This is a genomic window from Streptosporangium sp. H13245 (genome assembly GCF_055690525.1).
In genome coordinates this window covers 1-57488 of record NZ_JBSZKT010000043.1, presented here as the reverse complement: position 1 = coordinate 57488, position 57488 = coordinate 1, and the positions used below count along the sequence as shown (strand labels likewise).

Below are 57488 nucleotides of genomic sequence, written 5' to 3'. Positions count from 1 at the left end.
GACCAGATCCGCTTCTACCAGGCCTCCTCCTCGGAGATGTTCGGCCAGGTCCGCGAGACCCCGCAGACCGAGATCACCCCCTTCCACCCCCGCTCGCCGTACGGCGTGGCCAAGGCGTACGGGCACTTCCTGACGCAGAACTACCGCGAGTCGTACGGCATGTACGCGGTGTCGGGGATCCTGTTCAACCACGAGTCCCCGCGCAGGGGGGCCGAGTTCGTCACCAGGAAGGTGACGCTCGGCGTGGCCAGGATCAAGCTCGGCCTCGCCTCCGAGCTGCGCCTGGGCAACATGGAGGCGCGCCGCGACTGGGGGTTCGCCGGAGACTACGTCCGCGCGATGCACCTGATGCTCCAGGCGGAGACGCCGGAGGACTACGTGATCGGCACCGGCCGCACCCACACCGTCCGCGACCTCGTGGAGGCCGCCTTCACCGCCGCCGGGCTCGACTGGGAGCGGTACGTCGTCATCGACCAGACCCTGCACCGCCCGGCCGAGGTCGACCTGCTCTGCGCCGACCCGAAGAAGGCCCGCGTCCAGCTCGGCTGGGAGCCCACGGTCGCCTTCGAGGAGCTCGTGGCGATGATGGTCGAGTCGGACGTCAAGCTGCTCTCCGAGGGCGGCGACCCCGACCAGGACTCCTCCTGGCCCTGAGCCCTGGTCCTGAGTCCCGGTCCCGGAACGGCCTGAGGGCTCCGGGCGGCCCATCCCTCACTCACTAGACGAGTTGGACGAGTTAGACGAGCCGTAGCGTCTCGTCTTGACGTCGTGCGCGTCAGGGGGGATGCTTGGACCTGTTGGCGAGACGAGACGTCTCGTCGTTCGCGAAGGTCTCCGCTGGATCCCGACGGGTCCGACAGGCTCAGCGAATCCGGCACACCTTGCGGATCTGACAGATCTGACAGGCTCGACACGTTCGACAGAGGAGAAACCATGTCCCGCCGCGCGCACATCGCGATGGTCAGCATCCCCGCGCCGGGTCACGTGAACCCGAGCATCGAGGTGATCAGGGAGCTGGTGGCGCGAGGCCACCGGGTGACCTACGCCAACGACCCCTCCTTCGCCGAGGTGATCACCGGCACCGGGGCCGAGCTCGTCCCGTACACCTCGACCCTGCCCATGGGCGACACCGCCGAGTGGCCGGAGGACACGGTCGCCCAGCTCGACGTCTTCCTCGGCGACGCGATCTCGATGCTGCCGCAGCTCAGGGCCGCGTACGAGAACGACCGGCCCGACCTCTTCCTGTATGACATCGGCGGCTACACCGCCCGGGTGCTCGCGGAGAACTGGGACATCCCCCTGTTGCAGCTCTCACCGGCCTACGTGGCCTGGGAGGGCTACCGGGAGGACATGGCGCCGATGATCGAGGAGTTGAAGAAGGCGCCGGGCGGGGCCGAGCACTACCGGCGGTTCGAGCAGTGGCTGCGCGACAACGGCGTCCACGGCATCGACTCCCACGACTTCGGGGGGCGCCCGCCACGGGCACTGGCGCTCATCCCGAAGGTCATGCAGCCCAACGCCGACCGGGTCGACCCCGCCCGGATCACCTTCACCGGGCCCTGCTTCGCCACCCGCCCCCACCAGGAGCCCTGGACCCGCCCCGAGGGCGCGGAGAAGGTGCTGCTCGTCTCCCTGGGGTCGGCCTTCACCAACCTGCCGGGCTTCTACCGCTCCTGCCTGGCCGCCTTCGGCGACCTGCCCGGCTGGCACGTCGTCCTCCAGATCGGGAAGTTCGTGGACCGGGAGGAACTGGGCGTGATCCCCGCCAACGTGGAGGTGCACTCCTGGGTGTCGCAGCTCTCGATCCTGGAGCGGGCCGACGCGTTCGTCACCCACGCGGGCATGGGCGGCAGCCAGGAGGGCCTGTACTGCGGCGTCCCGATGATCGCCGTCCCGCAGGCCGCCGACCAGTTCGGCAACGCCGACAGGATCGTGGAACTCGGGGTCGGGCGCCGGATCGACACCGAGGAGGCCACCCCCGAGGCGCTGCGCGCCGCCCTGCTCGACCTCACCTCCGACCCGGAGGTGACGGCGCGGCTGGCGAAGCTCCAGGAGGAGGTCCGGGGCGAGGGCGGCACCGTCCGCGCGGCCGACCTGATCGAGGGGATGCTGGGAACCGGCGCCGGTTCCTAGGTCTGCTGGGACAGGCCGGTGGTACGGCCCGCCAGGCGCTCGTAACGCTGCTTGGCGGCCTGGGGGGTGGCGAGACCGAGGCCGAACGCGATCTCCTGCCAGGTGAGGCCGCGCCCCCGCGCCATGAGGAGGAGCGACGCCTCAAGCTCGTCCATCTCCGCGCGGGCCCGGGGAAGCAGGGTGAGGGCGGCGGTGATGTCGGCGTGGTCCACCTCCGGCTCGTCCTCCTTCCGGTGGGCGGCGCCGCTCAGGAGGAACGTCACGAGCCTGACGGCCTCGTGGAATCCGAGGATCGTGGGGTGGACCTGCCGGAGGCGCTGCGCCTCGTCGGTGGCGTGGCGCTCGGCGATGCGCGTGAGGGAGACGTATTCGCGGTGCGCCCGGGTCAGGCCGGGGTCGGGAGGCGTGAAGGGGTCGGATGCTTCGTCATGTTGAGCGGGCATGCGACCAGGATGGCCTGACGAACAGTCTGTTGTCAATGTTTTGAGTTCAACAGAATGTTTAAACAGTGGACAGGGGAGGAGTCCGCCCGGTTTCCCCGGCACCGGTTTCTCCCGCACCACCGATACCGGGAAGGCCACGCGTGGCCTTCCCGGTATCGGTGGGTCTCAGGCGACGGAGACCGGCAGGTCCTTGATGCCGTTGATGAAGTTGGAGCGCAGGCGGCGGGCCTCACCGGCCTGCTCCAGGCCGGGCAGCCGCTCGGCCAGCACCTCGAACAGGACGCGCAGCTCCAGCTTGGCGAGATGGTTGCCCAGGCAGAAGTGGGCCCCGCCGCCGCCGAAGCCGATGTGCGGGTTGGGGTCGCGGCCGATGTCGAAGGTGCCGGGGTCGGCGAACACGTCCTCGTCCCGGTTGGCGGAGCTGTAGAAGATCACGATCTTGTCGTCCTCCTTGACCTCCTGCCCGCCGATCGTCGTGTCGGCGGTGGCCGTACGCCGGAAGAGGTTCACCGGGGCGACCCAGCGGACGATCTCGTCGGCGGCGGTGCGGGCCAGGGTGCGGTCGGCGACCAGGCGCCGCCACTGCTCGGGGTTCTCGAAGAAGGCGAGCATGCCGCCCGAGGCCGCGTTGCGGGTGGTCTCGTTGCCCGCCACCACGAGCAGCAGCACGAACAGGTCGAACTCCTCCTCGGTGAGGGTCTCCCCGGCGGCGTCGGGCATGATCAGCTTGGTGACGATGTCCTGGCGGGGCTGCGCGCGCCGCTCGGCCGCCAGGGCGTTGGCGTAGGCGTAGACCTCCATGGCCGCGTTCGTGCCCTCTTCCGGGTCGGCCGCGTAGTCCGGGTCCTCGGCCCCGATCATCTGGTTGGACCAGTTGAAGATCTTGTCGCGGTCCTCGACGGGGGCGCCGAGCAGCTCGCAGATCACGTACAGCGGCAGCGGGGCGGCGATGTCCCTGACGAAGTCGACCGAGCCCCGCCCCTTGGCCTCGTCTACCAGTTCGTGGCAGATGTCGCGGATGTGCTCCTCCAGGGCGCCCATCATGCGCGGGGTGAAGCCCCGGTTGACCAGGGAGCGCCGCCGGGTGTGGTCCGGCGGGTCCTGGTTGAGCATCATCATCCGCTGGAGGGCCACCTGGTCCTCGGGCACCTCGTTGAAGAGCGCGAGCTTCCTGCTCGACGAGAACAGGTCGGAACGGCGGGAGACCTGCACCACGTCGGCGTGCTTTGTGACCGCCCAGAAGCCCGGCCAGCCCCGCTCGGCGTCGCCCGGGTGCGCGTAGACCGGCGCGTTCGCCCGTAGCCAGGCCAGCTGATCGTAAGGCGCGCCGTTCCGCCAATAGAAGTCCTGGTCGACCAGATCGATATCCATTGGTCCTCCTGCGAACCGGGTCGGCGTTCTCGTGACGCGGCTCATTGTCGGTGCGGCCTGGGGTGCGGTCAGCCGCGTACCCTACCCGTTCGCGGGGAATTGGGGGCGAACGCGGCGATCGCGGGGCCTTACGGTGTTCCCGCCTCCCGCCCGGGGGGCGCTGGGTGACCAGGCGTTCGGCGGTTCCTCTTACTGAAACGTGTTCTATTACGGGATGGGTGCCTCGTCAAGTTGACGTCCCGCACACGGCCGCACACGGTCACACACGGCCGCGAGGCCCGGGAAGCGTGTGCTTCCCGGGCCTCGCGGGGTGAATCAGAGGTGGTTCCCGTACGGGAACCGGAGATGGATCGCGTACCGGATCAGAACGCGATGTCGCGCCAGGTGCCCACCTCCGCGGCGGTGAGGGCCTTCGGCAGGATGGCCATCCGGTCGACCGCGCCGGTCAGGCGCTGGCCGCCGTCCTGGTCGGCGGCGAAGCGCAGCGGCCGGGCGGTGCAGCCGGTGATGCCGTCGGTGGTGGCGTTGCCGCCGCCGACCCGGACGCCGTCGACGTAGGTGTTGATCGCGCCGTTGCGGCCCATGGTGACGACGAGGTCGATGTAGCGGCCGGTCGGGATCGCCCCGCTCAGCCCCACGTTCTGCCCGGCGCCGATGAAGCGCAGGGTGTTGGAGGGGGTGAGGTCGATGATGATCCCGTCGGTGCCGGGGTTGCCGCCCGGCTGGGAGTCGAAGAGCCTCCGGTAGCCGGTCCCCCCGATCTTGACCTCGGCCGCGAACGTCGCCTCGGGCATGTAGCCCAGCAGCGTGCTCGCCGTGGAGAGGTAGGTCGAGCCGTTCAGGACCAGCCCGCTGCCGCTCGGGGCGGTGGCGTCGTAGGTCGCCGTACCGACGACGTTGGCGTTCCTGCCGCTGCCCGAGCTGTCGGTCACGGTCGTGCCCGACGTCGGGTCCCAGGCGACGACGGCCCTGTCGGTCGGCGGGGTGACGCACGGGTTGAGGCCGATGGCGGCAGAACTGCCCGCCTTCCAGCCGTCGCCCGAGAGTTCCGCCGCGACCCGAGCGGACCTGGTCCCGTTCGCGGGGCCGACGGCCACGGAGAACGAGAAGGTCTTCGGGCTGCCCGGCGAGACGGCGGGCACCTGGATCGACGCGGCGGGAGTGGCGGTCCAGCCCTGCGGCAGGGCGAGGGCCAGCGTGCCGGCGGGCACCTCCTCCGTACCGGGCGCGGTGACGGTGACGGTGACCGGGATCGACTCGCCGGCGCCCGCGATCACGGGTGCGGTGATCTTGACGGTCACCCCGTTGACGATCGTGTAGGACTCCCCGTCCTTGGCGTCGATCATGATGGTGTCACCGTCGCGGGGCGGGTTGATCTTCTTGCCGCTCTCGTCCTCGACGTGGTAGCGGCCACCGATCATGGCGGCGCGGATCCTGAGGGGACCGGTCGCCCCGGCGTGCACGGTGACCCTGTCGGCGTTGCCGTCCTTCCACGAGGCGTCCACGGTCGCGTCGCCCCGGGCGCGCAGGCCGGTGACCGAGCCGTTGGACCAGGCCGACGGCAGCGCGGGCAGGACGTGGATCGTGTCGTGCTGGCTCTGCAGCAGCATCTCGGCCATGCCGGAGGTCGCGCCGAAGTTGCCGTCGATCTGGAACGGCGGGTGGGTGTCCCACAGGTTGTCCAGCGTGGAGCTCTTGAGCTGCTCGCTGAGCATCTTGTGCGAGTGGTCGCCGTCCAGCAGGCGGGCCCAGAAGTTGATCTTCCACGCCTTGCTCCAGCCGGTGCCGCCGTCGCCGCGCGCGGTGAGCGAGATCTTGGCCGCCTCGGCCTCCGGGGTACCGGCCGTGATCTGCCGTCCGGGGTGCAGGCCGAAGAGGTGGGAGACGTGCCGGTGGTCGTTGCGCGGGTTGTCCAGGTCCGCCTTCCACTCCTGGAGCTGTCCCCAGGAACCGATCCGGATGCCCGGGTCGAGCTTGTCCAGCGCGGCCTGCAGCTCGGCCTGGAAGGGCTTGTCGTTCTTCAGGTCCTTCGCCGCCTCCAGGGTGTTGGTCAGCAGGTCGTAGACGATCTGCTGGGACATCGAGGCGCCCGCCGTGAAGTCGCCCTGCTCGGGGGAGTAGCTGGGGGAGACCACGAGCTTGCCGTCACGCGGGTCGGTGTAGAGGGTGTCCAGCCAGAACTCGGCCGCGCCCTTCATCGCCGGGTACGCGGTCTTGCGCAGGTACTTGTCGCTGCCGCTGAAGCGGTAGTGGTCGTACATCTGCTGGGTGAGCCACGCCGCCGCGTCGGGGAACCAGAACGAGCTGGCCCAGTTGTGCACGCCGGTGAAGCCGAACGGGTTGGTCTCGTTGTGCACCACCCAGCCTCGGGCCCCGAACATCTCCTGCGCGGTCTTCTGGCCGGGGGCGATCATCGACTGGATGTAGCGGTCGTAGGGCTCGGTCGTCTCGGCGAGGTTGGTCTGCTCGGCGAGCCAGTAGTTCATCTGCAGGTTGATGTTGACGTGGTAGTCGGCCGACCAGGGCGGGTTGGTGGAGTTGTTCCACACGCCCTGGAGGTTGGCCGGGAGCGATCCCTCCCTGGAGGAGGCGATCAGCAGGTAGCGGCCGTAGTTGAAGAACAACGCCTCCAGCGCCCGGTCGTCGGTCGAGGCGCCGCCGGTGTACGCCGCGCGCAGCCTGTCGGTCGGGATGGCCGGAGCCTTCTGCCCGAGGTCGAGCTTGACCCGGTCGAACAGGTTCCGGTAGTCGGTCAGGTGCTTGGACTTGAGCCCCTCGTACGACCTGCCGGCGGCCGCGTCGACCGCCGAGGTCACCTTGGCGTGCGGGTCCACGGTCCGGTAGGCCGGGTAGACGTCGGAGTAGTCGGTGCCCGCGGACAGCACGAACATCGCGCTGTTGGCGCCCGTGACGGTCACCCTGTCGGTGCCGTCGGTGCGGGTGCCGCCCTGGGTGATCACCTGGACCTGCGACTCGAACTTCATGCCGTTGTCGGCGAGCGTGCCCTTGACGGTGATGCGGCCCTTGGAAACCGAGACCTGCTTGTCGTTGCGCGGGGAGGAGGTGCGCATCGTGAAGGAGACCTTGCCGCCCTTGTCGGCGGAGATCCGGCCGACGACGACGTTGCTGGGGTGGCTGGCGAAGTACTCGCGGGAGTAGGTCACCCCGTCCGAGGTGTAGCCGACCTTGGCGACCGCGTCGCGCAGGTTCAGCTCCCGGCGGTAGCCGGTGGCGGTGCCCGCGGGGATCTCGGGCATGTCCAGCCACAGGTCGCCGAAGGTCTGGTAGGAGCCGAAGCCGCTCTTGGGCTGCCCGAGCTTGGCCGCCACCGCCTCGGGGGACATCTTGCCGTCACGGTCGATCTGTGCCCTGACCTCGGCGATCGCGTTCGGCCGGGGAGTTCTCCAGTTGCCGAAGTCGTAGTTGTTCGCGCCGGGGCCGCCGGTCCACAGCGACTTCTCGTTGAACTGGATCTGCTCGCTGTTGACACCGCCGAACACCATCGCGCCCAGCGCGCCGTTGCCGATCGGCAGCGCCTGGGTCTCCCAGTCGGTGGCCGGTTTGTCATACCAGAGTGTCAAATCATCGGGTGTATCTAGCTGTGTCATGTTTGTTGACAGCTCGGCGTTAGCGGAACTCTGGCCGTATAACCCGGTGGCGAGGGTGAGGATGGCGAGGAGGGCGACGCCTAGACGTCGTCGTGGGGGGCGGGGCAACGGATTCCTCCGATCACAGGGCGGGACTGTTTCAAGGAGATAGCACCGAAATTCCGCCGTAACAAGTCTCGTCCTCCGATGTTTATCGACGTTTGATCACTTTTGTGCCTCTCACCACCGCGAACGCCCTAGATGATCTCCGTTTCCGTCCGCGCGGGGAAATCCGATGACTGGAGGTCAAAATTGGGAAACGATCCGGTATAACCCCTGCCAGCTGCGGTTTCTCCTCGATAACGGATCGGACGTATCGGCCTGTGAGGGGTTGACACCGGGGTTCGGCGTCGTTCAGCATCACGAGACAAGACATCCGATGTATCAACGAAGGGTGCGGTGTGAAGCTGCTGCGAGTGGGACCCGTCGGCCAGGAGCGACCGGCCGTCCTGGACGGGGCCGGTAACCTCCGCGAAATCTCGGAAGCCGAGATCGACGGGGCTTTCTTCGCTTCCGGGGGAGTGGCTCGTGTCCGAGAGGCTCTGGAGCGGGACGAGCTTCCCGTGCTGGACGCCGAGGGGCTGCGGATCGGCGCCCCGATCGCGCGGCCGGGGAAGATCGTGTGCGTCGGCCTCAACTACCGCGACCACGCGGAGGAGACGAACGCCGCCATCCCGGCCGAGCCGATCATCTTCATGAAGGCCCCCAACACGGTCGTCGGACCCAACGACGAGGTGCTCATCCCCAGGGAGAGCGTGAAGACCGACTGGGAGGTCGAACTGGCCGTCGTCATCGGCGAGACGGCCCGCTACGTCGAGACGCACGAGGAGGCACTGTCCAAGATCGCGGGCTACGCCATCTCCAACGACGTCTCCGAGCGCGAGTTCCAGCTGGAGCGCGGCGGCCAGTGGGACAAGGGCAAGTCCTGCGAGACCTTCAACCCGCTCGGCCCCTGGCTGGTCACCGCCGACGAGATCGCGGACCCGCAGGCCCTGGGCCTGCGCCTGTGGGTGGACGGCACGCAGTTCCAGAACGGCAGCACCAAGAACATGATTTTCACCGTGGCGGAGGTCGTCCGCTACCTCAGCCGGTTCATGGTCCTCGAACCCGGTGACCTGATCAACACCGGCACGCCCGCGGGCGTCGCGCTCGGCCTGCCCGACCATCCGTACCTGCGGGCCGGGCAGATCGTGGAGCTGGAGATCGACGGACTCGGGAGCCAGCGACAGACCGTGGGGCAGGCATGAGCGACAGGATCGACACCCGCGAGGACGCGCCGGACGAGGCCGTCGTGGCCGAGGTAGCGGAGGTGGCGGAGGTGGCCGAGGGAGCCCTGGCGGGGGTGGGCGCGTACCGCATCACCGCGATGGAGACCCACGACATCCGCTTCCCCACCTCGCTGGAGCTCGACGGCTCCGACGCGATGAACCCCGACCCCGACTACTCGGCCGCCTACCTGGTGCTGCGGACCGACGACGGGTTCGAGGGCCACGGCTTCGCCTTCACCATCGGGCGCGGCAACGAGGTGCAGACCGCCGCGATCAGGGCCCTGGAGCCGTACGTGCTCGGCAGGGACGTCGAGGACATGGGCACCCTCTGGAAGGACATGGTTCACGACTCCCAGCTGCGCTGGCTCGGCCCGGAGAAGGGCGTCATGCACATGGCGATCTCCGCCGTGGTCAACGCGCTCTGGGACCTCAAGGCCAAGCGGGCGGGCAAGCCGCTCTGGCTGCTGCTGGGCGAGATGTCCCCCGAGGAGCTCGTCGCGCTGGTCGACTTCCGCTACCTCACCGACGCGCTCACCCCGGAGGAGGCGCTGGAGATCCTGCGCGCCGCCGAGCCCGGCAGGCGCGAGCGCGTGGCCCACCTGCGCGAGCACGGCTACCCGGCCTACACGACCTCCCCCGGATGGCTCGGCTACGGCGACGACAAGCTCCGCCGCCTGTGCAAGGAGGCGATGGACGAGGGCTTCACCCAGATCAAGCTGAAGGTCGGCGCCGACCTGGAGGACGACAGGCGGCGGATGCGCATCGCCCGCGAGACCTGCGGCGAGGACTTCCCCATCGCGATCGACGCCAACCAGCGCTGGGACGTCGACTCCGCCATCGCCTGGGTGAACGCCCTCGCGGAGTTCCGCCCGCACTGGGTGGAGGAGCCGACCAGCCCCGACGACGTCCTCGGCCACGCAGCCATCGCCAGGGGCATCGCGCCCATCCCGGTGGCCACCGGCGAGCACGTCCAGAACCGCATGGTCTTCAAGCAGCTCCTCCAGGCCGGCGCGATCTCCTACCTGCAGATCGACGCGGCCCGCGTCGCGGGCGTGAACGAGAACGTCGCGATCCTGCTGCTCGCCGCCAAGTTCGGCGTCCCGGTCTGCCCGCACGCGGGCGGGGTCGGCCTGTGCGAGCTGGTGCAGCACCTGTCGATGTTCGACTACGTCGCGGTCAGCGGCTCGCTGGAGGGCAAGGTGATCGAGTACGTCGACCACCTCCACGAGCACTTCGTCGACCCGGTGGTGATAGAGAAGGGCGCCTACGTCGCGCCGAGCCGGCCCGGCTTCGGAGCGGCCATGCACGCCGCCTCGATCATCGACTACACCTACCCCGACGGCCCGGTATGGAGGTCCCTCAATGGGTGAGCTCGACGGCCTGCGCGCCCTGGTCACCGGGGGCGGATCCGGCATCGGCCTGGCCACCGCCACCCTGCTGGCCGAGCGGGGCGCGAAGGTCGCCTCCCTCGACATCAACGCCTCCGGCGGCCCGTTCGTCGAGGTCAAGGCGGACGTCACCGACGAGGAGGCGGTCCGCGTGGCCGTCGCCCAGGCCGTCGAGCAGCTCGGCGGCCTGGACATCCTTGTCAACAACGCCGGGATCGGTGCCTCTGGCACTATCGAGGACAATCCATACGAGGAGTGGTCCCGGGTCCTGGACGTCAACGTCCTGGGCATCGTCCGGGTCACCCGGGCGAGCCTGCCGTACCTGCGCCGCTCGGCGCACGCCGCGATCGTCAACACCTGCTCGATCGCGGCGACGGCGGGACTGCCCCAGCGGGCGCTCTACAGCGCGTCCAAGGGGGCCATCCAGTCGCTGACCCTGGCGATGGCGGCCGACCACATCCGCGAGGGAATCCGGGTCAACTGCGTCAACCCGGGCACCGCCGACACCCCCTGGGTGCAGCGTCTGCTCGACGCGGCCGAGGACCCGGCGGCCGAGCGGGCGGCCCTGGAGGCCCGTCAGCCGACGGGCCGCCTGGTCAGCGCCCCGGAGGTCGCCGCGGCGATCGCCTACCTCGCGAGCCCGCTCGCGGGGGCGACCACCGGCACGGCCCTGGCCGTGGACGGCGGGATGCAGGGACTCAGGCTCCGGCCGAGGTCATGACCATCCCGGCCGCGGCCCGGACCCGGGACGGGGCACGAGAGCGCGACGGCGGGGGCCGTCCCGCCGGATGAGATATCAGTCTAAAAATAATTCACCCCCCATATAGCTTTGAATCGAGGCAACGGTATGAAAATCGGACCCGCGGCGACAGGTGCGGCCCTGCTCGCGATCTCCTTCACCCTCTCCGCCTGTGGCTCGTCGGAGCCCACCACCGCGGCCCAGCCCACCGGTGACGCGTCCGCCGCCGCCCCCGCCGCGGGCGGCAAGGTCGGCATCGACTTCCCCCGCACCGACTCCGACTTCTGGAACTCGTACAACAAGTACGTCCCCCAGATGGCGACCGAGCTGGGCGTCGACCTGATGCCGCCGACCAACTCGCAGAACGACGTGGCCAAGCTGGTCGCCAACACCCAGGCCCTCACCGGCCAGGGCGCCAAGGTGATCGTCATGGCCCCGCAGGACACCGGCGCCATCGCCTCCACGCTGCAGACGCTGGAGGGCAAGAACATCCCCGTCGTCACCGTCGACACCCGCCCCGACAAGGGCAAGGTCTACATGGTCGTGCGGGCCGACAACAAGGCGTACGGCACGAAGGCGTGCGAGTTCCTCGGCGAGAAGCTCGGCGGCAAGGGCAAGGTCGTCCAGCTCATGGGCGCGCTGTCGTCGATCAACGGCCGTGACCGGGCCGAGGCGTTCCGCGGCTGCATGAAGGACAAGTTCCCCGGCATCACGGTCTTCGAGGAGCCGACCGAGTGGGAGGGCACGAAGGCCGCCTCCATGCTCCAGACCCGTCTTGAGCAGCACCCGGACATCAAGGGCGTCTACATGCACGCCGGAGGCGTCCACCTGGCCCCCACCCTCCAGGTGCTCAAGGCCAAGGGCCTGATCGTGCCGCCGGAGGACCCCAAGCACGTCTTCGTGGTCTCCAACGACGGCATCCCGCAGGAGTTCGAGGCCATCCGCAAGGGTGAGATCGACGCCACGGTCTCCCAGCCGGCCGACCTCTACGCCAAGTACGCCCTCTTCTACGCCAAGGCCGCCGCCGAGGGCAAGACCTTCCAGCCCGGCCCGACCGACCACGACAGCACGATCATCCAGCTGCCGAACGGTCTTGAGGACCAGCTCCCCGCGCCCCTGGTCACCAAGGAGAACGTGGACGACCAGGCTCTCTGGGGTAACCAGGTCAAGTGATGACATCTTCTGTCAAGGCAGTCGAGGCGCTTGGGATCACCAAGCGCTTCGGCCCGACCACCGCGCTCAACGGTGCCGGGATCGCCATCACCGAGGGGGAGACGCACGCGCTCGTCGGCAGGAACGGCGCGGGCAAGTCCACGCTGGTGTCGATCCTGACCGGGCTCCAGCGTCCCGACGAGGGTGAGATCCGCTTCGCCGGGCAGCCCGCGCCGTCGCTGGCCGACCGGGACGCCTGGCGGCAGCGAGTCGCGTGCGTCTACCAGAAGTCGACGATCATCCCCAGCCTGTCCGTCGCGGAGAACCTCTTCCTGAACCGGCAGACGGAGCGGGGCAGGATCAGCTGGCGGAACCTGCGTACGCGGGCCCGCCAGTTGCTGGAGCAGTACGGCGTGGACGTCGACGCGGAGACCATGGCCGGAGACCTGGGGGTCGAGCAGCGCCAGCTGCTGGAGATCGCCAGGGCGCTGTCGTTCGGCGCCCGGTTCATCATCCTGGACGAGCCCACCGCGCAGCTCGACGGCCCGGCCATCCAGCGGCTCTTCGACCGGATGCGCTCCCTGCGGGAGCAGGGCGTCACGATGATGTTCATCTCCCACCACCTCGAAGAGGTGTACGAGATCTGCCAGAGCGTCTCGGTCTTCCGCGACGCCCGGCACATCGTCACCGCCACGGTCGGCGAACTGCCCCACGACCAGCTCGTGGACGCGATGACCGGCGAGGCCACCGCCGCCTACGAGTACCGCACCCGGACGGCCGCCCCCTCGGCCCCCGTGGTGCTGTCCGCGAAGGCGCTCAGCCTCGCCGGGCGCTACGAGGACGTGGACCTGTCCGTCAGGGCGGGCGAGATCGTCGGTCTCGCCGGTTCCGGCAGCAGTGGCAAGGTCGGTCTCGCCGAGACCCTGGTCGGCCTGCACCGGGCCGACACCGGGACGGTGACCGTCAACGGCACCGACGTCAGGCAGGGCGACGTACCCTCCGCGCTCCGCGCCGGGCTCGGGTTCGTCCCCCAGGACAGGCACCACCAGGGCTTCGTGCCGCTGCTGTCGATCGCCGAGAACGCGACCATCCCGATCGCCCACAAGCTCGGCCGCTACGGTGTGGTCTCCCCGGCCCGCCGCCGCGAGCACGGCGCCCGGATGATCGACCTGCTGGATATCAAGACGACGGGTCCCGACCAGCCGGTGGCCGACCTGTCCGGCGGCAACGCCCAGAAGGTGGTGCTGGCCAGGGCGCTCGCCGACGATCCGAACGCGCTCGTGGTCATCAACCCGACCGCCGGGGTGGACGTCAAGGCCAAGCACTCCCTGCTCGGTGCCGTGGAGGACGCGGCCGAGCGCGGGGCGGGGGCCGTACTGGTCTCCGACGAACTCGACGACCTGCGAATCTGCGATCGCGTCCTCGTCATGTTCCACGGCAGGATCGTCAAGGACGTGCCGCGCGGCTGGACCGACAACGAGCTGGTGGCGGCGATGGAAGGTATCGACCACTCATGACCACGACAAAGACCCCCCCGCCCGTGCTGGCGGCCCCGCAGGGCCGTCGCATCCAGCTCGGGCGGTTCCGCGACCTCACCCTGGTCCCGGTGATCGTCGTACTGCTGATCGCCGGTTCCTTCGTGGACCCGATCTTCCTCACCCCGGGCAACCTGACCAACGTGCTGCAGCAGCAGTCGGCCCTGGCCCTGGTGGTCCTCGCCGAGGCGCTGATCCTGATCGCGGGCAAGTTCGACCTGTCGCTGGAGTCCACGGTCGGCATGGCGCCCGCCGTCGGCGTGATGCTGGTCATCCCGGTGGCGGCCGGAGGATTCGGCCTGGAGCTGCCCGGCATCCTGGCGATCCCGCTGTGCCTGCTGGTCGGCGGCCTGGTCGGCGCCTTCAACGGCTTCCTGATCCTGCGCTTCCAGCTGTCGGCCTTCATCGTCACGCTGGCCATGATGATCGTCGTGCACGGCCTCCAGCTGGGCCTCACCCAGGGCAAGAGCCTGTTCGAGCTGCCCGAGTCGTTCCTCTACCTGGGCAGCGCCAACTGGCTGGGCCTTCCGGCGGCCATCTGGATCACCGGCGTCCTCTTCGCGGTGGCCATCGTCGCCCTCGGCTACTTCCGGGGCGGACGCTCGCTCTACGCCATCGGCGGCAACGCCGACGCCGCCCGCGCGGCGGGCATCAGGGTCGAGCGGGTCGTCTGGGTCGTCTTCGTCATCGGCGGGATCGTCGCCGCGCTCGCCGGAGTGCTGGAGACCGGCCGCCTGGGCGGCATCAGCGCCAACCAGGGCGTCGGCTGGATCTTCATGGCCTTCGCCGCCGCCGTCATCGGCGGCGTCAGCATGGACGGCGGCAAGGGTACGATCCTCGGCGCGCTCACCGGTGTCCTGGTGATCGGCCTCGTCGAGAACATCCTGACCCTGAAGGGCGTCCCCGGCGAGTGGAAGCAGCTCGTCTACGGCTCGATCATCCTGGTCGCCCTGATGATCAGCCGCCTGGCGGGCGGCAAGGCCCAAGATTGACGCTTTGAGAGTGGCGTGAGCCACGCGGACGCGCAGCCCGTACGGGACCGAACCGTACGGGCGCGACGCTTGCGCGCCCGTAGGGGCGGGTGGACGGAGCCATTCGTGAAGTGCTACGAAATGGCTTGCGTACGGGTGGCCCGGGTGGATGGAGCCACCCGTGAGGCGCTAAGAACACATCAAGCCGTACGGAATGGACGGAGCGAGCGGTGCAGGTCAGCAGGTACGGCTTCGGCGCGGCCCCGATCGGGAACCTGTTCTCGGAGGTCGGCGAGGACGCGGCGCGTGCGGCGGTGGACGCGGCCTACGAGGCGGGGGTCCGCCTGTTCGACACCGCGCCCCACTACGGGCTCGGCCTGTCGGAACGGCGGCTCGGCGCCGCCCTGGCGGAAAGACCCCGCGACTCCTACACCCTGTCCACCAAGGTCGGCCGCCTGATCGTGCCCGCCCCCGGTGAGGGACCCTTCGGCCGGGACGACCAGGGCTTCGACGTCTCCGCCGAACTGCGCCGGGTGTGGGACTTCTCGCGCGACGGGATCCTGCGGTCGCTGGAGGAGAGCCTGGAGCGGCTCGGCCTCGACCACGTCGACATCGTCCTGATCCACGACCCGGACGACCACTGGGAGCAGGCCGTCTCCGAGGCGTACCCGGCCCTGGCCGAACTGCGCGACCAGGGCGTCGTCAAGGCCGTCGGGGTCGGTATGAACCAGGCGGCGATGCTCGCCGGGTTCGTCCGCGAGACCGGCGTCGACATGGTCATGCTCGCCGGGCGCTACACCCTCCTCGACCAGTCGGGGGAGGACGAGTTGCTGCCGCTGTGTGTCGAGCGCGGCGTCTCGGTGCTGGCGGCCGGGGTGTTCAACAGCGGCCTGCTGGCCACCCACGACCCGTCGGGCACCTACGACTACGCCCCCGCCCCCGGCCCGCTCCTGGAGCGCGCCCGCCGCATCGCCGCCGTCTGCGAACGCCACGACGTCACCCTCCCCCAGGCGGCCCTGGCCTTCCCCCTGCGCCACCCGGCCGTCGCCAGCGTCGTCATCGGCGCCCGCTCCGCCACCGAGGTAACCCGCAACGCGAACCTGACCGCCAAGCCCGTCCCCGAAGCCCTGTGGACCGCCCTGACCGCCGAGGGCCTGATCCCCTGAACGTCTTTCCGCCGCGAAGGCGAAAAGGACTTCAGTGACTGAAGCGGTTGGTGGGCATCGGATCGTCGAACCGTGGATCACGGTAACTTCTCCGGAGGCCGGACCCCGTTGCCGTCCAGCCGATCCGGTGGGCGAATTCGTCCGCGTCCCTGAACGCCCGCGCGCCGACTCTGACGATTACCGCCTGCTCGGCCGCCCGCTTCCCACGGCTTCCCGCAGCGGAGATCACGAAGCCCAGCGCGGTGACGAGCTTGAAGAGCTTTCCGGGACGGTCGTTGATGAGTGCGGCGAGTTCCTCGGCGCGCGCCTCCGCCTGTTCGGCCTTCCTGTACCGCAGCCGGGCCGACCACCGGACAAGGCGACGTGCCGCCCAGGGGGCTATCTCACAGCACTCGTTGACGAGCAGGCCGGAGAGCACGGCGAAAACAATCTCAAGCCCGCTCATCGAGCGCCCTGAGGTGATTCACCGAGCAGTCGGCTCAGGAACGCGCGCAGTGGAGGGCCTTTGATCTGCCGTGAAACTTCGCCGCGTCGTTTTGTCAGCAGGGTCCGGGCACTCGTCAAACCTTCGTCGCTGAGACGATAAAAGCGACGTCGAGGTCTGTTGACCTCCGGATTCCGCTCTTCCCAGGCGCCTTCGATCCATCCTGCCTCTTCGAGGCGGTCAAGCACGCCGTAGACCGTCGGGCCCGACCTTCCGGTCAGTTTCACAATGGCCCATCCGTGCAATCGACCATCGCGTACGTGTGCTTCGAGGAGCGCTTCAAGTACGTCAAGCGTCGGGGCCGTGACCCGCGCGGGACCCGCCATGCCCTTATTCTACGTAGGTCGTATAAGCCGGTAAGGTCATGAATTGCTTACCGGAATTCAGGTGGCGGGAGCGCCGAGGCGGGCGAGTGCCGGGCGTGAACTCGTGGTGTCGTCCGTGTCGGTCCCGCAGGGGGCAGGGCGACGGGTCGACGGTGAGAAGCGGGGGAACGATTCTGTGAAGCGGTCGTCGGCTGTCGGCACCCTGGTCGCCTCGATGCTTTTCCTGACATCCTGTACGGCGGGTGAAGAGGCGCCGCCGCGGGCGGATCCGCGCACACCGCAGGCGGACATACCGATAACCGTCTCGACCGAGCACCTTCTGACGGTGATCGGGAATGCCGCTATGGCCGCCAATCCGGACCGCAGATTCATCATGGGAGGGTCCGAGCTCTGGCCCGCTCTGGGAGGTTACGAGTTTCGATTCATGGGAACCTCGTCACGGCCGTATGCCGGATCGTTTTTCTCCCCTGAGTCGCCCTACCGGGTGAAGGTGAGCCTGTCCGGCGAGGTGCAGGACATTTCCAAACTCCCTCCGACCGGCCTGACCGCCGCCGTCGCCGAGTTCGGATTGGGTGTCCGGGGAATCTTCGGTGTCGGGTCCTTGGACGAGCTGAAGCCGGGAGTGATGACGACCATCCTGATCGAGTTCAAGAAGCCGATGACGGAGAAAAGTCTCGGGATGGAGAACGGCCCGGCGATGGACGTCTTCCTGTCGCGCAAGCGGTTGGGAGGCAGGGCCGTGTACTGGCCCGGCCATGAGGGATGTTCGGACAAAGAACTGCCCGAGCCGTGCGTCGACTACTCGTCGGTCAGCCAGTTCAGAAGCTGGTCGTCGACGCTGACGCCCGAAGACGAGCCGATCCTGGCCAGGTTCGGGTTTGACCTGGCCGATCTCCGGCGTGTGGCCCACGACGGATTGATATACGGAGTCATCGCCAACGTCTCGCCGTATGCTATCCGGAAGCGCTTGAGGGGGAAGAACATCCAGGCGGCCTGGATAACAGAGATACGGCCGTGTCCCGCCAAAAATGACTGCCCGTGAACGAACGGCCGTGAAGCCGTGGCCGTCGAGAGGATTAGGATGGCGCGAGTTCGGACCCTGTGGCCTCTAGACCTGCGAGCTTGGCTCGGATGCGCCGCTCAGGATCCGAGACCTCGTTGACGCTCCGTATAACGCTATTGAGAAACGCTTCGACGGTGGATGCCAGGTCTTTCCTCACCACGCTGCGTGTCCACTGGCCGATGATTCGGTCATCCTTGGCCAGTGTGAGCACTGCCGTTCTGCCCTGAAACCTAGTCTTTACGAACTCGCGCATCTCGTCTATCGATGCGAAAGTGATCGTAGATATCTCATCACCCTCTTCGGGTTCAAGGCACACGTAGGCCCAGGCGGAGAGGCTTTGAGAACTTTCCAGAACCTGGGTGAACAACACCAGGCGCGAGTCCAGACGGAAGGTTCCTGTCAGCGGGATCTCGTACTCATGCCAAACGTCGAGCTCCGCCGCCTCCGGCCTGGGCTGCCAAGGGAATTGTCCGCGTTTGATCATTGAGTCCGGGCTCATCTGCTTCACCTCCCGCCTTCTTTGTGACAGTCGCCTGAGCTGTGGGTTGATTACTTGTCGTTCAGCCAGTTCAGAAGCCGGTCGTCCAGGTGTGGATCCATTCCTGCTCGGCCCACGGCTGGAATGCGCGTCGCGGACGCGTTTCATGGGTGGGCCGCGTGGGGCTACGGCGTTGTCCTCGGTGATACGCGTCGCCAGGACTGTTTTTCCAGTCGTGTCTCCTCGTCCAGGTGGTGGGCGAGTTCTGTCAGGGTCGCCCCGCAGCGGATGTCGGACAGGCCGTGCTCAAGTCCGTACGTCGACATGAGGGCGCGGCGTACGGCGTACCAGCCGCCGCCGACCGCTTCGGAGATCGTCCAGACGCGTCCGTGGAGTCTCGTCAGCTCCGCCACGGTCACGGAGGGCTCCCTTCGCCCGTCGCGGGCGGTGAAGTCGCCTCATGCGAACGGGCACGGTGAAGCATGATCCGGCGTGCGGCCCGGCAGGGCTCGGCTGCCTCCTCTGAGGCGTAGACGGCACACCGGCGTTCGGCGTTCCATCCGGCATGCCACCAGAACCGCTCTCCGTTGGACCACACCACCGGGCCCGCCCCGACCGACACCAGTGCCAGCCCATAACCGTCATGGATATCGGCGGTGATCTCGTGTCCAGCAAGAGCCTCGCGCAGTCTCTCCGCCGCGTCCACCGACGCCGACCCGTACATGGCGGGTTTGGTCACGGCTCACGCTCCATCGCGAGAATGAGGTCCAGGACTTTTTCCGGCTGCTCGAACCGGACCGTCTCGATGTCGGCGCTGTCGCGAACGGACACCAGGTAGCAGCCGGAGCGCGTCCCCATGGTCACCGTGGCGGCCACCGATCCGTCATCTTCGTGAATGACGAGCTCGGGGCTGTGCAGCTCAGGCTCCCCTATTTGAATCGGTCGGCCGTTGTCATCGGACAACTTCAGGCTGATGGTCTGGACGGGGTACGAGCGAACCCCACGGTCCTTCAGCAGCTGGCGCACAGTGGCCAACGCACAGTTGTACCTCTCCGTAGTGCGCGATGCGACGCCTGATGGGCTCGCTGTGGCAGTGCTCACGAACACCTCCTGGATTCATTCACTCGCCGGGGTTCGCGGTGCGGGCCTGACGACGACAGGCCCGCACCGCCCTGTGCACCCTTCACCCGGCCGAGTTGGGGCGCACGGGAGTGCAGCGACCAGAGGTGTGCCCTCGGTAGGTCGCCACACTGGCTCTAGAGAACTGGAGTTAGTAAACGCCCTCAGCGACGAGACGGTCACCCATCGTGCCGACATGCTTTCTATGCACGCGAAGACCCGCATGACCTGCGGTTTTAAGGGCCGGTGCCCCGTGTTTATGTCGCCAGCAAGATCCGTGTCCGATTTGCGTAGTTGCCCAATCTGGGTCTCCGGCTGCAACCTGCCCTCAGAGCCTCATTCCTGGGAGCCCCGTGGTGAGTACGTGGAGCAAGAGGGACATCAACCGATTACGCGCCGAGATGGCCGACCAAGGCCGTGAGGTGGAAGAGATCGCCGAGGAGATCCGCCTCGTATGCGGAGGCTCGCGCTTGGCGGCATTTCGCATGGCGCTCGGTCTCAGCCAGCCCGAGGTAGTGGACCGGTACCGCCAACAGGTCCCTACGTCGGTCATCGACCAGCCTCTGCTGTCAAGGCTGGAGATGTTCCCCGCCGCCGGATCGCGGGCGCCTCAAGCTACGCAGATCATCGCGTTGGCCAGCCTTTACGGAACCACCCCGTTGCGGCTGCTGGACCCGATGGCTCTCAACCGGCTGGATTCATCGGAGCGGGACGTCCTGATCCGATGCAACAGCGGTTTCACCGCCCCGGCCAGGACGGTCGGGGAAGTTCCGTCATCGACAACTGCACGAGTACGGCCGCTGGCCCAAGCACCAGCATCCGACAATCCGCAAAGAGAGGTAGCAATGGCCGCACGTAGAGCCCTGCGGTTCACTGTCGCTGCGGAGGGCAGCAACATCGGACCCGAGACGCTGGACCAGCTACGCGCTGAGGTCACCCGCCTCACGCTGGCCTATCAGCAGCAGCCCCTGATAGTCCTGATGGGAGACCTGATCGGTCTGCAGGACGTCACGTTCCGGCTACTCGAAGGCAGGCAGCGGCCCGCTGAGTCCGCCGAGATGTACCTCTACGCCGGTGTCGTCTCCGGCATGCTCGCCAAGGCCTCCCATGACCTCGGCGATCCCTACTCGGCCATGACCCAGGCCCGCACCGCCTCCGTGTGCGCCGACAACGCTGGCCACGATGGGCTGCGCGTGTGGGCATGTGGCTTGAAGTCGCTGATCGCTTACTGGGCCGGTTGGCCGCACGAAGCGGCCCGCTACGCCCAGGCTGGCGGCGAGCTCGCCGCCCGGATTCGGGGCACGGGTTCGGTGTGGCTACCCGCACAGGAAGCCCGGGTATGGGCCGTGCTGGGCGATGGTGAGCGGGCGGTGGCCGCTATCGAACGCGCCAACGACGCCCGCGAACAGGTCGAGCCGGACGACCTGGACATCCTCGGCGGCATCATGACGTTCTCGCGGGCACGCCAGCTCTACTACGCCGCCGACACCCGTGTGTGGCTGCCAGGGCATGAGCAGGAGGCCGCTCGCGTTGCCGGTGAGGCGATCGCCGCCTACAGCCAGGCCGCTCCCGAGGAGCGCTCCTACGGCGATGAGGCGGGCGCCAGTGCCGATCAGGCGCTGGCCAGGGTCAATATGGGGGACCTGGAAGGGGCCGCCGAGGCGCTGGGACCAGTGCTGGACATGCCCGTTGATCAGCGCATCGGCGGTGTCGTCGCCAGTGCGATGCGCGTGCATGCCGCGCTGCGTGCCTCCAGCTACCAAGGTGCGGTTACGGCGCGGGATCTGCAGCAGGAGATCGAGGTCTACGGGCAGATATCGGCTGGCGCCGCGCTTCCCCGGGGTCGCTAGTCTCGGCAGCATGCACCCCGTCATGCTCACCTCTGCACGCGTCAGCCTGCGCGAATTCACCCCGTCCGACGTGGATGGGCTCACCGCCATCTACGGTGATCCAGCGGTCGTTGAGCATATGAGTTTCGAGCCACGCACCCGCGAGCAGGTGCAGGCCACGATCTCTACCGTGACGGAAGCCGCCCTGGCCGTACCGCGCACCGAGTACTCCCTCGCCGCAGTACGGCCAGGCGGAGTCTTGATCGCCTTCGCCCGGCTGGCCATCGACACCCAACACCCGGGTCAAAGCAGCGGGCAGATTGGATTCGCCCTACGCGCTGACCAGTGGGGCCAGGGTCTCGGTGGAGACGTCGTACGACTTTTGCTTCGTCTCGGCTTTGGCGAGCTCGGCCTTTACCGGATGTGGGGGGCACGCAGCCCCGCCAACGATGCCTCAGCTCGGCTGATGACCAAGCTCGGCTTGAGCGAAGAAGGCCGCATCCGCGGGCACCTCAAGGTCGGTGATCAGTGGCGAGACTCAATTGTGCATTCCATTCTGGCGCCCGAATGGCGCGAGTTGGAGATCGGCAAACGGTAGGAGACCGACAAGATGGGCGCGATCCGTGGTGAGAGTGGCCCCCGTCCATGGAGATATTGGCGACCGCTGAGCTGATGAGAGAACGGTCGGAGAGAGGGGGGACACGGTTGATGCTTGAGGCCGAACGGCTCCGCGCTGTGGTGACGCTCGTCCAGGACCTGCGCCGGGTCGGCCGTACCCGCGATCTCACCGAGGAGGTCTGGCACCGCTCGCAGGGCCGGGAGCTTCTGGAGAACGACCAGCCGGCCGAGGGTCTTCGGCGGATGAGGCAGGGCGAGGGCCGTTCCTGGCAGGAGATCAGGGCGGAGTGGAGCTCCAGGAATTCGGAACCAGCCGCCGACAAAGACTGAGGTTTGTCTCTTCAGCGTCGGCGGCATGGTCGGGAAGGTAGGGCGTTCCCTACCTTCGACCGGCGTGTGGGCAGGTGCTTCGGTTGGCGTGTGGGCAGGCCTGCTCTTTTCTGGGGGGCGGAGAAGACTCGGGCATAAGGTTCAGCGCTGTTCGAGAGGTGTCGTCCATGTCCACGCAGTACGTATCCCAGCTTCAGGTAAGTCCGTCCGTTGTCCCCGCGTCGGTCAGGAACGCGGCGGCGCTCTGGTTCGCCGCCGTCGGTGCCGGTGCCTTCGAGGCCGGTCTGGCCGCCGCCGGAATGCTGGCCGACGGGTCGGCGTCGGTCGCCGAGCTCGCCCCGGGGATGGGTTTCCGGCTGGGGGTCTTCGCCGTGGCCATCTTCATGGCGACGCACCTGCGCCGGGGCCGGGGCTGGGCCCGTATCGCGCTCGCGGTGACCCTCGGTGTCTTCGGCACGCTCTCGCTGGTGATGGAGCCGATCCAGTGGCTGCTCGACGGCAACTCGCTCGGCCAGGCCGTCGCGGACGCCGACGCGATGACGTTCGTGCTCGCCACCAGCCGGATCCTGCACCTCGCGGCGGTCCTGGCCGCGATGGCGCTGATGTTCGGCCCCACGGCGAACGCCTACTTCCGGGGTGCGCGGGGCCGTTGAGGTGCCGTCACCGGGCCGTGGCGTCCCGGTCCTGAGGGCACGGCCGGAGGTCGGCCGTGCCTCAGGCGTCACCGGTACGAGCCCCGGCGTGGACGACCTCGCGCCACGGTCGGTACGAGGTTGCCCGCCGAAGACTCCACGATCGCGAGTACTCGCGGTGGGTCCCCGCCCAGGGACAGGGACCCGCGGCCAGAGACCCCGCGTTCAGGGACCCGCCGGTCATGGACCCACGGTCAGGGACTCGCCGACCAGGGACCTGCGGCAATGGACCCGCCGACCGGTGGAGGTCTATGGATAGGGGAAGGTGACGGTCTTCGTGACGCTCATCTCCCTGATCGCGTAGCGGATGCCCTCGCGGCCCAGCCCGCTGGCCTTCACGCCGCCGAACGGGATGTGTGGAGAGTCGAACTGGGGACCGGCGTTGAGGTTGACCGCGCCGACCCGCAGTTCCGACGCGAGCCGCGAGAACGCCGCCGTGTCGGAGGTGATCACCCCGGCCTGCAGTCCGTACGGCGTGCCGTTGGACACCGCGATCGCCTCCTCCACACTGTCCACGCGGATTATCGGCGCGACCGGGCCGAACGTCTCCTCGGCGACGAGTTCGGCGTCGGGAGGCACGTAATCCAGCACCGCCGGGGTGAGCAGGGCGCCACGCCGCTCCCCGCCGCACAGCAGCTTCGCCCCGGCGGCGACCGCGTCCGAGATCCGCCGTTCCACCTCGGACGCCGCGTCCTCGCTGACGAGCGGGCCCAGGTCGGTCGCCGGGTCGAGCGGGTCTCCGGCCCGTTTTCGCCGGGCGGCCTCGACCAGCCCGGCCGCCATGGCGTCGGCGGTCCCACCCACCGCGATCACCCGTTTGATCCCTCGGCAGGACTGTCCCGCCGTGGCGAAGGCCCCCTCTCCCGCGAGCCGGGCCGCGAGTTCCAGGTCGGCGTCGGGCAGCACGATCAGCGGGTCGTTCCCGCCCAGCTCCAGGAGGAGTTTCTTGCCCGCGCCCGCCCGCGCCACCGCCCGGCCGGTGGCCACCGAGCCGGTGAAGGTGACCATGTCGATCTCGGGGTGCCCCGCGAGCACCGGGCCGATCGTCCCGGGCAGGCCCGTGGTGACCACCAGGTGCTCGGGGGGAAGACCGGCCTCGATCAGCAGCTCGGCGAAGGCGAGGGCGGTCAGGGGTGTCCTCTCCGAGGGTTTGACGACGATCGCGCAGCCCGCGGCCACGGCAGGCGCGATCTTGACGACGACCTGGTTGAGCGGCCGGTTGAACGGGGTGAGCGCCGCCACGAGGCCCGCGGGTTCGAGGACGGTGACCGCGAGCCGGTCGTGCCCGGGGATGGGGATGCCCTCCCCGTGCAGCCGTTCCGCCTCCTCGGCCGCGACGGTGAGGTTGGCGGCGGCCCTCTCGGTCTCCTTGCGGGTCTCCTTGACGCACACGCCGGACTCCCGCGAGATCAGCACGGCCAGGTCGGGGCCGCGCTCCCTGAGCAGCGCGGCGCTCCGGCGCAGGACCGCCGCCCGCTGCTGCGGACGCGGGGGCCGCCAGGCGGCGCGGAGGCCGCGCACGGCCTCCGCCACCTCGTCGGGGGTGTCCGCCGGTACGGAGCCGACGACCTCCCCGTTCCAGGGGCTGCGCACCGTCAGCGGGTCGCCGCCGGGGCGCAGCGCGCCGTCACGAAACATGGTCCTCGTCCTTGACCACGAAGCGGGCCTCCAGCTCGGAGATGCGCGAGTAGTCGAACACCTCGAAGAGCTCGTCGAAGGTGATCCGCAGGTCGTTCCGCTCCCAGAACTTCTGGGTGGTGCCCTCGTCGCGGAGCGCGGCGAACACCTTGCGCAGGATCGTGGTGGCGGCGTACCAGCCGGAGAGGGGGTAGATGGCCAGGTTGTAGCCGAGTTCCTCCAGTTCCTTGGTGGTGAGCCAGGGGGTCTTGCCGCCCTCGACCATGTTGGCCAGCAGCGGCGCGTCGATCTCGTCGCGTACGCGCTTCATCTCGTCGACGCTGAGCATGGCCTCCAGGAAGATGCAGTCGGCCCCGGCCGCGACGTACTCCTTGGAGCGGCTGATGGCCTCGTCCAGGCCGAGCTTCTCGCGGGCGTCGGTCCGCGCGATCACTATCCAGTCGGGGTCGGTACGCGCCTCCACCGCGGCCTCGATCTTGCCCACCATCTCCCGGGTGGAGATCAGCCGCTTGCCCTCCAGGTGCCCGCAACGCTTGGGTACGACCTGGTCCTCCAGGTGCCCGCCGACGATGCCCGCCCTCTCGAACTCCCGGACGCTTCGCCAGGTGTTCATCGCGTTGCCGTACCCGGCGTCGAGGTCCATGATCACCGGGAGGTCCACGGCCATGGAGATGTTCTTGGCGTTCCACGCCATCTCGGTGATGGTGGCGAAACCCAGGTCGGGCAGGCCGAGCATGGAGGCCGACGTGCCCGAGCCGGTCATGTGGATGGCGGAGAAACCGGCCTGCTCGATCACCTTCGCGCTCAGCGCGTCGTACGCGCTGGGCACCACCAGAAGCTCGGGGGCGAGCATCAGGTCCTTGAACTGCTTGGCACGTGACATGCGTTCCTCCTCGGTTGACGAACTCGACTGACGAACTCGGCTAACGGGCTTGATCAACGGACTCGATCGACGGAATCAACGGGTGGGTCCGGTGGGGAAAGGCTCTCGGTGAGGCGGATGAGCTGGTTGTACTTGGCGATCCGGTCGCCCCTCCTCGGACCGCCGACCTTGATCCACTCGGCGCCGACCGCCACCGCGAGGTCGCACATGGCGGTGTCCTCCGTCTCTCCCGAACGGTGTGACACCACCAGGAGCAGCCCCGCCTCCCGGGCGGCCCGCGCGGCGTCCAGCGTGGCGGTGACCGTGCCCGCCTGGCTGGGCTTGAGCAGGACGGCGTCGGCGAGTCCCGGGCGGACCCGCGCGGCGTCGGAGGCGAACAGGTCGTCGCCGACGACGGTCACCCCGGCCTCGCGGGCCGCGGGCAGGAAGGCGTGCCACGCGCCGGTGTCGGCGGGGTCGAACGGGTCCTCGACGTACTCGACGCCGTGGGTACGGGCCAGCTTCAGCAGCAGCGTCCCGAAGGCGGCCGACTCGTGCTCGCGTCCCTGGAACCGGTAGCGGCCCGGCGCGGACAGCAGGTGCTCGGCGGCCACGTCCACGCCGAGCGTGGCCTTGGCCTCCACCGGGCACGCCCGCCGGAGCGTGTCGAGCTGCCAGGAGACGTCGCGATCGCCCGGCAGGAAACCGCTGGACGCGGAGATCGCCGGTGTACCGCCGCCGTCGGCGATCCCGCGCTCTACGGCACCGTAGATCTCCAGCGCGGCATGTACGTCGTCGATGAGCGAACCGGCGTGCGGGATGGCCATGACCTGCTGGAAGGAGTCGGGGGCGCCGGTCCGGTGTATCCCGCCGGAGAACGCGTTGACCAGGAGCCGGGGCAGGCCGGGCACCGACCCGGCGAGCTCCGTCAGCCACCCGCGCAGCGACGTTCCCGAGACGGCGGCCGAGGCGCGGGCGTACGCCAGCGACACCGCGAGCGTGACGTCGGCGCCCAGCTCGTGCCGGTCGTCCAGCTCGCGGAGGCGGCCGTCCAGCCCGGCCTGGCCGTCGGGGGTGTAGCCGGTCAGGGCGTGGTCGAGCAGCCGTCCCGCCGGGCCGTCCCGCAGGCGGCCCAGCCCGCCGGTGCGCAGGCCGCGACGCCGCTCCAGGCGGCCGGGCGCGATCGCCACCGGACAGGAGCCCCGGCCGCGGACCTCGCCGAGCGACAGGTCGGCCTCGACGGTGGGCCGGGCCCGCGAGTCGAGAATGCCCCGCAACAGCACCTTGGTTATCCGCGTCGTCCGGGTCATCCGTCCTCCCGGGCCCATGTCGGCCATGGGGTATCCCGCAGTCGTGTTGTCCGGGTCATCCGTCCTCCTGGACCCGTGCTGGCCACGGATTGAGGTCGGGGGTTTTCCGCGGCTGTGTTGTTCGGGTCATCTGTCCTCCTGGGCCCGCGTTGGCCACGGGATGAGCCGGGTCATCCGCCCTCCCTGACCCGTGTCAGCCATGGCATGAGGTCGCTGGCACGCCGTACCGGCAGGTCGCCGTGTGCCGCCGCGGCCTCGCCGAACTCGGTGACCGTGTCGGGGACGACGCCGGGGCCCGCCACCGCCAGCGGCACGTGGTCGGCGGTGTGGATGCCCGCCCCGCAGGGAGTGGCGTGGTCGCAGGTGACGACGAGGACGTCCGCCGGGCCGAGGGCCGCGCGCAGCGGTCCGACCAGGTGGGCGTCGATGTCGGCGATCGCGCGGACCTTCTCCTCGGGCTGGTTGTCGTGGCCGGGCTCGTCGGGGCCCTTGATGTGCGCGAACACGACGTCGGCCGGATCGGAGAGAAGCAGGGGCAGCAGCCGCGCGTAGAAGTCGGACTCCGCCTGGCCGGGGGCGACCTTGGCCGTGGTGAACTCCGCCCCGATCAGCCGGGCGAGGCCGCGTTCCGCCGGTACCTGGCCGTACATGGATATGCGGGTCGTGGCGGGCGGGAGGTCCGGCAGGAGGTGCCCGCCGTCGCGGACCAGCAGGATGTTGGCGGGCTTGCGGCCCTCCGCGATCCGCCGCGCGTTGATCTCGCTGGCCTCCAGCACCTTGGCGCTCTGCTCGACGAAGGTGTTGACCAGGGAGGCGACCAGCCTGGCGGCGCCGTCGTCGGTCATCGCCTCGGCGGTGAGCGGCCGGTTGGCGTGCTCGCGGACCGGCATGCCGAAGGGCCCCTTCTTCACGAACCCGGGGTCGGTGTTGCTCACCTCCCCCGACAGCGGCCGGGTTCTGCTGGTGAAGGCCAGGATGCCGCGGTGCCGTCCCCAGCCGGTGAGCCGTACGTCGATGTCGGGGTCCAGCCGCACCCCCCCGACGATCTCGGTGACGAGCCGCTGCATCTCGTCGTCGGTCAGGTCGCGGGACGTACGCCGGTCCAGGCGTCCCGTCGCCCGGTTCAGGCTCGCGAAGTTGATCCGGAAGGCCACCGAGTAGCCCTCGGGATCCCAGTAGCGGTTCCCGTAGCCTTCGAGCGGGCCCCGGCCGGTGTAGTACACGGCGGGGTCGTAGCCGAGCAGGGCCATCGCCCCCGAGTCGGACTCGGGAGGGATGTCCTCGCCGATGACCTCCAGCAGGCCGTTGCGGCCGTCCGCGGCCAGCCGGTCCAGGTGCGGCGTGGACGCCGCCTCGAACGGGGTGCGCCCGCCCAGCGCTTCGTTCGGCCGGTCACCTCCGCCGCACAGCGCGATCAGATACAGCTTGCCGGATGCGCTCATCTATTGCCCTCTCTACGATCACGGAGGCGACGGCGGGCGGGACGAGCGACTGCCAGCCTTCACCGGCGGCGATCGCGTCCCGGACCCGGTGCCCGCTGATCGGTTTGTCCGTACGGCGCCACATGACCTCGGTCCGCAGCCCGAGGTCGGCGAACCTGGCCACCTTGGTGTCGCCCCACTCGTCGTAGACGGTCAGGTAGTACGTGGCCTCGGTCGGCGCGTAGTAGCGCAGCCGCTCGGGAAAACCATGCGGGAACGGCACGATGCGGATCCGCTCCCTGGCCACCCCGGCCTCCACCAGCGACCCCTCGACCATCAGGTATCTCTCGTAGTACGTGCACGGGTTGGCCTCGGCGGTGCCGCGCTCGGGGTCGCTGGACTCGTACGCCGTGAGCTCGGGGTCGGGGTTGGTGATCCCGACGACGAGGACGTCGCAGCGCTCGGCCCCGGCGAGCAGATACTCCAGGTGCCCGAGGTGCAGCGGCTGGAAGCGGCCGTGGATCACACCGACGCGGCTCACCGGTTCACTCGCCGGGCCGTTCGGGCCGCTCGGGCCGTTCATCGGGCCGGTCCCGTCACGAAGTCCCTGAACCGCCGGGCCACGTCCGACGGGTGGACGCGCGGACGGCCGAGCCCGGCCATCGAACCCGGCCGGATCCTCAGGTAGACGAACGCCGGTCCGCCCTCCGCCTGCGCGGCCTTGAGCGCGTCGACGAAGCCGACCAGGTCGCCGCAGTCGTGCACCTGGGCGTAACCGCAGGCGGCCGCCATCGCGGGGAAGTCCACCTGCGCAGCCAGGCTCCGCTGGCCTCCCGTGGAGTCGTGCACGCCGTTGTCCAGCAGGACGTGCGTCAGGTTGGGCGCGGGGTGGGCGCCGACGGTGGCGAGCGTACCCAGCCGCATCAGGGCCGCGCCGTCCCCGTCGACCACCACCACCGGCCGCGCCGCGTGCCTGGCCACGCCGAGGCCGACCGCGGCGGCCGACCCCATCGCGCCGACCATGTAGAAGTGCTGCGGCCGGTCCGCGAGGGTGTAGAGCTCGCGGCTGGTCTTGCCGGTGGTGGACACCACGGCCGCCGCGTCGGGCAGGACGCCGAGCAGGTGCTCCAAGGCCGCGACGCGGCTGGGAGCGGTCCCGTTCCGGCCGTGGCGGACGATGCCGGGGACGCGGGGGGCGGGCGGGACCCTCTCCTGGAGCGGCTCGGGCGCCACGACGCCCTCGCGCAGGACGAAGGCGTACGGCAGCCGTTCGCGGCTCATCGCCGCCCAGCCCGCGTCCAGGCAGTGGGTGAGACCGGCCGGGTCGGCGGGCACCACCGAGTGGCCGATCCCGAGGAGTTCCAGCAGGGCCGGGGTGATGGCGCCCATCAGCCCGTGCTGCGGTTCGTCGGGCCGGCCGGGCTCCCCCCTCCAGGTGACGACGAGGGGGACCGGGATGGCACTCGGCTGGTTCAGCGAGGTCAGGGGGTTGACCATGTTGCCCAGGCCGGAGTTCTGGGCGATGACGCCCGCGGTGACACCGGCCAGCCAGCAGCCGGTGGCCACGGCCACGGCCTCTCCCTCGTGGGTGGCGGGCAGGTACCCCACCGCCGGGTCGGAGGCCACGCGGTTGATCAGCGGGGTCAGGTAGGAGCAGGGCACGCCCGTGATGTCGGCCACCCCGCGGGCGGTCAGCTCACCCAGCAGGGTGCGTGCGTCGATCACGAGTCGTCCAGGTCCGAGTGAAGCCTGGCGTACCGCTCCTCGTCCGCGGCGAGTTTCTGGTAGCCCATCAGGGTGAACACCTCGTTCAGCGAGGCGATCGTCGGCTCCACGGCCTTCGGCCCCTCGGCGAGCAGCGACCGGCAGGCCTGCCGCATCGCGGTCACGGCCGCGCGCATGCTCTGGTTGGCCCAGATCACCCCGGAGATGCCGAGTTCGGCGAACTCCTCCAGCGGGGTCGAATGGTAGGTGGTCGGCGCGACGACCAGGGGCAGCCGTCCGCTCCACTCCCCGGCGAACTCGGCGATCTCCTTAATGGTGGACTGCCGGGAGTGGATGAAGATGGCGTCGGCGCCGGCCCGCCGGTAGGCCTCCGCCCGGCGAAGCGCCTCCGCGAGCCCGGCACCGGCGATCAACGCCTCGACCCGCGCCACGACCACGAACTCCGGGTCGGTGAGTACCTCCCGGCAGGCGGCGATCTTCCCGCAGAACTCGCCGATCGGCGCCAGGGCGTGCGCGTCGCCGACGAACGAGTTCATCTTCGGGAAGACCTTGTCCTCCAGGCACACCCCCGCGGCCCCGATCCGTTCGGCCTGCGCGGTGAACAGCCTGGCGGTGTTGAAGTTGCCGTAGCCCGTGTCGCCGTCGACCAGCACCGGAAGCCCGGCCGCCTCCACCACCCTGGCGATCATGCCCAGCAGGTCGGTCCACGACGCCTCGTCGCTGTCCCGCACCCCCAGCGCGGTCGATATGCAGAAGCCCGAGGCCCACAGCCCGGAAAATCCGCTGTCGGCCGCGATGCGCGCGCTCAGGCCGTCGTGCGCGCCCATCAGCAGCGCGGGTTCCGGGCCCGCGAGGAGCGCGCGGAGCCTGGCTCCGGGCCCGGCCTCCGCTTCGGTCTCCGGCCAGTGCAGTTGCTGAGAACCGGTTGTGGTCATGCTCTCTTCCTTCCCTGTGCGGCTCGGGCGGCCTCGGTGGAACGCGGCCGACCTCCATAAAGCTCAGGCAACCTCCGCGGGAGTCGGGGCGGCTCCTCCCGCGAGGGCGGGTATCTGTGTGTGGCTCGGACGGCTCCTCCCACGAGGGCGGACACCTCCGTGAGGCGGACATTTCCGTTAAAAGGGCATCTCCGCGAGGCCTCGGCAGCCCCGTGAGGTTCAGGCGGCCCTGTGAAGTTCAGGCGACCCGGCCCTCCGAGGGCGGGGGGCCGCCTTTCAGTACGGACGCGACCCCCTCGGCCACCCGCCGCCGGGCACTCCGCTCCGACTCGACGGACAGGAAGGCGCGGTGCGCCGACACCACCACGTCGTCGCGTCCCAGCAGCTTGCGGGCCACCGGGTCCTCGTTCGGGTCCTCGGGACTGAACACGTCGGAGGCGAAACCGCCGAGCGTGCCCCGTTCGAGGACGTCGAGGACGGCGGAGACGTCGACCAGGCGGCCCCTGGCCGTGTTGACCAGGAGGGCGCCCGGCCGCAGGTGCGCGAGCGCGTCCGCGCCGACCAGCTGGTCGGTCTCGCCGGTGAGCGCCGCGTGGACCACCACCGCGTCGGCGGTGCCGAACAGCTCGGCGAGGTCGGCCGCGGCGGCGACGCCGTGCCCGGCCATCAGGTCCGCCGACACGTACGGGTCGTAGGCGACGACCCTGTCGTAGAAGGCCCGCAGCTTCCTGGCGGTCACCCGGCCGATGCGGCCGAAGCCGACGATGCCGGCGGTCCGCGTCGCCAGGCGCCGGGGCACCCCACCGGCGTGGATGTTCCAGCGGCCGGATCTGACGAGCCTGTCCTGGGTGCAGATCCGGCGTTCCAGGGCGAGCAGCAGCGCGAGCGTGTGGGTGCTGACCTCGTCGCCGCAGTAGTCGGGGACGTTGAAGCCGATGACACCGGCCTCGGCGAGCAGCGGCGCGTTGAGGTTGTCGATGCCGACGCCGCTGCGGGCGACGACCCGGCAGCCCGGCCCGACGACGTCGAGGAGTTCCCTGGTGACCTGGCAGCGGTAGATCACCAGGGCGTCGGCCCCGCGTACGTGGTCGTGGAAGTCGGGTCCTTCGGTCTGGTAGCGGTCGGTGAACAGCCCGAGGCCGAGATCGACGCCGGGCCCGAACACGTCCCGCTCGATGTCGGCCTGGGCCGGGTTCGGCCGGCCCGTGTCGTCCAGGGCCCAGGCCGCGTCGGTGTAAACGACACGCATGATCGTTCTCCTGGTGTGGGGGTGGAGGTGGCCTTCAGGAGTCGTAGCCCCAGCTGCGGCCGTCACGGCGTCCGCGGCGCAGCGTCGAGGCGGCGGCGTAGGTGTTGGTGAGCTCGTACAGGTCCAGGTAGCCGAGGTGCCGCCCGGAGCCGAGCTTGATCAGCGCGCCGTCGCCCGACCAGCGGTGCGTCACGAAGGGGGCGGCCCAGGCCGTCCCGTCCACGCCCAGCTCGGCGGACCCGGCCCGGCCGTCGGCGGTGGTCCAGTGGAGCTCCACCGTGCCCCGGGTCACCAGGTAGTGCGTCTCCGCGGGCTCGCACAGGTCCCCGCCGCCGTCACCGGCCACCCGCACGTACTGGCCGACCAGGTCGGGCAGGTGCGGGGCACCGGCCAGCGACGTGACCTCGTACCCCCGGAAGGTCCGGGCGTCCCGGCGGCACTCGGCGACGTCCCGGTGCGTCTTGCCCGCGGCGTCGTGACGGCGCTCGGGCCGCAGCAGCAGCCGGTGGTCGAAACCGAGCGCGGAGCCCAGCTCGCGCAGCACGTCGGCGGAGCCGTCGTTGAGTGCCGCGGCCAGCTTCTCCCCGCTCATGCTCAGGGCCGCCGCCGCCGATTCGAGGGTGTGGCCGCGGCGTGCCAGCAGCATGTCGGCCAGCGCGGACGGGGACGCGAGCCGGTCGAGGAGCTCCTGGACGGCGGGTTCCGCCCAGTCGTTGACGTCCTCCAGCAGCCCGGCCAGGTTGGACTGGCCGGTGTAGGACACGATGCGGGCCGGGACGTCCGAGACCAGCGAGTAGCTGTGCGGGCAGTAGGAGGGTTCGACGTAGGAGTCGCCGACGATCCACCCGTCGTCCTCGGCGTTGGCGCCGATCACCTGCCAGGTCGTGGCGTCGAGCTCCTCTCCCCACCGGCCGTGGATGTCGCCGGGACCGAGGTTGACGGTGATCGCGGGCTCCAGGTGCCCGTTGTTGAGCGCGGGGACGCGTCCGGCGGGACAGAGGATGTCGAGGATGACCGGTGCGACCGCGCCGGGCGGCGCCGCCATCGTGTAGTAGTTGTAGAAGTGGATGCCGTCGCGCTGGATGGGGCGTCGCGTGGCCCGCAGTTCCTCCGCCGTCCTGGTGACCACGGTCAGGTCACGACGGCCGCTGGCACCGAGCCTCTCCGGCTCGATCCTGAGCGTCCGGGCGACCGCGGCGGCCGTCGCGTCGGGCCACTCCCCGTCGCCGGGCACGCCGAGCAGCCCCTCAAGGTGCCCGTCGCCGAGACCGGCGGCCTCGGCGACCTGCCGGGTCGTCATCTTGCGGACGTTCATCCAGTGAACGACTTTGTACGTGTCAACGCGCATGCTCGCCTCCGAGGAATCGGTCAGGGCGCGGTCGTCGTCAGGAGATGGGTGAGGCTTTCGACACTCAGCCGCCGGGGGTTGTTGCCGGCGCGGTCGTAGCCGAGCGCCTCGGCGGCTATCCGGGCGGCGTCGGGGCGCAGGTCCGGTACGGGAGGCAGGTCGGCGGACGCGAGGAACGCCTCGATCCGCCGGGCCAGGGTGAGGGCGTCGTCCGCTCCCGCGGCGGCGACGACACCGGCGATGGCGGCGCGCACCCGGCCGGCTCCGCGCGCGTCGGCGCAGTCCCCGTCCTCGACGGCCGCGTTGTAGCGCAGCACCCGTCCCAGCGTGACGCCGCACGCCTGGCCGTGGCTCAGGCCGTAGCGCAGGGTCAGCGGGTAGGAGAGCGCGTGGCACACCGTGGTGCCCGCGACCGCGATGGCGCGGCCCGCGTAGTGCCCCGCGAGCAGCACGGCCTCCCGCTCCGAGGCGGCCGGAGCCTCCAGGGACCGGTACGGCCGGTCGAGCAGCCAGGACAGCCGGGCCCACGCCGCCGCGCCCAGCGCCTCGGCCCGCGCGTCCGCGCGCGTCGACCACGCCCCCTCAAGGGCCTGGGCGAAGGTGTCGAGGAGGCCGCAGGTGAGCTGCGGGCCGGGGAGCCCGAGGAGCAGGTCGGGGTCGAGGATCGCGACGGCGGGCAGCACGGAGTCCCCGCGCAGCGAGAGCTTGCGGCCCCGGTCCACGTCCCAGATCGTGGCGAACGACGTGGCCTCCGCGCCGGTGCCCGGGGTGGTGGGCACGGCGACGACCGGCACCCCCTCGGCGGGGGCACCCTCCTCGCACGCGACGGCCACGGAGGCGGGGGTGGGGTCGGCGGGCTCGTAGGCGAGGGCGGCGGCGGCCTTCGCGCCGTCCATGACGCTGCCGCCGCCCACCGCGACCACCACGTCCGCCCGATGGGCGCGGGCCTCACCGGCCAGCCGGGCGACGGACTCGGGCGTCGGCATGGCCGGTTGAACGGCCACGCGCAGACGGACCGGCCGCAACGCGCCGACGATTCGGCCGTGCCACGACCGCCGGGAGAATCCGGTCCCGACCACCAGAAGAACCCGTACGGGATGAAACGCGCCTCGTGCCACGCCTTCGGCTTCTTTCGCCACGGTGGCCGCCCGCCCCGCTCCTATCAGGGTCCTTGGGGATTCCATAAGCAGGGTGTCGGCCGGAATATGCGCAACAGACATCAACGGGCCTATCTGGAGAAAAGTGGAGAACAGTTTCCGCGTGAACTGTGCGGGAGATGTCCCGAATGGGGCGTACGGCGGCGTCGAGCGGCCGTCGAATTTCCGCGTACCGGAGCTTATGCGCCTCCGTATTTCCTATAGCAAGACAGCACATCGATCTCGGGGGACGCAAGTATGCGCGAGTAACCGTCGAGTCACCCTCTGCCGAACCGGGCGGGGGACGGTGGAAGTTTGCGGAGGTTAACGAAAGATTCACCGAACCTTCTCGTTGGCGGATGTCAATATCACAATTCGATAACGGACCTTTTGGGGGGGTTCCGGGCCCCTGACTTGGGTCTTTCCTGTTGTCGATCTTCACTGACCGGGTCAGTTGCCCCCTCTTGACGACAAGTTCCGATGAACTACCTTTAGTCGGAAATGTCCGTATGGCGAGGTTCTGTCGCTGACGGCCCGAGGGAAAGTTAACGATCCTCCGCCTCGGCGGAGAGCTCGATCCGGAGCCGTGAAGATCTCAAGAAAACACGAAGATCAACTTAGTGTGACCGGTGCCATCATCTTGGAATGCCATCCAGTGCCCAGGCCGACCGAATACCCCGATCGCCCTCGCGACGTGCTGATATCCGTCCCAGGCGGCGCGGATAAGACGACGGCGCCGAATGGCCGGGCCGGGGCCCGCGGCCCTCTCCGCCCCGGCCCGGCGGTGTCACGGAACGGTGACCGAGGAAGATCACGCTCATTTTCCCGATAAGTCAAGGTCTGGATCGTATCTGAAGTACTCCTTACGCTCAGGGGCCATAGTGGAGGGTTCGGAGACGCGCTCCCAGAAAGGAGTATTTACTTTGGATGGCTTTTCCAGACGGCGTTTCATCCAGACAATAGCGATTACAGGTGCTTCGGCGGGTTCAGTAGCCGTTCCTGGTGTCGAGTCCGTTTTGGGGGCGCTCGCCCCAGCCGAGCTCGCGTCGGCCGCCACCCTCGTCAGGGGCCGCCGGACGCTCACCTTCACCCGTCTCACCAACGGCACCGTGGCCGCCTCGCCCGCCGGTGACAGGCTGATCCTGGAGGTCCAGGGCATCCTGTGGTCGCTCCCGCGCGGGGGCGGAAAGGCCGTCGCCCTGACCGCCGCCGACCTCGAACCCACCCGGCCCACCTGGTCGCCCGACGGGTCCACCGTGGCCATGTGCGCGTACAAGGGGGGCGGTTTCCACATATGGACCATGGCTCCGGACGGCTCGAACCTGCGCCGCCTCACGGACGGCCCCTGGGACGACAGGGGGGTGAGCTGGTCCCCGGACGGCAGAAGGATCGCCTTCGCCTCCGAGCGCGGCGGGGACCCCGCCAAGGGCAGCTCGTACCACATCTGGACCGTGGACGTCCGCGACGGCAGGCTGACGCGGCTGACGACCGGCCCGCAGAACGACTACGACCCGGCGTGGTCCGCCGACGGCCGGAGCATCCTCTTCGTCAGGGCCGAGGCGCTGGAGGCCCGCGCCCTCGTCTCGGTCCCCGCGGCGGGCGGCGAGGCCACCGTGGTGCGCACCGTCACCACGGGCACCCTGTCGTGCCCCGCGCCGTCGCCCGACGGCGCGCGGGTCGCCTACATCCACGTCACCGCGGGGGAGAGGGGGCCCGACGCCGCCCTCATGGTGGACGGCGCGCGGGTCGCCGAGGGCGAGGACGTCTTCCCGGTGCCCGTCCGCTGGCTGTCCGCGAACGAGCTGCTCTACCTCGCCGACGGGCAGGTCCGGGTGCGGCGGCTGGACTCGGGGAACGTCGCGGAGATCCCGTTCAGCGCGCGGCTCGACGTGCCGGACCCCTCGTACCGGGACAAGAAATACGACTTCGACTCCACCGAACCCCGGCCCGTGCGCGGGATCCACCACCCGGTGCTCGCGCCGGACGGCAAGTCGGTCGCGTTCGTCGCGCTCAACACCCTCTGGCTCATGCCCGTCGGCGGCCGGCCGCGCAAACTCGTCCAGGCCAAACCGGAGCACTACATCCAGTCACCGGTCTGGGCGCCCGACGGGCGCAGCGTCCTGTACTGCGACGACCGGGACGGGCTGTACGCCGTGCACCGCAGGAACGTCGCCGACGGCACGGAGACGACCCTCGCCACCGGCGGCCGGGTCAACCCGGCCCTCTCTCCCGACGGCACCCGGCTCGCCTGCCACGACCCCGCGGGAAACCTGCTGGTCCGCGACCTGGCGACCGGTACGGAGCGCACGCTGGTCGCCGCGCTCGGCGCGGGCGGCCTGCCGGGCCCGCCCACCTGGTCCCCCGACGGCCGCCACATCGCCCTCGCCGACCGCAACCGGCTGACCCAGCGCTTCCGCGAGGGCTACAACCTCATCCGCGTCGTCGACACGCGCACCGGGGAGGCGGTCCTGCACGCCCCCGCCGGGCACCTGTCGCTGTCCGACCGCTACGCCTCCGGGCCCGTGTGGTCTCCCGACGGGAAATGGATGGCGTTCGTCGCCGAGTCCGCGCTGTGGGTGCTCCCCGTCCGCGCCGACGGCGCTCCCGCCGGGGCGCCGAGGCGGATCACCGACGAGGCCGCCGACCATCCCTCCTGGGCCGGAGACTCCAGGACCATCCTCTACCTGGCCGGGGGCGACCTCCGGCTGGTCGACCGCGACGGCGGGTCGCGCCGCGCGCTGCGCGCCCCGCTCACCTACCGCCGCAAGTCGCCGCCCTCCGTCACGACCCGCGTCCACGCGGGCCGCCTGTGGGACGGCACCGGCGACAGGGTCCTGGAGAACGTCGACGTCGTCGTGCGCGGCAACCGCGTCGTCGCCGTCGAGCCGCACCGGCCCGGCAGGCCCCGAGGCACCGACCGCCATGTCGACGCCTCCGCCCACACCGTGCTGCCCGGCCTGTGGGACTCCCACGTCCACCCCTGGCAGTACACCTACGGCGGACGGCAGAACATCGTCAACCTCGCCTACGGCATCACCACGACCGTCTCCCTGGGAGGCTTCGCCTATGAGGGCGTACGCCTCCGCGAGGCCATCGCCTCCGGGGAGATGGACGGGCCGCGCCTCTTCGCGACCGGCGAGCTGATCGACGGCTCCCGGGTCGCGTACACCATGGGCCGCGCCCACCAGACCCGCGAGGGCGTGCGCCGCACCCTCGACCGGGCGGCCACGCTGGACTACGACTTCGTCAAGACGTACGTGCGCGCGGACGGCTGGATCATGGAGGAGGCCGTCAGGGCCGCCCACGGGAAACTCGGCGTCCGGGCCGGGAGCCACCTGTGCTATCCGGGGATCAACCTGGGGCAGGACCTCACGACGCACCTGCAGGCCACCCAGCGGCTGGAGTACGGTCACGCGACCTCCGCGCTGGGCCGCGCCTACCAGGACGTCGAGGAGGTCTACCGGAGTCCCGGTTTCCACCTCGTCGCCACCCCCTTCTCCGCGCTGCAGCTGCTGGGCGCGGACCCCTCGCTCGCCGAGGACCCCCGGGTGACCCGGCTGATGCCCCCGTGGGACGTCGCCATGGTGCGCGGCACCGCGGCGGAGCCCCCGACGTTCGCCGAGCTGCTCAGGATCGAGACCGAGGTCGACATCTACCGGCGCATGATCAGGGAGGACGGCGCCGGTATCGCGCTGGGCACCGACTCGCCGCTCTACCCGGTCGGGCTCCACCTCCACCTGGCCCTGCGGGCGCTGCACCGGTACGGCTTCTCCGCCACGCAGGCGCTGCGTACCGTCACGGCGCTGCCGGCCCGGGTGTTCGGCGTCGAGGACGACCTGGGCACGGTCGAGCCCGGCAAGCTCGCCGACCTGGTCTTCGTCGACGGAGACCCGTTCAGGGACTTCTCCGCGCTGGTGCGGACCCCGATGACGATGCGGGACGGCGTGCTGCGCCGCCAGGAGGAGCTGATGACCCAGAACGCCAGGCTGTCCCAGGCCGGTGGGACCGACTGGCTGGAGACGTCCCGGCTCATGCGCAAGGACGGCTGCTGCTCCGAGCACCTCTGAGACGTCCGGACCTCCGGGCCACGGCGTCCCACCGTGGCCCGGAGGTCCGGGACGACCGGCGGTGATTGGCGCCCGGCGGGAAAACGGTAATAAATCGTATTCGTCTATTTCTATTGGCCGGGTGGTCCATGCTGTGAATCCCATCACGTTCGTACGCCGATTCGTTGACCGAAACCATTCGGCGGGAATCGCGTTTCTGTGGATTGCCCCGCCGGATGGCGGGAACGGTTCCCTATTCGCAAGGCGCGTTCCGGCGGCGGGATGACGCGCCCGCCTCCGCCGGTATCCCCGCGGATCCGGTAACGCGGTTCGAACGCCGTTGGAGAACGCCACGCAGTCAGGCTGTTCGCGGGCGCGGATGCGGATCCACGCGAGCCGGCCGGAGCCCGCCGACTCGGAGGTGAATACCGCGAGTGACCGTCAAACAACAGAGCAAGCAGAGTAAATCGCTTCATATCTCTCACGGCTGGCGCATCGTCGTCGCCCTGGCCATAACGCAGACCGTCGGCTACGGGGTGCTCTACTACGCGTTCGCCGTTTTCCTCAGCCCCATGCGGCGCGAGCTGGGCGCCTCCGTCAGCCAGGTCACCGGCGCCTTCACCCTCGCCGTGCTGATCACCGGGCTCGCCGCCCCGCTGGTCGGCCGGTGGCTGGACCGCCACGGCGGGCGCGGCCTCATGACGCTGGGCTCGGTCGCGGGCACGCTGGCGACGTTCGCCTGGTCCCGGGTCGACAACCTGCCCGGCCTCTACGCGGTCCTCGCCGTCATCGGCCTGGCCTCGGCCATGACGCTCTACGAACCGGCGTTCGCGATCGTCGTCGCCTGGTTCGACCCCGCCCGCCGCTCCACCGCCCTGCTGACCGTCACCCTGGTGGCCGGATTCGCCTCCAGCATCTTCCTGCCCCTCACCGGGCTGCTCGTCGACCTCCACGGCTGGCGCACCGCCCTGGTCTACCTCGCGGTCATCCACGCCGTGACCACCATCCCGCTGCACGCCTTCTTCATCCGGCGCCCGCCCCTCGCCGAGGCCCCCGATCCCGCCGGGAGGGACGAGCCTCAGAATGACGCCGGTCTGCGGGAGGCCATGCGCGGGCGGGCCTTCTGGCTGCTGGCCGTCGCGTTCGTCGCGCACACCGCGGCCATCGCGATCGTCGCCGTCCACCTGCTCGCCTACCTCACCGAACTCGGCCATTCCCCCACGTTCGCCGCGTCCGTCACCGGGCTGCTCGGCATCCTGTCGGTCACCGGCAGGCTCGTCACCACCGGTCTTCACCGGCGCTTCTCGGCCGCCGGGGTCACCGCCGCCGTCTTCTTCCTCCAGGCCGTGGCCGCGATGCTCCTGCCGGTGCTCGGGAGGAGCGGGGTCGGCGCCGTCGCCTGCGTGATCGCCTTCGGGATCGGCTTCGGGGTCGGCACCCTGGCCCGCCCCGTGCTCCTCGCCGAGAGGTACGGCGTCACCGGTTACGCGACCATCGCCGGAGCCCAGGCCCTTCCGATCATGCTCGCCAAGGCGCTCGGCCCCCTGGCGGCGGCCTTCCTCAGCCAGGGGATGGGCTACCCCTTCGTGATGCTCGTGGTCGCCGTCTCCAGCGTCGTCGCGTCCGCCATGCTCGTCGCCTACGGAAGATCCTGAGGGTTCACGCCCGTCGCCCGCGGAAGGTCCCGCGAAGGTCCTGCGAAGGTCCCGCGAAGGTCCCGCGGAAGGGCTTACGGAAGGTTTTACGGAAGGTCCCGAGGGCGCTCCCGCGTCTCCCGTTCCAGGTTCTCCGCCACCGCGCCGACGAACTCCTGCGTGCTCAGCCACGGGGTGCCGTCGCCGACGAGCAACGCCAGGTCCCTGGTCATCCGGCCCGCCTCCACGGTCCGCACGCAGGCCCGCTCCAGCGCGGAGGCGAAGGCGACGACCTCGGGGGTGCCGTCCAGCCGCCCCCGGTGGGCGAGGGCGCGGGTCCAGGCGAAGATGGACGCGACGGGGTTGGTCGACGTCGGCGCGCCCCGCTGGTGGCGCCGGTAGTGGCGGGTGACCGTGCCGTGCGCGGCCTCGGCCACGGCGACGCGGCCGTCGGCCGTCATCAGCACCGACGTCATCAGGCCGAGCGAGCCGAAGCCCTGCGCGACGAAGTCGGACTGCACGTCCCCGTCGTAGTTCTTGCACGCCCAGACGAAGCCGCCCTCGGACTTGACGGCGTGGGCGACCATGTCGTCGATCAGCCGGTGCTCGTAGCCGATCCCCGCCTCCTCGAACCCGGCCTTGAACTCGGCCTCGAACGTCTCGGCGAACAGGTCCTTGAAGCGGCCGTCGTACGCCTTGAGCACCGTGTTCTTCGTCGAGAGGTACAGCGGGAGGCCGCGGGTCAGCGCGTAGCGCATCGTAGCGCGCGCGAAGTCGCGGATCGACGCGTCGAGATTGTACATCCCCAGCACGACACCGCCGCCGGGGAACCGCGCGACCTCCGTCTCGATCGGCTCCCCGCCGTCGTCGGGGACGTACACGAGCTTCGCGACCCCGGGCCGTGACACGGCGAAGTCGGCCGCCTTGTACTGGTCGGCGTGCGCGTGCCTGCCGATGACGATCGGCCGGGTCCACCGGGGCACCAGCCGGGGGATGTTCGACATCACGATGGGCTCGCGGAAGATGACGCCGCCGAGCAGGTTGCGGATCCTGGCGTTCGGCGAGGTCCACATCCGCTCCAGGCCGAACTCCTCGACCCGCGACTCGTCCGGGTTGATCGTGGCGCACTTGACGCCCACACCGTGTCTCCCGATCGCCCGCGCGGCCTCCGACGTCACCTCGTCGCCGGTGGCGTTCCGGTTCTGGATCGACAGGTCGTGGTAGTCCAGGGTGATGTCCAGATGGGGAAGAATGAGCTGTTCCTTGATGAGCCGCCAGATCACCCGGGTCATCTCGTCACCGTCGAGCTCCGCGACCGCGCCCCTTACCTGGATCTTCCGCATGGTGTGCGCTCCTCGTCCTGGGCGGGATGACTGGAAGGGGTGACTGAGGGGATGGCCGGGCGGGACGGTGCCCGCCGGATCCGGCCGTGCCGGTGGCCCGGGACACATCCCGGGCCACCGGCCCGACCACACCGGCGACGAGACCGGTCACGAACTCCGGTCGTCGGCCTTCGTGTCCCCCGGCACCTGCCGGAGGAGGTCGGTCAGCGCGCTCGTCGGCCGCTCGTCCAGGCTCCCCACGCAGTCGGCGATCTCGTCGCGCAGCTGGGGAGTGAGGAAGCGCTCCGTCAGCGAGCCGAACTTCGCCAGCGCCGAGGCCCAGTCGGCGGGACGGCGCCAGTGCCCGGCGTAGTCGCGCTTCTCCCGCTCCAGGACGGTGCCGTCGTGCAGCCGGATCCGCAGGCGGCAGCCCAGCTCGTCGGGGAACCTCTCGGTGTAGCTCCGCTCGGCCCGGATCTGGACCCGGCCGAGCAGGTCCTGGACGTCGGCGGCCACGATGCGCTCCGGCGCGTACTGGGCGGGAAGCACCTGCCCGTCCAGCAGCCCCACGGCGAGCAGGTACATGAGGGAGTGGTCGGCCTCCTCCTTGGTGCTGATCCGCGTCTTGTCGCCGTCGCTGCCGCCGCCGATGATGTCGTACGCCACGTCGAAGGTGTCCAGTTCCACCGAGGCGATGTCCGCGTGGCCGAGCCCGTGCTCCGCGCGCAGTTCCAGGGCGGCCTCCAGCGCCGACTGGGAGTGCACCTCGGCGTTGAACCGTTTGACGAACGTCCGAAGGATCCGGTCGAAGCCCTCGTTCTCCCAGTCCACCTCGAACCGGCCGGAGATGGCGTCCATGAGGCCCTTGCGGCCGTCCAGGGCGCCGAGGGGGCCGGTGAGCCCGCGCGCGGCGAGGAAGGTGAGGTGGGTCGTCGCCGCCGCCGCGTACGGGTAGGCGAGTCCCTTCCAGTGGGACAGCGCGGTGCGGGTGACGCGCAGCGCGTTGAGCGCCGTGCCCGCCATGGCCAGGGCGTGCGACGCCTGGTCGGTGTCCAGGCGCAGCGCGCGCGAGACACCGGCGCCGGTGGCGTAACCGGCGTGGGTGGTGTGGTCGAAGTGCCGCCACCGGACCGCGCCCTCGTCCCCCAGCCTGCACTGCACCTGGTAGGCCACGCCGATCGCGGTGAGCAGCTCGCTGCCCGGCAGGTCGCGGTACTCCGCCGCGGCGAGCACCGCGCCGATGTTGTCACTCGGGTGGAAGGTCTCGCCGGGGGCGATGTACGAGTCGTTGAAGTCCAGGTAGCGGACCAGGGCGCCGTTGTACAGGGCCGCCTCGTACGGGGAGGTGCGCCCGCCGCCGATGAGGGAGACGAGGGGCGGGCCGCCGAACTCGGCCAGGTCCTCCCTCAGGATCGCGATCGGCGGCCCGTCCAGGGCTCCGACGGCGCAGCCCAGCGCGTCCAGCAACCGGATCTTCAGGGTGTCGCGCACGTCGTCCGGGACGTCCTCGAACCTGGCCGACGTGGCGTACCTGGCCAGCCGGCGGGTCATGGGCTCGTCAGCCATGGGGTCGACCTCTCTGTGAAAGGGAAGGGACGGGCCGGGTGGGCCCACCGGCGAAGGCGGTGACCGGCCGGATCAACCGGTTTCCCGCGTGCTGTTCGAGCAGGTGGGCACCCCAGCCGACCAGCCTGGCCATCGCGAAGGTGGCCGAGAACATGGACCTGGGCAGCCCGACCGCCTCCATGACGAGGGCCGCGTACAACTCCACGTTGGCGCGCAGCGACCGGCCGGGTTTGACCTCGTCGAGGATGACGGCCGCGTGCTTCTCCACCCGCTGGGTGAGGTCGAGGCGCTCACACCCCAGGCGCGCGGCGACCTCGCGCAGGCTGTTGGCCCGCGGATCGACGGTCCGGTAGATGCGGTGGCCGAAACCCATGATCCGTTCGTCCCTGGACAGGCGTTCGCGCAGCCAGGGCTCCACGCGGTCCGGGGCGCCGATCTCGTCCAGCATCTCCAGGGCGAGGATCGGGGCTCCGCCGTGCAACGGCCCGCTCAGCGCGCCGAGGGCGCCCGACAGCGCCGATCCGAGGTCGGCGCCGGTGGAGAGGATGACCCGCGCGGCGAAGGTGGAGGCCGCCATGCCGTGCTCCGCGGCGATGATCAGGTACTGCTCCAGGGCGCGGGCGTGCTCCTCGGAGGGCGGCTCGCCGGTCATCATGTAGAGGGCGTTGCCCGCGTGGCCCAGGGCCGGGTCGGGGGCCACCGGCCGCAGGCCGTTCCGCAGCCGGTGCAGGGCCGCCAGCAGGATCGGCGCGGACACCGTGGCGTGGAGCACCTGGCGGCGCAGGACGGCGCGGTCCAGGTCGAGGACCGGTGCCCAGTCGAGGGCCCTGGCCAGCAGGGCGACCGCCGACTGCAGCCAGGCGATGCCGTCGGTCCTCGCTCCCAGGCGCGCCAGGCCGGGAAGCAGCTCGGCGACCGCCTCGGGGATCTCGCGCAGGGCCTCGACCTCCCGCAGGAAGTCATCCCGCCGCGCCGCCGTGGGCAGGTGCCCGTCCAGCAGCAGGCACCAGACCTCCTCCAGGGTGCAGGCGTCGGCCAGGTCGATGGCGTCGTGGTCACGGTAGCGATATCGGCCCAGGTGACCGTCCACATGGGAGATCTGCGTGTGGCACAGGATTATGTCGTTGAGTCCGTACACCACGGGACGGCTGGGACCGCTCAAGACTTCCGTCCTCGGGTTCGTGGGCTGGGTGTGCCGCGGGATCGCCGTTCGGCACCCTTACTCGCGGCACGTTCGACGGCGAGTTCGGTAACTGTGAGTTCCACGGAGAGCGCATCCTCTTATGAATACGATCGGCGACATGGTGAATACGCCGAATACAGCGTGGACGCCTGCGGCGGCAGGCCGGTGGCCGTCATAACGGCGACGGCGATTAAGGGGAAAAGGTCGCGCCCTGTCTCCCTCCAAGTGGCCGGAGATCTTGTAGGCCAATAATTACAGTCGCGACTCTAAGTTGATCTTTATTTTTTCTTGCGGTCGCGGGGGTTATGGTTTGATAGGACCTGGTGTTTACTGTGGAATTTACGAGACCTGTCGCGGGGAGGTTCCGCTGGAGTTCTTTCTGCTCGGCCCCGTGCAGGCGAGCGACGCGGGCCGGCCGGTGAATTTGGGAGTGCGCAAGCAACGGTTCGTGCTGGCGTTGCTCGCACTGGAAGTGAACAAACAGGTGACCACGGAACGGCTGGTCGAATTGACGTGGCCGCAGGACCCGCCGGTGACCGCGCGAGGGATGATCCACACGTACATCAGCGGGTTGCGGGCGGCCGTGGCCGGTTTCGGCGGGAGGTCGGCCGGGGTCCGGGTCGACCGGGGAGCGGCCGGTTACACCCTGTGCTGCGACCCCGAGCGCGTCGACGTCCACCGGTTCCGCGCCCTGCTCGCCGAGGCCAGGAACAGCGACGACGAGCGGCGCGTGGAACTGCTGAGCCGGGCGCTGGCGCTGTGGCGCGGGCCCGCGCTGGCCGGGGCCGCCTCGGAGGAGGTCAGGGAGAACGTCTGCCGGGGCCTGGACGAGGCACGGCTCACCGCGGTCGAGGACCTCGTCGAGGCCAGGCTGCGTCTCGGCCGGCACGAGAGCCTGCTTGAGGAGCTGCTGGCGCTGGCCGCCGAGCACCCGCGCCGCCCGCGCCTGACCGGCGGGCTCATGCAGGCGCTGCACCGCGCCGGACGCACCGCCGAGGCGCTGGAGGTCTACGAGCACACCCGGCAGCGGCTCGGCGAGGAGCTCGGTCTGGACCCTCCGGCCGAGCTGCGGGAGCTCCACCTGAGCATCGTGCGCAACGACCCCCTTCCCGACCGGCACCCGGCACCTACGGGCGAGGCGGCACCGGTGCCGCGGCAACTGCCCGCCGACCTGCCCACGTTCACCGGCCGCGCCGCGGAGCTGGGCCGCCTGCTCGGCGTGGCCGGTGACGAGGCGCGGTCCTCGGCGACCGTGGTGGTCGGCGCGATCGACGGGACGGCGGGCGTCGGCAAGACCGCGCTGGCGGTGCACGCCGCGCACCACCTGGCCGACCGCTTCCCCGACGGGCAGCTCTTCGTCGACCTGCACGGTTTCACGTACGGCATGGCGCCGACCACACCGGCCGACGCGCTGAACGGGCTGCTGCGCGCGCTGGGCGTTCCCGGGGAGAGGATCCCGCACCAGCTGGACGACCGCGCCTCCCTGCTGCGGACCACCCTGGCCGGGCGGCGCATGCTGATCCTGCTCGACAACGCCGCCACCGAGACGCAGCTCCTGCCGCTGCTGCCGGGCAGTCCCGGCTGCCTGGTCCTGATCACCAGCAGGCGCCGGTTGATCGGCCTGGACGACGCGTACCGGATCCGGCTGGACGTGCCGCCGTCCCGCGACGCGGTCGCGATGTTCTCCCGGTTCGCCGGGGCGGACCACCCTCCGGGACGGGTCACCGAGGTGGTCGAGCTGTGCGGGAGGCTGCCGCTGGCGCTGCGCATCGCCACCGCCCGCCTGCGGGCCAGGCCCGCCTGGACCCTGGCGCACCTGACCGACCGGTTGCGCGACGAACGCCGCCGGCTGGCCGAGCTCGAGGTCGGGCAGCGCAGCGTGACGGCGGCCGTCGACCTGTCCTACCACCAGCTGCCGTCCGCGCAGCAGCGCCTGTTCCGGCTGCTCGGCCTGCGCCTCGGCGCGGGTCCCGACGTCCGTACGACCCCGGATCCGGGCGCGGGCCCGGACGTCTCCGCGCCGGGTTCCGTCGCCGGTCCGGGCGTCTCAGGGGCGGAGGCCACCGCCGATCCCGAGGTGGGCCTGGACGCCTACGCCGCGGCGGCGCTGGCCGACTCCACCCTCCAGCACGCCGACCGGCTGCTCGGCGACCTCCTGGAGGCCAACCTGATCTCCGAACCGGCCCCGGGCCGCTACCGGTTCCACGATCTGCTCCGCGTCTACGCGGCGGCGAAGGCCGACGCCGAGGAGCCCGCGGGCGAGCGGCAGGCCGCCCTGGTCCGCCTGCTCGACCACTACGTCCACACCGCCTCGGAGGCGACGAAGGTCCTGCGTCCCCTGGAGGCGCCGCGACGGCCACACGTCCGGTCGTCACCCACCCCCGCCCCGGTCTTCGGGACGCGGGCGGAGGCGGCGCGGTGGATGGGGGCCGAACTGGCCAACCTGCTCGCCGCGGCCGACCACGCGGCCACGCACGACCTGCCCGTCCAGGCCCTGCACCTGTCCGTGAGCCTCCACCGCCACCTGCGGGCCCACGCCCGCTACGCCGGTGCGCTCCACGGCCTGGCCCTGCGCGCCGCCCGCCAGGCCGAGGACGGGTACGGCCGGGCCGAGGCGCTCGTCAGCCTGGGCCACGCCCACCTGCGGGCCGACCGCCACGGGCAGGCGGAGATCTGCCTCAGGCAGGCGCTGGGCGTCGCCCGCGCGATCGGCTACGGCGCCGGTGAGCTCAACGCGCTGACCGGCCTGGGCCACGTCCATCTACGGACCGGCCGCCGGGAGCAGGCCGACGACTGCTTCCGGCACGCCCAGGCCATCGCCAAGGAGATCGGCGCCCCGGACGTCTCCCCGTGACGGGACGAGCGCCCCGGATGTCTCAGCGTGACCGGACGAGCGCGAGGGCGCCCCTGAGATGTCATGCCCTCACGGCCGGGCCGCCGCGCTCCCCGGAAGGGTCTCGTACATGCGGGCCGCGACCAGCAGGCCGGAGGCGGCGGTGAGCGCGGTGACGGTCCAGACGACGGAGGTCAGGCCCCACAGGTCGGCGACCACCCCCGCCAGCAGCGCGCCGACGGCGAAGCCGCCGTCACGCCACAGCCGGTAGACGCCGATGGACCGGGCCCGCCACGCCGGGTGGGCGACGTCGCCGATGACGCTGAGCAGCGTCGGGTAAACCAGCGCGGTACCCACCCCGAGGAGCACCTGGGCGGCGGCCCAGACCGGGAAGGTGGAGCCGACGGCAACCGTGGCGATGGCCACCGCCTGGACCAGCATGCCCGCGGTGATCAGGTGTTTGCGGCCGACGCGGTCGGACCACCAGCCGGTGAGCATCTGGCCGAACCCCCAGACGGCCGGGTACAGGGCGGCCAGCACGCCGATCTCGGCGACGGACAGGCCCCGCGCGGCGAAGATCAGCGGAAAGACGCCCCAGGCGACGGCGTCGTTGAGGTTGTTGACCATGCCCGCCTGGCTGGCCGCCGACAGGGCCCGGTCGGTGAGGGTGGTACGCCGGAGGATCTGCCGGACGGTCAGGTCGGACCGCCCGCGTCCGGCCGCCTCAAGGCGGGCGTGGTCACGCGTCTCCCGTACGGCCAGCACCGACAGGCCCAGGCCGAGGGCGGCGTAGGCGGCGCCGAGCAGGAACGGCACCGGGCGCAGCCCGTAGGCGCCCGCGAGATACCCGGTGGCCAGCGCGGTCGCCGCGACCGCGACGTAACCGGCGGCCTCGTTGAGTCCCATGGCCAGGCCCCGGCGCTCGGGACCGGCCAGGTCGATCTTCATGATGACGGTCGTCGACCAGGTCAGTCCCTGGTTGACGCCGAGCAGGACGTTGGCCGCCACGATCCAGCCCCAGGAGGGGCCCCAGGCCAGCATGGCGGGCACGGGAAGCGCGACGAGCCACCCGGCGACCAGGACGGGCCTGCGGCCGTAGCGGTCGGAGAGCGTCCCCGCGAAGAGGTTGGTGACCGCCTTCACCAGGCCGAAGGCGAGGATGAAGGTGAGCACGCCGCTGTAGGCGGTCAGGTGGAAGGTCCGCTCGGCGAGCAGGGGCAGCACGGTACGCTCCTGGCCGAGCACGCCGCCGACCAGCGCGTTGACCGCGACCAGCAGGGTGAACTGGGCGAGGTTGGCGCGCAGCCCGAGCCGTACGGGGGTGCTCATGCGGTCTGCTCCGGGATCCGCGGTTCCTGGGGTCGTCGAGGTTCACGGTGCTCGGAGTGCCTACCCGAGGACGGCGGATCCTATGCGCGCGAGGCGGTCCGCGACCGGTCACGACGACGGCCCGTTCTCCTAGGACTCCCCGTATCGGCGCTCGCGTGACCCGGGTGTTTCGCGCGGGGGAAATATTTTCGGGGGAAAGTCGTGCCCCGTGTCGATCCGGCCCGACGCCGTTCGTGTGGAGGACAGGAGCGCGGCACCGACGCCGCGTCAGCCCAGGAGGGACAGGCGATGAAACAGTATCTGCTCAGTATTTACCAGCCCGACGGAGGTTCTCCCGGCCCCGAGACGATGGAGCCGATCATGCGGAACCTGAACGCGCTGGAACAGGAGATGCGGGCGGCCGGCGCGTGGGTCTTCTCCGGCGGCCTGCACTCCCCGGACACGGCGACCGTGGTCCGCGTCAGGGATGGTGACACGCTCATGACCGACGGCCCGTACGCCGAGGGCAAGGAGCACCTCGGCGGGTTCACGGTCGTCAGGGCGCCCGATCTCGACGCGGCGCTCGAATGGGGCCGCAGGCTCGCCCTGGCGATCGGCCTCCTCCCCATCGAGGTGCGGCCGTTCCAGGGCGAGGCGAACGGCTGACATCCGGTATGCCGGGCGTTTCCGGCGCGGAGATCGACCGCGTGTTCCGTGCCGAGTACGGGCGCGCGGTCGCGGTCCTGGTCCGCCTCCTCGGCGACATCGACCTCGCCGAGGAGGCGGTCCAGGACGCGTTCACCGTGGCGGCGGACCGGTGGCCCCGCACCGGCCTGCCGCCGAGCCCGGCCGGGTGGATCATCACCACCGCCCGCAACCGGGCGATCGACCGCTTCCGGCGGGAGGCGACGCGCCGGGACCGCCACGCCCAGGCGGCGCTGCTGCGCGCCGACGACGAACCGCTGGAGGAGGGCGCCGTGCGCGACGACCGGCTCCGCCTGATCTTCACCTGCTGCCACCCCGCCCTGGCCGCGAGCGCCCAGGTCGCGCTGACGCTGCGGCTCCTGGGCGGGCTGACCACCGCCGAGATCGCCAGGACCTTCCTGGTGCCCGAGCCGACCATGGCCCAGCGCCTGGTCCGGGCCAAGAACAAGATCCGTGACGCGGGGATCCCGTACCGTGTCCCGGCCGAGGCCGACCTCCCCGACCGGCTCCGGGCGGTCCTGGCCGTGGTCTACCTCATCTTCAACGAAGGCCACACGGCGAGCTCGGGCGAGCGGCTGGTCCGCGAGGACCTCTGCGCGGAGGCCATCCGGCTGGGACGGCTCCTGGCCGGGCTCATGCCCGACGAGCCCGAGGTCATGGGGCTGCTCGCGCTCATGCTGCTCGTCGAGTCCCGCAGGGTCGCCCGCACCACGCCGGACGGCGACCTGGTGCTGCTGGCGGACCAGGACCGGAGCCGCTGGGACCGCGACCTGATCACCGAGGGCCAGGCCGTCGTCCGGTGGTGCCTGCGGCGTGACCGGCCGGGCCCGTACCAGATCCAGGCCGCGATCAACGCCGTCCACAGCGACGCGCCGACTGCGGCCCTCACCGACTGGTGGCAGATCCTGGCGCTGTACGACCGGCTCCTGGCCCTGGCTCCCAACCCGGTCGTGGCCCTCAACCGCGCGGTCGCGGTGGCCGAGGTCGACGGGCCGGGGGCGGCGCTCACCCTGGTCGACGACCTCGACCTCGGGGGCTACCACCTGTTCCACGCCGTCCGCGCCGACCTGCTCCGGCGGCTGGGGCGCACCACCGAGGCGGCGCGGGCCTACGAGGAGGCGATCGCCCTCACCCGCAACGCGGCCGAGCGCGACTTCCTGTCGCGCAACCGTCAGGCGCTCGGCTGAGCCCGGCTCCCCCGTACGACGGGGGAGCCCGGACGCCCTTCAGGCGAGGGCGCTGCGGAGCCACTCCTCGACGCCGGCGATGTGGACCGTGGCCCAGGCCCGCGCGATCTCCGGCTGGCGGGCGGCGATGGCGTCGCAGATCGCGGTGTGCTGCTCGCGGGTCTTCTCCAGGGCGTTCTCCTGGGTGAGGCCCCGCCAGATCCTGGCCCTGGTGGTGGGCCCCGAGAGGCTCTCTATGAGGGAGCACAGCACCGCGTTGCCCGACCCCGCCGCGATGCGCTGGTGGAACTCCAGGTCGTTGGCCACCAGCTGCTCGACGCTCGGATCGGGAGGCAGCTCGTCGAGGATCTTGCGTAGCTCGGTGACCTCGGACTCGGACATGTACGTCGCCGCCATCGCGGTCGCCGCGGGCTCCAGGATCCGCCGGACCTGGAAGAACTGCAGCACGGTGTCGTCCTGGTGGAAGTCGACCACGAACGACATCGCGTCGAGCAGGAGCCTCGGCTCCAGGCTGGTCACGTACGTGCCGTCGCCCTGGCGCACGTCCAGCACATTGATCAGGGCCAGGGCTCTGACGGCCTCGCGCAGGGAGTTGCGCGACAGCCCGAGCCGATCGGCCAGGTCGGCCTCCTTGGGCAGCCTGCTGCCCGGGGCGAGCTCGCCAGACAGGATCATCTGCTTGATCTTGTCGATAGCGGCGTCGGTGACCGCCACTGTGCACCGTCCTCAGGTCGCGCCAGACATCCGATGTCTATGAGTGTATGGCGAACCGGACCGGATCCACTCCCATCACACGGCGGACGATTCCGCGAACCTCCAGCGTGCGCAGATGGGCCGCGGCCTCTCCAGCCGCCATCCCGCGCAGTACGGCGGGAAAGTCCGCCCAGGGGCGATTCCAGGTCATCCGCCCAGCGATCTCCCAGATGGTCAGCGGCCCCTCCGCCTCGGCGAGCAGGGCGGCCAGCCGTCGGAGCTTCTCCTCGTGGTGGATGTGGATCTCCGTCGCCCGAGCCGCCGTGTCCTGAAATATCCATTCATGGGCGGGTAGGGCCTCGAGGTGTCCCAGCCCCTTCACCTTCTCCAGCGACTCCAGGAAGTCGCTGAGCGGATCCACGTCCGCGCGGTCGTACGGGTAGATCCCGATGTGCGGCGTGATCGCCGGAAGCACGTGGTCCCCGGTGAAGATCCGGTCGGCGTCCTCCAGGTGCAGGCAGACGTGGCCGGGCGTGTGGCCGGGCGTCCAGATCGTCCGGAGCCTGCGCCCCGGCAGGTCGATCAGGTCGCCGTCGGTGAGAACGCGGTCGGGCACCGCGGGCGGCTGCGGCCGGTTCCCCGTCACCTCCTCCACCTCGACACTTCCCGCTCCCGCCCGGCGCAGCATGTCGGCCTGGAAGTCGCGGTGCGCGTCGCCCTGGAACTCCCGCATGAGACCGATCAGCGCGGCGTCGGCCTCGTGCATCGCGATCCACGCGCCGGACTCCTCCCTGACCTGACCGGCCAGCCCGGCGTGGTCGGGATGGAAGTGGGTCACGACCACCCCGCGCACGTCGCGGACGTCCATGCCGACCGCCCCCAGCCCGTCGCGCAGCGCCAGCCACGCCTCGGGGGCGTTCCAGCCCGCGTCGACCAGCAGGGGACCGGCGGGGGACTCGATCGCGTAGACCAGCGTGTAGCCGAGCGGGTTGCCGGGGATCGGGACGGGCACGCTCCACACCCCGCCGCCGGTGTCGAACGGACGCTGCTCGCTGTACGGCCTGCGGCGGGATTTCAACGCTGCTGCTCCTTGTGCGGCCTGCGGGGTATCAACGGTGGCGCTCCTTGTGCGGCCTGCGAGGTATCAACGGTGGGCTCCTTTTACCGGCTTTTAACGGCTTTTACCGGCGCCGCTCAGGACGCTTCAGGGGGTCGGCGCCCTTCGCGCGGCCCGGATCCCGGTCCCGCTCAAGGCGCTCCGGGAGGTCGGTGCCGCCCAGAGGCGCTCCGGGAGGGTCGGTACGGCTCAGAGGCGCTCCAGGATGGTCGCGGTCGCGAGCGCCCCGCCCGCGCACATCGACACCAGCGCGGTCGAGGAGCCGGACCGCTCAAGCTCGTGCAGGGCGGTGGTGATCAGCCGGGAACCGGTCGCTCCGACCGGATGGCCGAGCGCTATGGCGCCGCCGTTGACGTTGACCCGTTCCATGTCCGGCCTGTGCACCGACGACCAGGACAAGACTACCGAGGCGAAAGCCTCGTTCACCTCGAACCTGTCGATGTCGGCCGTGCCCATCCCGGTCGCGGACAGCACCCTGGCGGTCGCGTCCACCGGCCCGTCCAGGTGGTAGTACGGCTCGGAGCCGACGAGCGCCTGGGCGAGGATACGGGCCCGGGGGCGCAGGCCGTGCCGGGCGGCGGCCTCCTCGCTCATGAGCAGCACGGCCGCCGCGCCGTCGGAGATCTGCGAGGAGGTACCCGCCGTGTGCAGGCCGTCCTTACCCATGACGGGCCTGAGCCCGGCCAGCCCCTCGACGGTGGTCTCGCGCAACCCCTGGTCCCTGTCGACGACGCGGGTCTCGCCGGTGGGCCGCCCGTCCCGGTCGAGGACCGGCGCGGTCACCGCGACGACCTCCCGGTCGAAGCGGCCCTGGGCCCACGCCTCCGCGGCGAGGCGCTGGGACCTGGCGCCGAACGCGTCGAGCCGCTCGCGGGTCAGCCCGCGCCGCCGCGCGATCCGTTCGGCGGCGGTGAACTGGTCGGGCAGGTCGACGGCCCAGTCGTCGGGCCGGGGGTTGGCGGGCAGCACGTTGGAACCGAGCGGCGCCCGGCTCATCACCTCGACGCCGCAGGCCACGCCGACGTCGACGACCCCGGCCTGGATGAGCGCCGCGACCAGGTGCACCGCCTGCTGCGAGGAGCCGCACTGCGCGTCGACCGTGGTCACGCCCGTCTGGTACGGCAGCCCGGCGTAGAGCCAGGCGTGCCGCCCGACGTGGCCGCCCTGCTCCCCGGCCTGCGTGACGCACCCGGCGAAAACCTGTTCCACGGCGGCGGGGTCGATGCCCGACCTGTCGATCAGGCCGTTGAGCGCCGCGGCGAGGACCGCCTGCGGCTTCAGCCCGGCGAGCCATCCGTTCCGCCTGCCGATCGGGGTTCGCACTGCCTCGACGATCACCGCACCCATAACGATCTCCTCGCCGTCCGGCTCGGAGCTCGCGGCCACCGGGCGGCCATCCTCGCCGGTCCGCCCGCTCGCGCGCCGCTCCAGAACGTCGCTCTAGTCGCTGTACGTAGCGACTGTAACGGGTTCTAGTTTCACGCGGAAGGAGGGGCGGGGTTTCCCAGGGCGCGGGAGCCTTAAGCGGAGGGCTGGAAGTCGGCGAGCAGGCGCCCGGCGGCGATCTCGATGCGGCGCTGGATCTGCTCGTACGTGCGGCGGCCCCGGAGCATCTCCATGAGCTCGTGCACCCAGACGCTGGACAGTGAGCCCGCGAGGGCGAACTGCTCCTCGGTGGCGGTCTCGGCGCTGAGGTCGGCCCCGGCGACGCGCAGCAGCAGCCCCGCCATCCGGTCGCCGAACGGTATGTCGACATCGGCCATGATCAGCGAGCGGATGAGCGCGTCGGCGAGCTCGGGCTCGCGCATCAGGCCCCGGGTGGCGCGCATCAGCACGTCGACGGCCCGTCCCGAGGCCGTGGCGGCGTTGGGCGGGCGGCGCTCGATGCTGGTCTCCAGGAGGTCGATCTCCTCGCCGACGACGGCGACGACGAGATCCATCTTGGAGGGGAAGTATCGGTAGAGCGTCCCGAGCGCGACCCCGGCGCGCTCGGCGACGGTCCGCATCTGCATCGCCTCGACGCCACCCCGCGAGGCGAGGGCGGCGGCGGCCTGGACGATGCGCTTGCGCCGCTGGTGCTGGCTCCTGGTGCGGACGCCCGTGGACGCCGACTCGCTCTGCATGCCGGATGCCCCCTCGGTCGTGGCCGGATCGGCGTCGCTCGGGGCTTGCCTGCCGGTGCGGTGCGGGGTGACCGGCGTATCGGTGGTCGCATGCGGGGTGCGCATGAGAACACGTTATCTGATTTCAGGATACTCCGATGGGTTACTCGCCAGTCACAAAGATGCCCCGCGCTTACATGGCATATGCGGTGCGGCGGTTATGCGATGACTTATTGCGATTGACTGGCCCTGGACACAGAATAGAATCTGTTCTACTTTCCGGAAGGGTGACGCGGCCGACAGAAACCCTGGAGCGCCAGTGGACTTCGATCTCGACGAGACACAGACCGACCTGCGCGGACTCGCGGCCGACCTCCTCGGCAGGGAGGTGACCCCCGCCAGGCTCGAAGCCCACGAGAAGGGGGGCGCGTCCCACGACGCCGCCCTGTGGCGATCCCTGGCCCGGGCGGGACTGCTCGGCGTCTGCCTGCCCGAGGAGGCCGGGGGCGCGGGGCTCGGGCCGGTGGAGATGGCGGTCGTCCTGCGGGAGATCGGCGCCCACGTGGCCCCGGTCCCCGCCGAGCAGAGCCTGGTCGCGGCGCAGGTGATCACCAGGTACGGTTCCCGGGAGCAGCGCGAGGCACTGACCCCGCTGGCCGGAGGCGAGATCTCGCTGGCCGCCGCCCCCTCGGAACCGGGCCGCGACCTCGGTGCCCCGCCGGTCACGACCGCCCGTGAGGACGGCGCCGGATGGGTGCTGGACGGCGCCAAGGGTACGACGCCCTACGCCGCCCAGGCCGCGAGGATCCTGGTCCCCGCCGCCACCGCCACCGGGGTCGGCCTGTTCCTGGTCGACCCCGCCGAGGCGATCCTGCGGCCGGTGCCGACCTCCACCGGCGAGCCCGCCGCCGCGCTCACCCTGGAGGGCACCCCCGGCGAGCTCGTCGGAGCCCCGGACGGCACGGCGTCCGGCGGCCTGCGGAGACTGGCGCTGGCCGGGAACATCGCCGTCACCTCCGGCGTGCTGGCCGGGGCGCTGGCGCTCACCACCGGGTACATCAGGACGCGCAAGCAGTTCGGCCGGGCGCTGGCCGAGTTCCAGGCGGTCACCGTGCAGATCGCCGACGTCTACATCGCCGGGCGGGCCCTGGACGTGGCCGTGTGGTCCGGGGCGTGGCGGCTGGCCGAGGGGGCGGACGAGGAGGCCGAGGCGGACCTCGCCGTCGGCGCCCTGACCGCGGCCGACCAGGCGCTGCGGGCGCTCTACACCTGCCAGCACCTGCACGGCGGGATCGGCGTGGACGTGACCTACCCGCTGCACCGCTACTTCGCCTGGGGCAAGCACCACGCCCACCTGCTGGGCGGGGTGGAAGCCCGGCTCGACACGATCGGAGCGCTCGTCTGATGCTGATCGACCTGACTCCCGGCCAGAAGAGGCTCCGCGACGAACTGCGCGAGTACTTCCGGTCGTGCCTCACCCCCGAGGACCGCGCGCGGATCTCCGCCGACCCGTTCGGCCACGCCTACATGGAGCACTGCCGCACCCTCGGCCGCGACGGCAGGCTCGGGCTCGGCTGGCCCAAGGAGTACGGCGGCGGCGGGTACGGCCCGCTGGAGCAGCAGATCTTCGCCAACGAGATCGCCCGCGCCGAGGTGCCGTACCCGATCATCACCGTCCAGACCGTCGGCCCCACCCTCATGCAGTACGGGACGGCGGCGCAGAAGGAGTTCTTCCTGCCGCGCATCCTGGCCGGGGAGTGCCACTTCGCGATCGGCTACAGCGAGCCGGGGGCGGGCACCGACCTGGCCTCCCTGCGCACCACCGCGGTCCGCGACGGCGACCACTACGTCGTCAACGGGCAGAAGATCTTCACCTCGGGCGGCCACTACTCCCACTACATCTGGCTGGCCGCCCGTACCGACCCGGACGCGAAGAAGCACCGAGGGATCACGATGATGATCGCCGACTGCGCCGACCCCGGCTACTCGTGGACCCCGATCGTCACGATGGACGGGAACCACCACACCAACTCGACCTACTACTCCGACGTACGCGTACCGGTGGACATGGTCGTGGGGGAGGAGAACAAGGGCTGGGACCTGATCGTCAACCAGCTCAACCACGAGCGGGTCACGCTCGGCCCCGCGGGAAACATCGCGCACACCTACGACCGGTTCCTGGCCTGGGCCCGCCGTACCGGCACGATCGGGGAGCCCGCGGTACGCAGGGCGCTCGGCCAGGTCTACGCCTACTTCCGGACCAACGAGCTGCTGAACTGGCAGGTCGCGGCGAACATGGACCTCGGCTGGCTGGGCGCCCCCGACGCCTCGGCCACCAAGGTGTACGGCTCGGAGCGGCTGCAGGACGTCGGCAGGATCGTCGGCGAGGTCCTGGCCCGCTTCGGCGACCCGTCGGACCCGGACACCGCGGACCTGATGCGGCGCGTGGACCGCGGCGCGAAGGGCGCGCTCGTGCTCACCTTCGGCGGCGGGGTCAACGAGGTCCAGCGCGAGCTCATCGCGATGCTCGGCCTGAGCCTGCCGAGGCCGCCCCGATGACCGCCCCGACGGTCGAGACGACGACCGAGACGCTCCTGGGGCCCCGGCACCCGAGGTCGCCCCGATGACCGAGACGCCCGAGACCGCCCCGACACCCGCGAAGCCTCCGGTGGCTTCGGCGGGGTCCGCCTCCTCGCACGAGCGGATCGTCGCCCTGGCGGAGCGGCAGGTCGCCGAGGGCGAGGTGCTCGGCGTCGCGGAGGCGGATCCGGTGAACATCCCGATGATCCGGCACTGGACCGACGCCATGGGCGACGCCAACCCGCTCTACACCGACCCCGAGGCCGCCGAGGCCGGGGTGCACGGGGGGATCGTGGCCCCACCGGCGATGATCCAGGTCTGGACGATGCCCGGCGTGGACGCGAGCAGGAGGAAACGGCCGGGCACGCCGGTCGACGACCTCCTCGCGACGCTGGACGGCGACGGCTACACCGGGGTGGTCGCCACCAACTGCGAGCAGACCTACCACCGCTACGTGCGGCTCGGCGAGTTCCTGGTCCCGGCCACCCGGCTGACCGGCGTCACCGGCCCGAAGCGGACCGCGCTCGGCGAGGGCTACTTCGTCACCTGGAACGTCACCTGGTACGCCGACGGCGAGGCCGTGGCCGACATGCTGTTCCGGATCCTGAAGTTCCGGCCCAGGGAACGGGCGGGGGAACCGGACGGGGACGAGACCGCGACAAAGCGGAACGGGCTCACCCCCGCGAAGAACGCCCCCCTTGAGAACCCGTCCGTTCAGGACGCGCCCTCGCAGAACGCCTCCACCCAGGACGCGCCCTCGCAGAACGCCTCCACCCAGGACGCGCCCTCGCAGAACGCCTCCACCCAGGACGCGCCCTCGCAGAACGCCTCCACCC

Annotated in this window: 48 protein-coding genes (1 of these 48 running past the window's edge); 22 read left to right on the top strand and 26 right to left on the bottom strand. The window is 70.5% G+C overall.

What is annotated here, in order from left to right:
• Together ACW9TB_RS34975 and ACW9TB_RS34970 are read left to right on the top strand one after the other, a co-directional pair.
• Positions 1 to 654, top strand: partial view of a GDP-mannose 4,6-dehydratase gene (locus tag ACW9TB_RS34975; protein WP_472752396.1) — the 3' portion only. It extends 375 nt beyond the left edge of the window; only the last 654 of its 1029 coding nucleotides appear in the window; its start codon lies off the left edge, out of view; it ends in the stop codon at positions 652 to 654.
• 279 nt (positions 655 to 933) lie between these two features.
• Complete coding sequence (locus ACW9TB_RS34970; protein ID WP_472752395.1) at positions 934 to 2133, top strand: macrolide family glycosyltransferase; 1200 nt, start codon at positions 934 to 936, stop codon at positions 2131 to 2133.
• Here ACW9TB_RS34970 and ACW9TB_RS34965 read toward each other — a convergent pair.
• The 3 genes from ACW9TB_RS34965 to ACW9TB_RS34955 all read right to left on the bottom strand — a co-directional run bounded on the left by ACW9TB_RS34965 (position 2130) and on the right by ACW9TB_RS34955 (position 7528).
• Complete coding sequence (locus tag ACW9TB_RS34965; RefSeq protein WP_472752394.1) at positions 2130 to 2576, bottom strand: DNA-binding protein; 447 nt, start codon at positions 2574 to 2576, stop codon at positions 2130 to 2132. The genes ACW9TB_RS34970 and ACW9TB_RS34965 overlap by 4 nt on opposite strands.
• Before the next feature lie 165 nt (positions 2577 to 2741).
• Positions 2742 to 3947: a cytochrome P450 gene (locus ACW9TB_RS34960; protein WP_472752393.1), complete on the bottom strand. Its 1206-nt coding sequence runs from the start codon at positions 3945 to 3947 to the stop codon at positions 2742 to 2744.
• A gap of 362 nt (positions 3948 to 4309) precedes the next feature.
• Positions 4310 to 7528: a glycosyl hydrolase family 95 catalytic domain-containing protein gene (locus tag ACW9TB_RS34955; RefSeq protein WP_472752392.1), complete on the bottom strand. Its 3219-nt coding sequence runs from the start codon at positions 7526 to 7528 to the stop codon at positions 4310 to 4312.
• A 467-nt stretch (positions 7529 to 7995) separates the two neighbouring features.
• Between ACW9TB_RS34955 and ACW9TB_RS34950 the strand changes: the two genes are divergently transcribed.
• The 7 genes from ACW9TB_RS34950 to ACW9TB_RS34920 all read left to right on the top strand — a co-directional run bounded on the left by ACW9TB_RS34950 (position 7996) and on the right by ACW9TB_RS34920 (position 15813).
• Complete coding sequence (locus tag ACW9TB_RS34950) at positions 7996 to 8841, top strand: fumarylacetoacetate hydrolase family protein (RefSeq protein ID WP_472752391.1); 846 nt, start codon at positions 7996 to 7998, stop codon at positions 8839 to 8841.
• Positions 8838 to 10232, top strand: coding sequence for an L-fuconate dehydratase (locus ACW9TB_RS34945; RefSeq protein WP_472752390.1), 1395 nt, complete (start codon positions 8838 to 8840; stop codon positions 10230 to 10232). Before ACW9TB_RS34950 ends, ACW9TB_RS34945 begins: the two co-directional genes overlap by 4 nt.
• Positions 10225 to 10971 carry an SDR family NAD(P)-dependent oxidoreductase gene (locus ACW9TB_RS34940; protein WP_472752389.1) on the top strand — a complete coding sequence of 249 codons (747 nt, stop codon included), beginning with the start codon at positions 10225 to 10227 and terminating at the stop codon, positions 10969 to 10971. Before ACW9TB_RS34945 ends, ACW9TB_RS34940 begins: the two co-directional genes overlap by 8 nt.
• 126 nt (positions 10972 to 11097) lie before the next feature.
• Entirely contained in the window at positions 11098 to 12162 is a 1065-nt protein-coding gene (locus ACW9TB_RS34935; RefSeq protein WP_472752388.1) for a sugar ABC transporter substrate-binding protein, read from the top strand.
• Positions 12162 to 13658: a sugar ABC transporter ATP-binding protein gene (locus ACW9TB_RS34930; RefSeq protein ID WP_472752387.1), complete on the top strand. Its 1497-nt coding sequence runs from the start codon at positions 12162 to 12164 to the stop codon at positions 13656 to 13658. The genes ACW9TB_RS34935 and ACW9TB_RS34930 overlap by 1 nt, the downstream gene beginning before the upstream one ends.
• Complete coding sequence (locus ACW9TB_RS34925) at positions 13655 to 14668, top strand: ABC transporter permease (protein ID WP_344918078.1); 1014 nt, start codon at positions 13655 to 13657, stop codon at positions 14666 to 14668. The genes ACW9TB_RS34930 and ACW9TB_RS34925 overlap by 4 nt, the downstream gene beginning before the upstream one ends.
• 209 nt (positions 14669 to 14877) lie before the next feature.
• On the top strand, positions 14878 to 15813 hold the full coding sequence (locus ACW9TB_RS34920; RefSeq protein ID WP_472752386.1) for an aldo/keto reductase: 936 nt from the start codon (positions 14878 to 14880) through the stop codon (positions 15811 to 15813).
• Between the two features lie 31 nt (positions 15814 to 15844).
• Here the strand turns inward: ACW9TB_RS34920 and ACW9TB_RS34915 are convergent, their stop codons facing one another.
• Both ACW9TB_RS34915 and ACW9TB_RS34910 read right to left on the bottom strand, forming a co-directional pair.
• Positions 15845 to 16258 (bottom strand): hypothetical protein, encoded by a 414-nt coding sequence (locus ACW9TB_RS34915; RefSeq protein ID WP_472752385.1) that lies wholly within the window; start codon positions 16256 to 16258, stop codon positions 15845 to 15847.
• Complete coding sequence (locus ACW9TB_RS34910; RefSeq protein WP_472752384.1) at positions 16255 to 16623, bottom strand: PadR family transcriptional regulator; 369 nt, start codon at positions 16621 to 16623, stop codon at positions 16255 to 16257. Before ACW9TB_RS34910 ends, ACW9TB_RS34915 begins: the two co-directional genes overlap by 4 nt.
• Before the next feature lie 115 nt (positions 16624 to 16738).
• Between ACW9TB_RS34910 and ACW9TB_RS34905 the strand changes: the two genes are divergently transcribed.
• Positions 16739 to 17665, top strand: coding sequence for a hypothetical protein (locus ACW9TB_RS34905; RefSeq protein ID WP_472752383.1), 927 nt, complete (start codon positions 16739 to 16741; stop codon positions 17663 to 17665).
• Positions 17666 to 17699: 34 nt separating this feature from the next.
• Here the strand turns inward: ACW9TB_RS34905 and ACW9TB_RS34900 are convergent, their stop codons facing one another.
• The 3 genes from ACW9TB_RS34900 to ACW9TB_RS34890 form a co-directional block, all read right to left on the bottom strand.
• Positions 17700 to 18194, bottom strand: coding sequence for a hypothetical protein (locus tag ACW9TB_RS34900; protein WP_472752382.1), 495 nt, complete (start codon positions 18192 to 18194; stop codon positions 17700 to 17702).
• A 155-nt stretch (positions 18195 to 18349) separates the two neighbouring features.
• A complete protein-coding gene (locus tag ACW9TB_RS34895) occupies positions 18350 to 18583 on the bottom strand; it encodes a hypothetical protein (RefSeq protein WP_472752381.1) in 234 nt (77 codons plus the stop codon).
• A gap of 316 nt (positions 18584 to 18899) precedes the next feature.
• Entirely contained in the window at positions 18900 to 19190 is a 291-nt protein-coding gene (locus ACW9TB_RS34890) for a hypothetical protein (protein ID WP_472752380.1), read from the bottom strand.
• Between the two features lie 449 nt (positions 19191 to 19639).
• Here ACW9TB_RS34890 and ACW9TB_RS34885 point away from each other — a divergent pair, with 449 nt between their 5' ends.
• The 4 genes from ACW9TB_RS34885 (at position 19640) to ACW9TB_RS34870 (ending at position 22713) form a co-directional block, all read left to right on the top strand.
• Entirely contained in the window at positions 19640 to 21133 is a 1494-nt protein-coding gene (locus ACW9TB_RS34885; protein ID WP_472752379.1) for a hypothetical protein, read from the top strand.
• Between the two features lie 10 nt (positions 21134 to 21143).
• A complete protein-coding gene (locus ACW9TB_RS34880; protein ID WP_472752378.1) occupies positions 21144 to 21710 on the top strand; it encodes a GNAT family N-acetyltransferase in 567 nt (188 codons plus the stop codon).
• 110 nt (positions 21711 to 21820) lie between these two features.
• A complete protein-coding gene (locus ACW9TB_RS34875) occupies positions 21821 to 22060 on the top strand; it encodes a hypothetical protein (protein WP_472752377.1) in 240 nt (79 codons plus the stop codon).
• Between the two features lie 167 nt (positions 22061 to 22227).
• Positions 22228 to 22713: a hypothetical protein gene (locus ACW9TB_RS34870; protein WP_472752376.1), complete on the top strand. Its 486-nt coding sequence runs from the start codon at positions 22228 to 22230 to the stop codon at positions 22711 to 22713.
• A 288-nt stretch (positions 22714 to 23001) separates the two neighbouring features.
• On the opposite strand, the gene ACW9TB_RS34865 is transcribed toward ACW9TB_RS34870, so the two are convergent.
• The 10 genes from ACW9TB_RS34865 to ACW9TB_RS34820 form a co-directional block, all read right to left on the bottom strand.
• Entirely contained in the window at positions 23002 to 24390 is a 1389-nt protein-coding gene (locus ACW9TB_RS34865) for an aldehyde dehydrogenase family protein (protein WP_472752375.1), read from the bottom strand.
• Positions 24380 to 25273, bottom strand: coding sequence for a carboxyvinyl-carboxyphosphonate phosphorylmutase (gene bcpA, locus ACW9TB_RS34860; protein ID WP_472752374.1), 894 nt, complete (start codon positions 25271 to 25273; stop codon positions 24380 to 24382). Before bcpA ends, ACW9TB_RS34865 begins: the two co-directional genes overlap by 11 nt.
• A gap of 53 nt (positions 25274 to 25326) precedes the next feature.
• Positions 25327 to 26562: an enolase-like domain-containing protein gene (locus ACW9TB_RS34855; protein ID WP_472752373.1), complete on the bottom strand. Its 1236-nt coding sequence runs from the start codon at positions 26560 to 26562 to the stop codon at positions 25327 to 25329.
• A 170-nt stretch (positions 26563 to 26732) separates the two neighbouring features.
• On the bottom strand, positions 26733 to 28004 hold the full coding sequence (locus ACW9TB_RS34850; RefSeq protein ID WP_472752372.1) for a CMP-5'-phosphonoformate--3-phosphoglycerate phosphonoformyl transferase: 1272 nt from the start codon (positions 28002 to 28004) through the stop codon (positions 26733 to 26735).
• Positions 27955 to 28524: an adenylyltransferase/cytidyltransferase family protein gene (locus ACW9TB_RS34845; protein ID WP_472752371.1), complete on the bottom strand. Its 570-nt coding sequence runs from the start codon at positions 28522 to 28524 to the stop codon at positions 27955 to 27957. The genes ACW9TB_RS34850 and ACW9TB_RS34845 overlap by 50 nt, the downstream gene beginning before the upstream one ends.
• A 38-nt stretch (positions 28525 to 28562) precedes the next feature.
• Positions 28563 to 29708 (bottom strand): phosphonopyruvate decarboxylase, encoded by a 1146-nt coding sequence (gene aepY, locus ACW9TB_RS34840; protein ID WP_472752370.1) that lies wholly within the window; start codon positions 29706 to 29708, stop codon positions 28563 to 28565.
• Complete coding sequence (gene aepX, locus ACW9TB_RS34835) at positions 29705 to 30643, bottom strand: phosphoenolpyruvate mutase (RefSeq protein ID WP_472752369.1); 939 nt, start codon at positions 30641 to 30643, stop codon at positions 29705 to 29707. The genes aepY and aepX overlap by 4 nt, the downstream gene beginning before the upstream one ends.
• A gap of 238 nt (positions 30644 to 30881) precedes the next feature.
• A complete protein-coding gene (locus tag ACW9TB_RS34830) occupies positions 30882 to 31892 on the bottom strand; it encodes a C-terminal binding protein (protein WP_472752368.1) in 1011 nt (336 codons plus the stop codon).
• Between the two features lie 34 nt (positions 31893 to 31926).
• The gene (locus tag ACW9TB_RS34825) at positions 31927 to 33240 is read right to left on the bottom strand and encodes a cupin domain-containing protein (protein WP_472752367.1); all 1314 of its coding nucleotides are present in this window, start codon (positions 33238 to 33240) and stop codon (positions 31927 to 31929) included.
• 20 nt (positions 33241 to 33260) lie between these two features.
• Positions 33261 to 34424: an iron-containing alcohol dehydrogenase gene (locus ACW9TB_RS34820; protein ID WP_472752366.1), complete on the bottom strand. Its 1164-nt coding sequence runs from the start codon at positions 34422 to 34424 to the stop codon at positions 33261 to 33263.
• A gap of 968 nt (positions 34425 to 35392) precedes the next feature.
• Here ACW9TB_RS34820 and ACW9TB_RS34815 point away from each other — a divergent pair.
• Entirely contained in the window at positions 35393 to 38443 is a 3051-nt protein-coding gene (locus ACW9TB_RS34815) for an amidohydrolase family protein (RefSeq protein WP_472752365.1), read from the top strand.
• Positions 38444 to 38856: 413 nt separating this feature from the next.
• On the top strand, positions 38857 to 40077 hold the full coding sequence (locus ACW9TB_RS34810; protein ID WP_472752364.1) for an MFS transporter: 1221 nt from the start codon (positions 38857 to 38859) through the stop codon (positions 40075 to 40077).
• Between the two features lie 86 nt (positions 40078 to 40163).
• Here ACW9TB_RS34810 and ACW9TB_RS34805 read toward each other — a convergent pair whose 3' ends face one another.
• The 3 genes from ACW9TB_RS34805 to ACW9TB_RS34795 all read right to left on the bottom strand — a co-directional run bounded on the left by ACW9TB_RS34805 (position 40164) and on the right by ACW9TB_RS34795 (position 44106).
• Entirely contained in the window at positions 40164 to 41399 is a 1236-nt protein-coding gene (locus tag ACW9TB_RS34805; RefSeq protein WP_472752363.1) for an NADP-dependent isocitrate dehydrogenase, read from the bottom strand.
• 147 nt (positions 41400 to 41546) lie between these two features.
• The gene (locus ACW9TB_RS34800) at positions 41547 to 42944 is read right to left on the bottom strand and encodes an MmgE/PrpD family protein (RefSeq protein ID WP_472752362.1); all 1398 of its coding nucleotides are present in this window, start codon (positions 42942 to 42944) and stop codon (positions 41547 to 41549) included.
• Positions 42937 to 44106: a citrate synthase gene (locus ACW9TB_RS34795; RefSeq protein WP_472752361.1), complete on the bottom strand. Its 1170-nt coding sequence runs from the start codon at positions 44104 to 44106 to the stop codon at positions 42937 to 42939. Before ACW9TB_RS34795 ends, ACW9TB_RS34800 begins: the two co-directional genes overlap by 8 nt.
• A 451-nt stretch (positions 44107 to 44557) precedes the next feature.
• Here ACW9TB_RS34795 and ACW9TB_RS34790 point away from each other — a divergent pair, with 451 nt between their 5' ends.
• Positions 44558 to 46981: an AfsR/SARP family transcriptional regulator gene (locus tag ACW9TB_RS34790; protein WP_472752360.1), complete on the top strand. Its 2424-nt coding sequence runs from the start codon at positions 44558 to 44560 to the stop codon at positions 46979 to 46981.
• A gap of 69 nt (positions 46982 to 47050) precedes the next feature.
• Here ACW9TB_RS34790 and ACW9TB_RS34785 read toward each other — a convergent pair whose 3' ends face one another.
• Positions 47051 to 48289 (bottom strand): MFS transporter, encoded by a 1239-nt coding sequence (locus ACW9TB_RS34785; protein ID WP_472752359.1) that lies wholly within the window; start codon positions 48287 to 48289, stop codon positions 47051 to 47053.
• 288 nt (positions 48290 to 48577) lie between these two features.
• Between ACW9TB_RS34785 and ACW9TB_RS34780 the strand changes: the two genes are divergently transcribed.
• Both ACW9TB_RS34780 and ACW9TB_RS34775 read left to right on the top strand, forming a co-directional pair.
• Complete coding sequence (locus ACW9TB_RS34780) at positions 48578 to 48934, top strand: YciI family protein (protein WP_472752358.1); 357 nt, start codon at positions 48578 to 48580, stop codon at positions 48932 to 48934.
• 8 nt (positions 48935 to 48942) lie between these two features.
• A complete protein-coding gene (locus tag ACW9TB_RS34775) occupies positions 48943 to 50160 on the top strand; it encodes an RNA polymerase sigma factor (protein WP_472752357.1) in 1218 nt (405 codons plus the stop codon).
• A gap of 39 nt (positions 50161 to 50199) precedes the next feature.
• Here the strand turns inward: ACW9TB_RS34775 and ACW9TB_RS34770 are convergent, their stop codons facing one another.
• The 4 genes from ACW9TB_RS34770 to ACW9TB_RS34755 form a co-directional block, all read right to left on the bottom strand.
• Positions 50200 to 50874: a FadR/GntR family transcriptional regulator gene (locus ACW9TB_RS34770; RefSeq protein ID WP_472752356.1), complete on the bottom strand. Its 675-nt coding sequence runs from the start codon at positions 50872 to 50874 to the stop codon at positions 50200 to 50202.
• Between the two features lie 37 nt (positions 50875 to 50911).
• Positions 50912 to 51931: an MBL fold metallo-hydrolase gene (locus tag ACW9TB_RS34765; protein ID WP_472752355.1), complete on the bottom strand. Its 1020-nt coding sequence runs from the start codon at positions 51929 to 51931 to the stop codon at positions 50912 to 50914.
• Between the two features lie 228 nt (positions 51932 to 52159).
• Entirely contained in the window at positions 52160 to 53317 is a 1158-nt protein-coding gene (locus ACW9TB_RS34760; protein WP_472752354.1) for a steroid 3-ketoacyl-CoA thiolase, read from the bottom strand.
• 173 nt (positions 53318 to 53490) lie between these two features.
• The gene (locus tag ACW9TB_RS34755; protein ID WP_472752406.1) at positions 53491 to 54093 is read right to left on the bottom strand and encodes a TetR family transcriptional regulator; all 603 of its coding nucleotides are present in this window, start codon (positions 54091 to 54093) and stop codon (positions 53491 to 53493) included.
• Positions 54094 to 54391: 298 nt separating this feature from the next.
• Between ACW9TB_RS34755 and ACW9TB_RS34750 the strand changes: the two genes are divergently transcribed.
• The 3 genes from ACW9TB_RS34750 to ACW9TB_RS34740 form a co-directional block, all read left to right on the top strand.
• Complete coding sequence (locus tag ACW9TB_RS34750; RefSeq protein ID WP_472752353.1) at positions 54392 to 55477, top strand: acyl-CoA dehydrogenase family protein; 1086 nt, start codon at positions 54392 to 54394, stop codon at positions 55475 to 55477.
• Positions 55477 to 56631, top strand: a complete 1155-nt coding sequence (locus tag ACW9TB_RS34745; RefSeq protein WP_472752352.1) for an acyl-CoA dehydrogenase family protein — start codon at positions 55477 to 55479, stop codon at positions 56629 to 56631. The genes ACW9TB_RS34750 and ACW9TB_RS34745 overlap by 1 nt, the downstream gene beginning before the upstream one ends.
• 64 nt (positions 56632 to 56695) lie before the next feature.
• The coding region (locus ACW9TB_RS34740; RefSeq protein WP_472752351.1) for an FAS1-like dehydratase domain-containing protein at positions 56696 to 57488 on the top strand (793 nt) is incomplete at its 3' end.

Excerpts from the sequence above, each read along its gene's own strand:
- ACW9TB_RS34880 (WP_472752378.1), top strand. The coding sequence starts at position 21,144 with ATGCACCCCGTCATGCTCACCTCTGCACGCGTCAGCCTGCGCGAATTC.
- aepX (WP_472752369.1), bottom strand. The coding sequence starts at position 30,643 with ATGACCACAACCGGTTCTCAGCAACTGCACTGGCCGGAGACCGAAGCG.
- ACW9TB_RS34825 (WP_472752367.1), bottom strand. The coding sequence starts at position 33,240 with ATGCGCGTTGACACGTACAAAGTCGTTCACTGGATGAACGTCCGCAAG.
- ACW9TB_RS34850 (WP_472752372.1), bottom strand. The coding sequence starts at position 28,004 with ATGAGCGCATCCGGCAAGCTGTATCTGATCGCGCTGTGCGGCGGAGGT.
- bcpA (WP_472752374.1), bottom strand. The coding sequence starts at position 25,273 with ATGTCACGTGCCAAGCAGTTCAAGGACCTGATGCTCGCCCCCGAGCTT.
- ACW9TB_RS34775 (WP_472752357.1), top strand. The coding sequence starts at position 48,943 with ATGCCGGGCGTTTCCGGCGCGGAGATCGACCGCGTGTTCCGTGCCGAG.
- ACW9TB_RS34945 (WP_472752390.1), top strand. The coding sequence starts at position 8,838 with ATGAGCGACAGGATCGACACCCGCGAGGACGCGCCGGACGAGGCCGTC.
- ACW9TB_RS34785 (WP_472752359.1), bottom strand. The coding sequence starts at position 48,289 with ATGAGCACCCCCGTACGGCTCGGGCTGCGCGCCAACCTCGCCCAGTTC.
- ACW9TB_RS34870 (WP_472752376.1), top strand. The coding sequence starts at position 22,228 with ATGTCCACGCAGTACGTATCCCAGCTTCAGGTAAGTCCGTCCGTTGTC.
- ACW9TB_RS34960 (WP_472752393.1), bottom strand. The coding sequence starts at position 3,947 with ATGGATATCGATCTGGTCGACCAGGACTTCTATTGGCGGAACGGCGCG.
- ACW9TB_RS34745 (WP_472752352.1), top strand. The coding sequence starts at position 55,477 with ATGCTGATCGACCTGACTCCCGGCCAGAAGAGGCTCCGCGACGAACTG.
- ACW9TB_RS34820 (WP_472752366.1), bottom strand. The coding sequence starts at position 34,424 with ATGGAATCCCCAAGGACCCTGATAGGAGCGGGGCGGGCGGCCACCGTG.
- ACW9TB_RS34805 (WP_472752363.1), bottom strand. The coding sequence starts at position 41,399 with ATGCGGAAGATCCAGGTAAGGGGCGCGGTCGCGGAGCTCGACGGTGAC.
- ACW9TB_RS34855 (WP_472752373.1), bottom strand. The coding sequence starts at position 26,562 with ATGACCCGGACGACGCGGATAACCAAGGTGCTGTTGCGGGGCATTCTC.
- ACW9TB_RS34760 (WP_472752354.1), bottom strand. The coding sequence starts at position 53,317 with ATGGGTGCGGTGATCGTCGAGGCAGTGCGAACCCCGATCGGCAGGCGG.
- ACW9TB_RS34970 (WP_472752395.1), top strand. The coding sequence starts at position 934 with ATGTCCCGCCGCGCGCACATCGCGATGGTCAGCATCCCCGCGCCGGGT.
- ACW9TB_RS34780 (WP_472752358.1), top strand. The coding sequence starts at position 48,578 with ATGAAACAGTATCTGCTCAGTATTTACCAGCCCGACGGAGGTTCTCCC.
- ACW9TB_RS34965 (WP_472752394.1), bottom strand. The coding sequence starts at position 2,576 with ATGCCCGCTCAACATGACGAAGCATCCGACCCCTTCACGCCTCCCGAC.
- ACW9TB_RS34925 (WP_344918078.1), top strand. The coding sequence starts at position 13,655 with ATGACCACGACAAAGACCCCCCCGCCCGTGCTGGCGGCCCCGCAGGGC.
- ACW9TB_RS34930 (WP_472752387.1), top strand. The coding sequence starts at position 12,162 with ATGACATCTTCTGTCAAGGCAGTCGAGGCGCTTGGGATCACCAAGCGC.
- ACW9TB_RS34800 (WP_472752362.1), bottom strand. The coding sequence starts at position 42,944 with ATGGCTGACGAGCCCATGACCCGCCGGCTGGCCAGGTACGCCACGTCG.
- ACW9TB_RS34910 (WP_472752384.1), bottom strand. The coding sequence starts at position 16,623 with ATGGCGGGTCCCGCGCGGGTCACGGCCCCGACGCTTGACGTACTTGAA.
- ACW9TB_RS34755 (WP_472752406.1), bottom strand. The coding sequence starts at position 54,093 with ATGCAGAGCGAGTCGGCGTCCACGGGCGTCCGCACCAGGAGCCAGCAC.
- ACW9TB_RS34915 (WP_472752385.1), bottom strand. The coding sequence starts at position 16,258 with ATGAGCGGGCTTGAGATTGTTTTCGCCGTGCTCTCCGGCCTGCTCGTC.
- ACW9TB_RS34865 (WP_472752375.1), bottom strand. The coding sequence starts at position 24,390 with ATGTTTCGTGACGGCGCGCTGCGCCCCGGCGGCGACCCGCTGACGGTG.
- ACW9TB_RS34935 (WP_472752388.1), top strand. The coding sequence starts at position 11,098 with ATGAAAATCGGACCCGCGGCGACAGGTGCGGCCCTGCTCGCGATCTCC.
- ACW9TB_RS34875 (WP_472752377.1), top strand. The coding sequence starts at position 21,821 with ATGCTTGAGGCCGAACGGCTCCGCGCTGTGGTGACGCTCGTCCAGGAC.
- ACW9TB_RS34830 (WP_472752368.1), bottom strand. The coding sequence starts at position 31,892 with ATGCGTGTCGTTTACACCGACGCGGCCTGGGCCCTGGACGACACGGGC.
- ACW9TB_RS34940 (WP_472752389.1), top strand. The coding sequence starts at position 10,225 with ATGGGTGAGCTCGACGGCCTGCGCGCCCTGGTCACCGGGGGCGGATCC.